We start from the raw sequence: 57,201 nt of genomic DNA on the forward strand, positions 1-57,201 counted from the left end.
CGGCGGATCTGCGTCCAGCCGGAGGACGACCTGCCGCACCTGCGCGGCCAGCTGGAGCAACTCGGCCACCGCGCGGCCCTGTTGCCCGCGCAGATCACCGTCGCACCCTCGCTGACCGCGGCCGTCTCGGAGACCCTCCGGGCCGGCGCCCTGCTGCTCTGCTCGCCCGCGCAGGCCGAGGAACTGGGCCTGTGCTGGCGGCCGTTGGCGGGCCGGCCGGTGGCCCGCGGCTACCGCCTGCGCACCGGCAGCGGCATCGACGCGCGCGCCGTGAGCGACCGCCTGCGGGCCCCGATCGGGTCCTGCCTGGGCGCGGCCGGGGGCCGTCGTGAGCGCGCAACGCGCCGTCCGGGAGCTGCAGTCGGTGCTCAAGGACGCCGGGCTGACCGACTCGTACCTGGTCCGCGACCTGGACACCGGCGAGGAGCTCGGCATCGCCCCGGACACCGAGCTGCCGATCGCCTCGCTGGCCAAAGTCCCGCTCGCCGTCGCGGTGTTCACCCACATCCAGGACGGGCGGATCGACGCCGCCGCGGTGATCGACGTCCCGCCCGGGCGGATCACCACCCCGGGCCCGGTCGGGCTGAGCAGGTTCCGGCACCCGGCCCGGATCGCCGTCGAGGACCTGCTCTACCTGAGCACCGCGATGAGCGACAACAGCGCCGCCGACGCCCTGTTCGCCCTGGTCCCGCCGGCCGAGGTCACCCGCGTCCTCGCGGACGCGGGCCTCACCGGCCTCACCGTGCGGCACCCGATGCACGAGCTGGCCCGGACGCCGGTGGAACGCTTCGAGCCCGGCGAGGTCCACCTCGCGCACTCCCTGGCCATCGGCTCCCGCACCGCCGGACGCGGACACCCGGTGCCCCAACTGGACGTCGCCCGCGCCAACTCCGGCACCGCCCGGGCCTGCGTCGACCTGCTCCAGGCGCTGTGGACCCCCAGCCGGATCCCCGCCCCGGTCGCCGCGCAGGTCCGCACCCTGATGGGCCTGAACGTGATCCGGCACCGCCTGGCCCCCGACTTCGGCTCCGATGCCTCCCGCTGGTCCTCGAAGACCGGCACCCTGCTCAACCTCCGCCACGAGATCGGCGTGGTCGAACACGACGACGGCACCCGCTACGCCGTCGCCGCCCTCACCGAGTCCACCGTGCCCGCGGCCGTCCAGCCCACCGCGGAGGCCGTCATGGCGCACGTGGCCCGCGCCCTGCACGACCGCCTGCGGGCAGGGTGAACCCGGCCGCGCACCACGTCAGTTCACCCCGGCGTGGGGCGTCCAGCCGGTCGACGCGGCCCACGCCTCGGCGACCGTGACGACGAGATCCACCACCGGATCCTTGACGTCCGCGTAGGTGTCGACGTCCCGGACGACACCCGCGAGCGCCGACTTGAACCGGCCGTACGCGGGCACCGCCCCGGGGTGCGCGCGGAACCAGTCGCGGAACAGCAGCGCGAGCCGCTCGTTCGGCGAACCCAGCAGCCGGACGTGCAGGTTGCAGTCCGCACCGGCGTGCCCGCGCCGCATCCACAGCCGCTTCACCCACCGCTCGGGGTCGTCGTCGACGCCCGCCGGCACGTGGTCGTGCTGATGCACCGACTGCCGGAAGCCCAGCTCCGCCAGCGGCCGGTCGAACGCGCACTCCGCCTCGTACAGGTCCGTCACGGTGATCTGGAGGTCGAACACCGGTTTCGCGGCCATCCCCGGGATCGCGGTACTGCCGATGTGCTCGGCGTACACCGGCAACGGCGCGAGCTCCGAACGGAGCCGGTCCACCAGGGCGAGGGCGCGCGCCGACCAGCCGGGGTCGTGGTCGACCACCAGGGGCGCGGGGGACAGATCGTCAGTCACCGGACCAACGCTACGGGTTGACCGGGCGCTCCAACAGCTCCTCCGGCGACCGGAACCCGGAACGGCGGTAGAGCGGGGCGCTGCGCTCCGACGGCCAGACGATCAGCGTGTTCAGGCCCGCCTGCTGCGCGTACGCGTCGACCGCCGCGAGCAGTGCCGCGCCGGCGCCACGGTTCCGGAACGGCGGCGCGACGTAGAAGTTGGTGACGTACCCCAGCGGATCGTTGTCCGCGAACGGCTCCGGCACCCGCTCCACCAGGTGCAGGAACACGTGCCCGCGGACCGCGCCCTCGCTCTCCACCACCCACACCGGCCAGCGTCCGCCCCCGAGCCGCTCCCGCAGCCACTCCTCCGCCTCCGCCACCGGCCGCTCCGCCGGCGCCGGCCCTTCGTGGTCCTCCCGCTTGAACGCCCACCGCAGCTCGGCCAGCACCCGCGCATCCTCGACCCGGGCCCGACGCACCCTCAGTTCCATTGCCATGCGGACGAGTCTGCCCGACGGGCCCGACCCGCTCGTACGGAGCAGCGCGCGCCGCCGTCTCCGGTGGGGCCCTGACGGGCAGTCGTGGACCACCGAGAAGAGCGGCCCCCGCCCGGGGCGGACGTCAGTCGCCGATGGCGGCCCGGTAGCCGGCGGCGTCGAGCAGCTTCTCGAGGTCGGACCGGTCCGCGGGCTTCAGCTTGAGGATCCAGGACTCGTAGGGCTCCTCGTTGAGGAGTTCCGGGCTGTCGCTCAGCTCCTCGTTGACGGCGATCACCTTGCCGCCGACCGGCGCGTAGTAGTCCGAGGCGGCCTTGACCGACTCGACGGTGCCCGCCGGATCGCCCGCCGCGAGGTCCTTGCCGACCTCGGCCAGCTCGACGAACACCACGTCGCCCAGAGCCCGTTGGGCGTGGTCGCTGATCCCGACCGTCACCGTGCCGTCGGCCTCCAGCCGGGCCCACTCGTGGGACTCGGCGTACCGCAGATCTGCAGGGATGTTGGACATGCTCGCTCCACCGGGTCGTCGTCAGTCAGCAGGCCCAGCATGCCCGAGCGCGCCGGGAAACCGCTGGATATCCACGCAGAACCGACGAAACGTCAGCTTCCGGAGTCCTGCGCGCGCCGCGGCCAGTTGCGCAGCGTCGCGGCGACCACCCGCGGCCGGGCCAGCGCGGCGGGGGAGGCGGTGAGACTGACGGCGTTCCAGACCGCCGTCGCCACCTCGGCATCGGTCGCGGCGGCCCGCATCGTGGCCCGGAAGGACTTGCCCAGCAACGCGGCCAACGCCGGACGGGTGCCCGGGACTTGGGGCATGGAGCGGTCGGCCAGGGTGGAGAACAGCCAGGGCAGCCGGAGCGCGTCCGCGGCAGAGCGGTAGAAGCGCCGGGGCAGGTCCCGGGTGCCGCCGGCCAGGCACTCGCGCAGCGCCGCCGCCTGGAGCGCGGCCACCGTCATCCCCGCCCCGTAGATCGGATTGAGGCTGCAGATCGCGTCGCCGGTGGAGACCAGCCCGTCCGGCAGGCGGCGCAGCCGGTGGAAGTGCCGGCGCAGCGCGTGCGGGTAGCCGAACGAGGCGACCTCGGTGACCGGTTCGGCCCGCCGGAGTGCGTCCCAGATCGGGCCGGACGCCAACTCCCCGGCGAAGCGCAGGAATTCGGCGGGGTCGGTCGGCGGGTGGTCGGGGTGGCCGAAGCCGTACAGCGAGAGCACCCAGAGGTCGTCCTCCTGCTGGGTGAGGACCAGGCCGCGCGGGCGCGCGGGAGTGGCCCCGACGAGCAGGGCCCTGCCGGGGCCGGCCGCGCCCGGCGGGATCCGGTAGCGGCGGCTCGCGTACGCGACGTCCACGCGCAGGCGCTGCTCGACGGGCTTCCGGTAGCCCAGCGAGCCGAGCCAGGCCGCGCCCCGGCCCGCCCGTCCCATCGCGTCCACGACGAGGTCGGCGTCCACGTCCTCGGCGGCGCCGGCACCGCCCGGGCGGGCCAGCCGGACGCCCACCACCCGGGCGTTGCCGGGCGCGGCGAGCGGGGCGACCGCCTCCCGGTCGTCCAGCACGGCGAGGTTGGGGAGCGCGCGGACGGCGGCCCGCAGCCGGTCCTCCAGGAACGGGCGGCCCGCCTGGAGCACCGTCCCCACCGGCACCTTGTGCAGCAGGGAGCCGAAGAACACGATGTCGACCTCGCTCAGCGCGGTGACCAGCGCGGCGCCGTCGGCGGCCAGCCGGCCGACGAAGCCCGGGAAGAACCCGTCCAGGACGGCGGCCCCACGGACCGTCAGCGAGTGCACGTGCGCGCCCTGCGGGACACCGCGCCGGGTGCCGCCGTCCTCGGCGAGCGCGTCCCGCTCGACCAGGGTGACCCGGTCGAACACCTCGGACAGCGCCCGGGCGGCGCACAGGCCGGCGATGCCCGCGCCCAGGACCACGGCGTGGCCGGTGGCCGTTCCGGCGGGGCGGCGTACCAGGTTCACCAGGTGCTCCGATCTGTGGCGGGGCCTTCGGGCCTTCAGCCGGCGATGGACAGGACGCCCAACTGCGCGAGGATCCCGGCCAGGTCGTAGTGGAAGACGACGTGGCCGATCAGCCCCGCCGCGTCGATCCGCGCGATGCCGACCCCGCGGACGACGAACGTCCGCCCGACCGCCCCGGCGGGCCAGCCGCCGCGCAGCGACTCCAGCACGGTCGCCGTCGCCCGGTAGCCGAGGATCTGGCGGTCGCCCGCGAGGATGACCTCCTCCACCTCCATGACGCTGTCGAGCGAGGCCAACCCGGTCTCCATGACGGCCAGGACCTCGTCCCGCCCGTGCAGGTCCCAGCCCAGCGCGGGCTCCTCGTGGTGGACCTCCTCGGCCAGGCAATCCGCCATGCCCGCCAGGTCCTTGGCATTCACCGCGCCCACGAACCGCTCAAGTACCGCTCCGCCGACCATCGTTCCCTCCACCACGACAACCCGCCCGCCCGACGACCGCGACCCGGCCTGCTCACGTTCGGCAACCAGCTTGGCACACGTGGTCACCATCGCGGGGAACCTTCCAGCATCGACGCCGACGCCGCCCGTGGCGGCGGAAAACAAGCGCGTGTGCTTGATTTGTCGGCGGGCGGATGCCAGGCTCGGTCGCGGCCCGATGTGCGGCACGCCCCGGCCCGGGGTGAACGGTGCGCTGTCGGCGGGGAGTTGGGGAGGCGCCGTGCTGCGGATCGGCAATGCTTCGGGGTTCTACGGGGACAGGTTCGCGGCGTTCCGCGAGATGCTGACCGGCGGCCCGCTGGACGTCCTCACCGGCGACTACCTGGCCGAGTTGACGATGCTGATCCTGGCCCGCGACCGCCTGCGCGACCCGGGCCTCGGCTACGCGCGGACCTTCCTGCGGCAGGCCGAGGAGTGCCTCGCGGAGGCCGTCGACCGCGGCGTGCGGATCGTGGTCAACGCGGGCGGCCTCAACCCGGCCCGCCTCGCCGAGGCGCTCGGCGAGCTCGCCGGCCGGCAGGGCGTCGACGCCCGGATCGGGTACGTCGCCGGCGACGAACTGCTGCCCCGCGCCGCCGAGTTCGGCTGGACGGGCGAGGACCCGCGCCGCCCGCTGCTGGCCGCCAACGCGTACCTCGGGGCGTTCGGCATCGCCGAGTGCCTGCGCGCGGGCGCGAACGTCGTGGTGACCGGCCGGGTCACCGACGCGGCGCTGGTCGCGGGGCCGGGCATCGCGCACCACGGGTGGACGCCCACCGACCTGGACGCCCTCGCAGGCGCTGTGGTCGCCGGCCACGTACTGGAGTGCGGGGCCCAGGCCACCGGCGGCAACTACGCCTTCTTCGCCGAACACGGGCCGGCCCTCGACCGCCCGGGCTTCCCGCTCGCCGAACTGCACGCCGACGGCAGCAGCGTGATCACCAAGCACCCCGGCACCGGCGGAGTGGTGACCGTGGAGACCGTCACCGCCCAACTCCTGTACGAGACCGGCGGACCGCGCTACCTCGGCCCCGACGTCACGGCCCGGCTGGACACCGTGACGCTCACTCAGGACGGCCCCGACCGGGTGCGGATCGACGGGGTGCGCGGCGAGGCCCCGCCGGCCACCCTCAAGGTCGGGCTGAACCGGCTCGGCGGCCACCGCAACGAGCTGGAGTTCGTCCTCACCGGGCTCGACATCGAGGCCAAAGCAGCCTTGGTGCAACGGCAGTTGACCGCCGCGCTGACCGACCCGCCGGCCGAGCTGCGGTGGACCCTGGCCCGCACCGACCACCCCGACGCCGACACCGAGGAACGGGCCAGTGCCCGGCTCCGGGTCACCGCCCGCGACCCGCAGGAGGCCAGGGTCGGCCGCGCCCTCACCGCCGCCGCCGTCGAACTCGGCCTGGCCGGCTACCCCGGCTTCCACCTGACCGCCCCGCCCGGCCCGGCCGCGCCCTACGGCGTCTTCGAGGCACGGGAGTTGGACGCGAAGGAGGTCGAGCACCTGGCCCACCTGCCGGGCGGCCGGACCGTCGCCGTCCCGCCCGCGCCGCAGCCGACGCACCAAGTCGCCACGGACGACGCGCCGTTGCCGCCCGCGCCGGACGACGGGCCGACCCGCCGGGCCCCGCTCGGCCTGGTCGCCGGCGCCCGCAGCGGCGACAAGGGCGGCGATGCCAACCTCGGCGTGTGGGCCCGCAGCGAGCCCGGATGGCGCTGGCTCGCGCACACCCTCACCACCGAACGGCTGCGCGAACTCCTCCCGGAGACCGCGCCGTTGACGATCGAACGGCACCTGCTGCCGAACCTGCGCGCGGTGAACTTCACCCTCCGCGGCCTGCTCGGCGAAGGCGTCGCCGCCCAGGCCCGGTTCGACCCGCAGGCCAAAGCGCTGGGGGAGTGGCTGCGCTCCCGGCACGTCGACATCCCGGAGGCACTGCTGTGACCGTACTGCCCACCCGGCTGGACACCGGCGCGGCCGCGTACGCCGCCAACCGCGCCGCCATGCTGGAGAGACTCGCCGCCCTGGACGCCGAGCACGCGAAGGCCCTGGCCGGCGGCGGGCCCAAGTACGTGGAACGGCACCGCGGCCGGGGCAAACTGCTGGCCCGCGAGCGGATCGAGCTGCTGATCGACCCGGACTCGGCGTTCCTGGAACTCTCGCCGCTGGCCGCCTGGGGGAGCGACTACCCGGTCGGCGCCTCGCTGGTCACCGGGATCGGCACCGTCGCCGGCACCGAGTGCGTGATCACCGCCAACGACCCGACGGTGCGCGGCGGTTCCTCGAACCCGTGGACGCTGCGCAAGGCGCTGCGGGCCAACGAGATCGCGCTCCGAAACCGGCTCCCGCTGGTCAACCTGGTGGAGTCGGGCGGCGCGGACCTGCCCAGCCAGAAGGAGATCTTCATCCCCGGCGGCGCGCTGTTCCGCGACCTCACCAGGCTGTCGGCCGCCGGAATCCCCACCGTGGCCGTGGTGTTCGGCAACTCCACGGCGGGCGGGGCGTACGTGCCCGGCATGTCCGACCACGTGATCATGGTCAAGGAGCGGGCCAAGGTGTTCCTCGGCGGACCGCCGCTGGTGAAGATGGCCACCGGCGAGGAGTCCGACGACGAGTCCCTCGGCGGCGCCGCGATGCACGCCCGCACCTCCGGCCTCGCCGACCAGCTCGCCCTCGACGAACCCGACGCGCTGCGCCTCGCCCGGCAGGCCGTGCACCGGCTGCACTGGCGCAAGTCCGGCCCGCGGCCCGCGAGCTGGTGCGAGCCGCCGAAGTACGACGAGGACGAGCTGCTGGGCATCGTCCCCGGCGACCTGAAGGCCCCGTTCGACCCGCGCGAGGTGATCGCCCGGATCGCCGACGGCTCCGACTTCGACGAGTTCAAGCCGCTGTACGGCAGCAGCCTGGCCACCGGCTGGGCCACCGTCCACGGCTACCCGGTCGGCATCCTGGCGAACGCCCAGGGCGTGCTGTTCAGCCAGGAGTCGCAGAAGGCCGCCCAGTTCATCCAGCTCGCCAACCAGCGCGACCGGCCGCTGCTGTTCCTGCACAACACCACCGGCTACATGGTCGGCCGGGACTACGAGCAGGGCGGCATCATCAAGCACGGCGCGATGATGATCAACGCGGTGTCGAACAGCACCGTCCCGCACATCTCGGTGCTGATGGGCGCCTCCTACGGCGCCGGGCACTACGGCATGTGCGGGCGCGCCTACGACCCGCGCTTCCTGTTCGCCTGGCCCAGCGCCAAGTCCGCCGTCATGGGGCCGCAGCAACTGGCCGGCGTGCTCTCCATCGTGGCCCGGCAGTCCGCCGCCGCCAAGGGCCAGCCGTACGACGAGGACGCCGACGCCGCGATCCGCGCCATGGTCGAGCAGCAGATCGAGGCCGAGTCGCTGCCCGCGTTCCTGTCCGGCCGGCTCTACGACGACGGGGTGATCGACCCGCGCGACACCCGGACCGTGCTCGGGATCTGCCTCTCCGCGATCCACAGCGGACCGGTCGAGGGCGCCCGCGGCTACGGCGTCTTCCGGATGTAGGCCACCAATGCCCTCCGCGAGAAAGCGAACTGACGGATGATCACCTCCCTGCTGGTGGCCAACCGCGGCGAGATCGCCCGCCGGATCTTCCGCACCTGCCGCACCCTCGGCATCGCCACCGTCGCCGTGTACGCCGACCCGGACGCCGACGCCCGGCACGTCCGGGAGGCCGACACCGCCGTCCGGCTGCCCGGCGCCGCGCCCGCCGACACCTACCTGCGCGCCGACCTGCTGATCCGCGCCGCCCTCGACGGGGGCGCCGACGCCGTCCACCCCGGCTACGGATTCCTGTCCGAGAACGCCGAGTTCGCGCGCGCCGTGCAGGACGCCGGACTGCTCTGGATCGGCCCGCCGCCCGCCGCGATCGCCGCGATGGGCTCCAAGACCGCCGCCAAACGCCTGATGGCCGCCGCCGGCGTCCCCGTCCTCACCGTCGGGACGAACCGGCCGAAGCCGACCTGCCGCTGCTGGTCAAGGCCGCGTCCGGCGGCGGCGGACGCGGCATGCGGGTGGTGCGGACCCTCGCCGAGCTGCCCGGCGCGCTGGCCGCCGCCCGGGCCGAGGCGGCCAGCGCGTTCGGCGACGACGAGGTGTTCTGCGAGCCCTACCTGCCCACCGGCCGCCACCTGGAGGTCCAGCTGCTGGCCGACGCCCACGGCACCGTGTGGGCCGTCGGCGACCGCGACTGCTCGCTGCAGCGCCGCCACCAGAAGGTCATCGAGGAGGCCCCGGCCCCCGGCCTCGACCCCGACCTGCGCACCCGCCTGCACACCGCCGCCACCGCCGCCGCCCGCGCCATCGGCTACCGCGGCGCCGGCACCGCCGAGTTCCTGCTCGCCCCCGACGGCCGGCTCGCCTTCCTGGAGATGAACACCCGCCTCCAGGTCGAACACCCCGTCACCGAGGCCGTCACCGGACTCGACCTGGTCGCCCTCCAACTCGCCGTCGCCGAGGGCGAGAAGCTCCCCGCCGCCGCACCGCCCACCGAGGGCTGCGCGATCGAGGCCCGGCTCTACGCCGAGGACCCGGCCCGCGACTGGCAGCCCGCCACCGGCACCGTGCACCTGCTCGAAGTCCCCGGCGTGGACGTCGAGTTCGGCACCCACCCGGCACCCACCGGGCTGCGCCTGGACGCCGGCATCGGCGACAGCACCGGCAGCGGCGGCGAGGACCGGATCACCGTCCACTACGACGCGATGCTCGCCAAACTCGTCGCGTGGGCCCCCACCCGCCGCGCCGCCGCCCGCCGCCTCGCCGACGCCCTCGCCCGCACCCGCCTGCACGGCCCCGCCACCAACCGCGAACTGCTGGTCCGCGCCCTGCGCCACCCCGCCTTCCTGGACGGCGCCGTGCACACCGCCTTCCTCACCGAGCACGCCGACCAACTCCTCGGCCAGGACGGCAAATCCGCACCCCTGGCCGCCCTCGCCGCGGCCCTCGCCGACGCCGCCGACCGCCGCACCGGCGCCGTCCCCTCCGGCTGGCGCAACCTGCCGTCCCAGCCGCAGCACAAGCGCTACCGCACCGCCGACGGCGCCGAGCTCGACGTCCGCTACCGCCTCACCCGCGACGGGCTGCGGGCCGAGGACCACCCGGACGTCGAACTCCTCGGCAGCACACCGGAATCCGTCGACCTCGCGGTCGGACCGCTGCGCCGCCGCTACCGGATCGCCCGGTACGGCGACCAGGTCCACGTGGACGGCCCGACCGAGCACCACACCCTGACCGTCCTCGACCGGTTCCCGGACCCGGCCGCCCAGTTGGCCCCCGGCACCCTGCTCGCCCCGATGCCCGGCACCGTCGTCCGGATCGCCGCCGAACCCGGCCGGCACGTCACCGCCGGCCAGCCGCTGCTCTGGCTGGAGGCGATGAAGATGGAGCACCAGGTCACCGCCCCCGCCGACGGCGTGCTCACCGAACTCCCCGCCACCGTCGGCCAACAGGTCGAGACCGGCACCGTGCTCGCCGTCGTCTCCGCGCCCTGAACCCCACCGCGCACCACGCCGGTCGGGCGATCCGCGCCGCCGGCCACCCTCCGCCCGGAAGGACCCCCGATGTCCGCACCGCGCACCACCGCCCTGCCCGCCTCCCCGCTGGTCGAGTCCGAGGACCGCCGCGCCCTGCGCGAGGCCGTCGCCGCACTCGGCCGCCGCTACGGGCGCGCGTACTTCCAGCGCAAGGCCCGGGCCAACCAGCCCGTCGAGGAACTCTGGTCCGAGGCCGCCAAGTTGGGCTACCTCGGCGTCAACCTACCCGCCGAGTACGGGGGAGGGGGCGCCGGCATCGGCGAACTCGCCGTCGTGCTGGAGGAGTTGGGAGCGGCCGGCTGCCCGCTGCTGATGCTGATCGTGTCGCCCGCGATCTGCGGCACCGTCATCGCCCGGTTCGGCACCGAGGAGCAGAAGCAGCGCTGGCTGCCCGGCCTCGCCGACGGCAGCACCGTGATGGCGTTCGGCATCACCGAGCCCGACGCCGGCTCCAACTCGCACCGGATCGCCACCGTCGGCCGCCGCGACGGCCAGGACTGGCTGCTCAGCGGCCGCAAGGTGTTCGTCTCCGGCATCGACCACGCCGACGCCGTCCTGTTCGTCGGCCGCACCGAGGACGCCCGCACCGGCAAGCTCAAGCCCGCCCTGTTCGTCGTCCCGCGCGACACCCCCGGCTTCGAGTACCGCCCCATCCCGATGGAACTCACCGCCCCCGAACGGCAGTTCCAGGTGTTCCTGGACGACGTCCGGCTGCCCGCCGACGCCCTGGTCGGCGACGAGGACGCCGGGCTGCTGCAACTCTTCGCCGGCCTCAACCCCGAGCGGATCATGACCGCCGCGTTCACCCTCGGCATCGCCCGCTACGCGCTCGACACCGCCGTCGGCTATGCCCGCACCCGCACCGTCTGGGACCGCCCGATCGGCGCCCACCAGGGCATCGCCCACCCGCTCGCCCAGTGCGCCATCGAGGTCGAACTCGCCCGCCTGATGACCCAGAAGGCCGCCCACCTCTACGACGCGGGCGACGACCTGGGCGCCGGCGAGGCCGCCAACATGGCCAAGTACGCGGCCGGCGAAGCCTCCTGCCGCGCCGTCGACCAGGCCGTGCAGACCCTCGGCGGCAACGGCCTCACCCAGGAGTACGGCCTCGCCGCGCTGATCACCGCCACCCGGGTCGGCCGGGTCGCCCCGGTCAGCCGCGAGATGATCCTCAACTACGTCGCCCAGCACACCCTGGGCCTGCCCCGTTCCTACTGACGCACCCTCAGGAGACCGTCGTGCGCCGGTGTACGACCCAATTCGGCCGATCATCGGATCGCACCGGCGCCGACGGCTACGCTCCCGCCATGACGATCATGCACGCAACGGACGGCCACCCCGAGGACACTCCGCACCAGGACACCGACGCCGCACTCGCCCGGCGGGCCGCCGAGGCCGGCGCCGAAGCCGTCCGCGCCCACTCCTGGGCCACCGCCGAGAAGCACCACAAGGGCGGCGGCGACTTCGCCACCGCCGCCGACCTCGCCGCCGAGGACGCCATCCTCGGCCTGCTGCGCGCCGCCCGCCCCGGCGACGCGTTCACCGCCGAGGAGAGCGGCCGCACCGGCGCGGCCGACGCCGACCGCCGCTGGCTGGTCGACCCGCTCTGCGGCACCCTCAACTACGCCGTCGGCACCCACCTGGTGGCCGTCAACGTCGCCCTGCGCGAGCGCGGCCGGACGGTCGCCGCCGCCACCTCCGACCCGTACACCGGTGAGACCTACTGGACCGACGGCGAGCGCGCCCGGCTCCGTCACCTCGGGCAGGACACCCCGCTCGTGCCCTCCGCCGAATCCGCCCTGGTCGACCTCAACCTCGACCCGCCCTACCCGAACGCCGCCGGCTTCCGCGCCGCCCACCTGCTCACCGACCCCGACTTCGAGGCCGCGTTCCGGCCCCGGGTGGTCTCCAGCACACTGGCCGTCGCCTGGGTCGCCGCCGGCCGGCGGGCCGCCTACATCACCGACGGCCAGCTGGCCGACAGCGTGCACTTCGCCGCCGGCCTCGCACTGTGCGAAGCGGCCGGCTGCACCGTCACCGACCTGCGCGGCAAGCCCGTGCACAGCGGCGAGGGCGGCCTGCTGGCCGCCGCCGACCCGGACACCCACGCCCGGCTGCTCGACCTGATCGACCGTCAGTACCGCCGCCGCGCGACCCCGTAAGCCCGCCACGCGCCCTGCCCGCGCCCCTCCCGGGCCGGGCAGCCTTGGCCAGCGGCACGCACCACCGAGCCACAGCGCCACAGCACCGCGCACCGGTACCACCCGCACCACGGAGCACCATCGAGCAGTACCCGCACCACCGAGCCGCACCCGCACCGCCAAGGAACAAGTCCAGCGCCACCACCCCGACCGCCGAGCCAGCCCCGGAGGCCAGCATGGTGTTCCACAGCGACTACCCGACCGTCGCCCCGCTCGACCGGCCCATCCACGACGCCGTCCTCGGCGACTGCGCCACCGGCGAACACGCCGACCGCCCCGCCCTGGTCGACGCCCTCACCGGACGGACCGTCAGCTACCGCGAACTGGACGCGGGCAGCCGCCGGGTCGCCGCCGGCCTGGCCGCGGCAGGCGTCGGCAAGGGCGAGGTGGTGGCGCTGTTCAGCCCCAACTCGGTCGCCTACCCGCTGGCGTTCTACGGCACCACCCGCACCGGAGCCACCGTCACCCCGGTCAGCTCGCTCGCCACGGCCGGCGAACTCGCCAACCAGCTCCGCGACTCCGGCGCCCGCTGGATCATCACCGTCGCCGCCTTCCTGCCGGTCGCCCTGGAAGCCGCCGCCGGACACCCCGTCGCCGAGATCTTCGTCTGCGACCGGGCCGACGGCCACCGCTCGCTCACCGACCTCGCCGCCACCGACGCCCCCGAACCCACCCCCGACCTCGACCCGGCCACCGACCTCGCGGTGCTGCCGTACTCCAGCGGCACCACCGGCCTGCCCAAGGGCGTGATGCTCACCCACCGCTCGGTCTCCACCAACCTGGCCCAGGTCGACGCCCTGCTGAAGACCACCCCCGGCGAACGCATCCTGGCCGTCCTCCCGTTCTTCCACATCTACGGCCTCACCGCCCTGCTCAACCGCCCGCTGCGGGCCCGCTCCACCGTCGTCGTGCTGCCCCGCTTCGACCTGGAGCAGTTCCTGACGGCCATTCAGGACCACCGCATCGAGGCCGTGTACGTGGCCCCGCCGATCGCCCTCGCCCTCGCCAAGCACCCGCTGGTGGACCGCTACGACCTGTCCTCGGTCCGCTACGTGCTCAGCGCCGCCGCCCCGCTGGACGCCGAGCTCGCCGCCGCCTGCGCCCGCCGCCTCGGCCTGCCGCACCTGCTACAGGGCTTCGGCATGACCGAACTCTCCCCGGTCACCCACGTCGTCCCGCCGCACGAGCCGCACCCGCCCGTCGGCACCGTCGGCCGCCTCGTCCCCGGCACCGAACTGCGGGTGCTCTCCCTCGACGAGCCGCGCCGCGACCTCGGCCCCGGCGAGGACGGCGAACTGCTGTTCCGCGGCCCGCAGGTGATGAAGGGCTACTTCGGCCGCGACTCCGACACCGCCGCCACCGTCGACCCCGAGGGCTGGCTGCACAGCGGCGACGTCGGCCACGTCGACGAGGACGGCTACCTGTACGTCGTCGACCGGGTCAAGGAACTCATCAAGTACAAGGGCTACCAGGTCGCCCCCGCCGAACTGGAGGCCCTGCTGCTCACCCACCCGTCCATCGCCGACGCCGCGGTGATCGGCGTCACCGACGCCGAGGGCACCGAACGCCCCAAGGCGTACGTTGTGCCCGCGTTCGGCTGCGAACTCGCCGAGCAGGAGGTCATCGAGTACGTGGCCCGCCGGGTCGCCCCCTACAAGAAGGTGCGCGAAGTGGAGTTCGTGGACGCCGTCCCGAAGTCCGCCAGCGGCAAGATCCTCCGCCGCGAACTGCGGGCCCGCGCCGCGAGCCGCTGAACGTCTGCGAGGATCGGAACGCGCAGACCGCCCAGCGAGCAGGAGCCGCCGATGACGACCAGCACCCCCGCCGCCCGCGCCCCCAGCAGGACCGCAGCCGCGCCACCCGCCGCCGGCTGCTGGAGGCGGCGGTGGAGTGCCTGGCCGACGTCGGCTGGAACGGCTCCACCGTCGCCGTGGTCGCGGAACGGGCCGGCGTCACCCGCGGCGCCGCCCAGCACCACTTCCGCACCCGCGAGGACCTGTTCACCGCCGCCGTCGAACACGTCGCCGCCGAACGGCTCGCCGCCGTGCTGGCCCACGTCCGGGAACTGCCGCCGCCCGGGCCGGAACGCACCGAGGCCGTCGTCGACATGATCGTCCGGCTCTACACCGGCCCGCTGTTCCGGGCCGCCCTGCACCTGTGGGTCGCCGCCGCCACCGAGGAACCGCTGCGCGAACGCATCGTCAGCCTGGAGAACCACGTCGGCCGGGAGGCCCACCGCGCCGCCGTCGGCTGCCTGGGCGCCGACGAGAGCGCCGCCGGCGTCCGGGAGACCGTCCAGGCGACCCTGGACCTCGCCCGCGGCCTCGGACTGGCCAACCTGCTCACCGACGACGGGCCGCGCCGGGCCGGCATCGTCCGCCAGTGGTCCCGGCTGCTGGACGCCGCCCTCGCCGCGGGAGAGCCCCCCGCAGCGCCCTGACCGGCGACGACCACCGGCAGATCACCGTCTCCCCCTTGCCCCGAAAGGCCCGGATCTAGGACACTCTCACCTTCGGTCACATCGCCCGCACGACCACCAGTCGCCTGCGCGCGACAGGCCATGCAGTCTGGTGGAAGCCGGAACGACCGGCAGAACCGGGGAAGGTACCGGGCAGGTGGCCAACTGAGCACGCACGGATTCGAACAGACGCCCGGCCGGGACGCGGCGGGCGCCGCCTCCGCGCGCCTGGCAGGGCACCGCCTGGTCCCGCTGGCCACCGCCCTGGTCCAGGACGACGGCCGCATCCTGCACTGGAGCGAGGAGGCCGAGGCCCTCACCGGCTGGACCGCCCGGGAAGCCATCGGCGAACACCCCGCCCAGCTGCTGCTCGCCGACGACGGCGTGGACGCCGGAGAACGACTGATCGGCAAGCTGCTGGCCGGCCGCGGCTGGTCCGGCACCCACCCGGTCCGGCGGCGCGACGGCTCCACCGCCGAACTGGAGTTCCACACCTACCCCGTCGCCGGGCCCGACGGCCGCACCCTGCTGCTGGCCACCGCCTCCGACGTGCACGCCCTGCGCGAGGTCGAATCCGACCTGGCCGTCTTCGACGGCTTCTTCAACCAGTCGCCGATCGGCCTCGCCGTCTACGACACCGACCTGCGCTTCATCCGCCTCAACGACGCCCTGGCCCGGATCAACGGCCTCACCGTCGAACAGCACCTCGGCCGCCGGATCACCACCGTGCTGCCCGGCATCAACGCCGCCGAGATCGAAGCCGTCATGCGGCAGGTGCTCACCACCGGCAAACCCGTCGTCGACGCCCGCTCGCACGGCCGCGTCCCCGGCGACCCGCGCCGCGACCGGGCCTGGTCCGCGTCCTACTTCCGGCTGGAGGACTCCACCGGCCAGGTGCTCGGCGTCTCCTCCTCCATCATCGACGTCACCGAACGCTTCCAGGCCGAGGCCCGCGCCGCCCGCGCCCAGGAACGCCTCGCCCTGCTCGCCTCCGCCAGCGCCCGCATCGGCACCACCCTCGACCTTCAGCGCACCGCCGAGGAGCTGATCGAGGCCGTCATCCCGCGGTTCGCCGACTTCGCCACCGTCGACCTGCTCGAACCCGTCGTCCGCGGCGAGGAACCCGCCCCGATCCAGCCCGGCAAGGCCGTCCAGGTCCGCGCCCTCGCCGTCGGCGAGGCCTACGGTTCCAGCCTCACCGGCGCCGCCGACCAGGTCGGCGGCACCACCGAGTACGGCCCCGAACGCACCTACACCCAGTGCCTGCGCAGCGGCCGCCCGCTGCTCAAACCGCAGGTCGACGAGGAGGTGCTGCGCGGCATCGTTCCCAGCGAGGACCGAGTCGCCCCCGGCATCGCCGCCGGCATCCACTCCTACCTGCTGGTACCGCTGATCGCCCGCGGCATGGTGCTCGGCGGCGCCGAGTTCATCCGCACCCGCAACCCCGAGCCGTTCAGCGCCGCCGACGTCTCGCTCGCCGAGGAACTCGTCGCCCGCACCGCCCTCGCCATCGACAACGCCCGGCTCTACCGGCGCGAACGCGAAACCGCCCTCACCCTCCAGCGCAGCCTGCTCCCGCAGGAGATCCACCGCACCCTCGGCCTGGAGATCGCCCACCGCTACCTGCCCTCCAGCGTGGTCAGCGAGGTCGGCGGCGACTGGTTCGACGTGGTCCCGCTGTCCTGCGGACGCGTCGCCCTGGTGGTCGGCGACGTGATGGGCCACGGCATCCGGGCCGCCGCCACCATGGGCCAGCTGCGCACCGTCGCCCGCACCCTGGCCACCCTCGACCTGCCCCCCGAACAGGTCCTCGGCCGGCTCGACGAGACCGCCTCCGCGATCGGCGACGGCCAGTTCGCCACCTGCGTGTGCGCCGTCTACGACCCCGTCGACCGCAGCGTGGTGATCGCCTCCGCCGGCCACCTCCCGCCCGTCCGGGTCGACCCCGACGGCACCGCCCACGTGATGCACCTGCCGCCCGGCGTCCCGCTCGGCATCGGCGGCGGCGCCTTCGAATCCACCGAGTACACCCTGCCCGCCGGCTCCACCTTCGCCCTCTACACCGACGGCCTGGTCGAACGCCGCGGCCGCGACATCGACGAGGGCATCGACCTGCTCGCCCGCACCCTCGCCGCCCCCGGCCGCACCCTGGAGGAGAGCTGCGACGCCGCCCTCTCCGCCCTCGTCACCGACGGCACCGAGGACGACATCGCGATGATCATGGCCCGGGTGCTCCCCGTGCCCTCCGACCGCATCGCCACCCTGCTGCTCCCCAACGAGGGCCCGCTGCCCGCCCGCGCCCGCCGCTTCACCCGCGCCACCCTCGACAGCTGGGGCCTGTCCACCCTCACCGACTACGCCGAACTCGTGGTCAGCGAACTCGTCACCAACGCCCTGCTGCACGCCGACGCCCCCCGCCGGCTGCGCCTGTTCCGCGACCGCACCCTCACCCTGGAAGTCTCCGACGCCGGCGGCCAGCCGCCCCGGCTGCGCAGCTCCGCCGAGGAGGACGAGGGCGGCCGCGGCATCCACCTGGTCAGCGAACTCGCCCACCGCTGGGGCACCCGCCCCACCAAGTACGGCAAGGTCGTCTGGGCCGAGATCGAACTGCCCTACCGCCCCGGGTGACACCCCCGCGGGACCGACACCCGCACGGCGGCCACCCGCTCGCCCGGGCAGCGGGGCTGACGGACAGTCGGAGAGACCCTCCCCCGTCCGAAAGGGCCCGCCGTGCAGCTCCACCTCCCCGCCGCCCTCACCGCCCTCGCACTGGGCCTGGCCCTCGCCCCCGCCGCCGCGGCCGACAGCGACCCGGCCGACGCCCCCACCGTCATCGCGATCGGCGGCATGGCCATCGACCCGAAGGTCCCCAGCCGGGTCGAGGTCGACCTGACCTACACCTGCGCCCCCGGCGACGGCCCGCTCGCCCTCAACACCTCCGTCGAGCAGACCGACCCCGACGACCCCGCCACCATCGCCTTCGGCACCACCCGCACCGACCCCGGGCAGGTGGTCTGCGACGGCACCGAACAGACCCGGACCGTGGTCGTCCAGTCCAAGACCAGCAACTGGCTCACCGACGTCGACGCCGTCGCCATCACCACCCTCGCCGACCTCACCGGCACCCCGCCCGCCTTCGCCGACGCCCAGCAGCTCGTCCTCGACCTGCCCGCGGAGGACTGACCGGGCATCCGGGGCGCACCGGCCGCACCGGCCCTCGGGCAGCCGACGGGCCGTTCGGTGGGGGACCGGCGTCAGCCGACCGGCCGTCAACCCCGGCGCGCCGCCCGCCCGGCGCCGTCCGCGCCGCCCAGACTGGGACGCCGGACGGAAGGACGCCAACGAATGCCCGAGGTCACGACAGCCGGCGGCGCGACCACCGAGGTGCGCCGCTGGCGGGCGCTCGCGGTCTGCCTGGTCGCCGGGTTCATGACGCTGCTCGACGTGTCGATCGTCAACGTCGCGCTGCCGTCCGTCCGCACCGGCCTGGACATGTCCGAAGCCGGCCTCCAATGGGTGCTGTCCGGCTACTCGCTGGCGTTCGGACTCGTCCTGGTCCCCGCCGGACGGCTCGGCGACGCGGTCGGCCGCCGCCCCGTCTTCCTCGCCGGACTCGCCCTGTTCACCGCCACCAGCGCGCTCGCCGGCGCCGCCCAGGACGAGGCCTGGCTGGTGATCGCCCGGCTGCTCCAGGGCATGTCCGGCGGACTCCTCGTCCCGCAGGTCTCCGGCTTCATCCAGCAGCTCTTCCGCGGCGGCGAACGCGCCCGCGCGTTCGGCCTGCTCGGCACCACCATCGGCTTCTCCACCGCCGTCGGCCCGCTGCTCGGCGGCCTGCTGATCGCCGCCTTCGGCACCGAGGAGGGCTGGCGCTGGGTGTTCTACGTCAACCTGCCGATCGGCCTGGTCGCCCTCCCGTTCGCCCGCCGCCTGCTCCCCGCCCCCACCCCCGACACCTGCGACCGCCGCGACTTCGACCCCGTCGGCGTCCTGCTGCTCGGCGCCGGCACCGTCCTGCTGCTCCTCCCGCTCGTCCAGGCCCAGTGGCACGACCCGCGCAAGTGGCTGCTGCTGGCCGGCTCCGCGGGGGTGCTCACCGCGTTCGCCGTCTGGGAGCACCGCTACGCGCGCGACCGCGAACCGCTGGTCCACCCCGAGCTGTTCCACACCCGCTCGTTCACCGCCGGCTCGCTGGTCTCGCTGCTGTACTTCGCCGGCTTCACCGCGGTCTTCTTCGTCTTCACGCTCTACCTGCAGTCCGGCCGCGGCTACAGCGCGCTCTACGCGGGCCTCGCCATCACCCCCTTCGCGCTCGCCTCCGCGATCGCCTCCACCATCGGCGGACGCATCGTGGTCCGCTACGGCCGACGGCTGATCGCCTTCGGCCTCGCCACCGTCGCCGTCGGCCTGGCCCTCGCCGCGCTCGCCGTCCACCTCTTCAACGGCCCCTTCGTCGGCTGGGCCACCGTCCTGCCGCTGCTGCTCGCCGGCCTCGGCAGCGGCCTGGTGGTCTCCCCGAACCAGGCCCTCACCCTCAGCGAAGTCCCCGTGGTCCGCGCGGGCAGCGCCGGCGGCGTCCTCCAGACCGCCCAACGCATCGGCTCCGCCGCCGGCATCGCCACCGTCGGCGCGACCTTCTTCGGCCACCTCCACACCCCCGCCGACTACCCGGGCGCGTTCCAACTCAGCCTGGCCGTGGTGATCGCCTTCGTCCTCCTCGCCCTGCTCGCGGCGATCCGCCCCTGAGCCGGGTCGAGCCCCCGACGGTGGCGCGCCGTCCGCCGGGAGACGCCCGGCAGCACGCGGTGCCCGACACCCGGGCCGGTGGTGCGCCCCGAGCGCCGCATGCCGTCCGCGGCGACCGGCTGGTGCTGCCATGCCCGGACCGCGACCACCTCCGATGCCGGTGCGCGACCCCTTGGGCGCAGCCGCGTCCTGCCGCCGCCCGAGCAGGCCCCGTCCGCCGCCGTGAAGTGCTGCGCGTGCCGTCGCCGGGGTGTTCGGGCCGTGGCGGGGTTGCGGCGTCGCATTGAGCTGGGCCAGGGTGTCGGCTGCCGCGGCGGCCACCGTCCGTTGCCGCCGTGGTGAGCGCTCCGCCGAGCGGCCCCGTCCGCCGGCATTGCGGGCCCGCCGTCACCGGGGGTGTCCGGGCCGTGGCGGGGGTCCGGCCACTTGGCGGAGCCGCTTGCTGCCGTGCCGCATTGAGCTGGGCCAGGGTGTCGGCCGTCGCGGTGGCCGCCGTCCGTTGCCGCTGTGGCCAGCTCGATCTGCCCGCGAAGGCGTCGGCGGCGCGCCACACCGCGAGGAAGGTCTCCTGCATGACCTCGGCGACGATCTGCTCGTCCGCGCAGCGGCGGCGCAGCCGCACCGCCAGCCACGGGGCGGTGCGCCGGTACAGCTCGTCGAACGCCCCGCGGTCGCCCTTGGAGACCAGGCGGAGCAGACGTTCCTCGTCCAGCTCGTCCAGTGCTCTCCTGCGTGCTCTCACACCTGCCAGACGCCGGGGCCGGCGCGCAGGTTCTGCGCCGGGGGTGATCCGCGTCACAGCCGGACGGGGACGCGCGCCGCAGGTCCCCGTCCGGCTGTGACGCTGTCAGGCCAGGCCGGCCACCCCGCGCACGCCGACCCGCAGGGCCCGGCCGGGTCGCCGACGGCCCCGGTGGCGCGCCAGCCGACGAAGCCGTCCGGGCGGACCAGGGCCGCGCCGCCGGGGTGCAGCCCGTACGCCTCCGGCCAGGTGGTGGGGGAGACCGGGCCGGCGGGGCGGGCGCCCGAGGGGATGTCGGCGGGCGGCTCCGGCAGCAGGTCGCCGCCGTCGCCGACCAGCAGGCAGCGCAGCGGCACGCCGGTCTGCCGGGCGACCAGCCGGGCCGCGGCCGGCCAGTGCCCGCCGCCCGCGGCGGGGGCGAGCAGCAGCGGCCCGCCGTCGAACAGGTCGAGGGTGGACAGCCGCGTCCCGGCGGCGTCGCGCAGCCACAGGTGCGGGGCGCGGGTGCCGGGCTCCCCGGTGGCGGCGAACCGCTCGGGGACGACGCCCGCGGTGGCGTCCGCGCCGACCAGCGCGCCCTCCGGGTAGCGGTAGCCGAGCGCCACCGCCAGCACGTTGGTGCGCGGCCCGGCGGCCGGCGCGGCGTCGAAGCCGGGGTGCTGGTGCTCGACGGAGCGGGCCGCCGCCCGGGCCGCGGTCTGCACGGCGACCGGCCGCCGCTCGCTCTCGTAGCTCTCCAGCAGCCGGGGCCCGCCCCAGCCGGCCAGCACCGCGGCGAGCTTCCAGGCCAGGTTATGGGCGTCCTGGATGCCGGTGTTGGAGCCGAACGCGCCGGTCGGCGGCATCTCGTGCGCGGAGTCCCCGACCAGGAACACCCGCCCCGCTCCGTACCGGTCGGCGACCCGCTCGGCGGCGTGCCAGGGCGCCCGGCCGGTGATCTCCACGTCCAGGTCGGGGACCCCGGCGGCGGCCCGGATGTGCGCGGCGCAGCGCAGGTCGGTGAAGTCCTCGACGCTCTCGCCGCGCTCGGGGTGCCAGGGCAGGTGGAACACCCACTGCTCGCGGTTGTCGACGGGCAGCAGCGCCCCCGCCCCGGCCGGGTCGGTCAGGTAGCAGGCGATGAACCGCCGGTCGCCGACCACCTCCGCGAGCCGCTTGGCCCGGAAGGTGACGCTGACGTTGTGGAACAGGTCGCCGCGCCCGGACTGCCCGATGCCGAGCCGCTCCCGAACGGGACTGCGCGGCCCGTCCGCGGCGACCAGGTAGTCGGCGCGCACCTCGCGCTCCTCGCCGGTGGCCCGGTCCAGCAGGCGCGCCGTCACCCCGTCGGCGTCCTGCTCGAAGGCGGTCAGCTCGGTGTTGAAACGGAGGTCGCCGCGTTCGGCGGCATGCCGCAGCAGCACCGGCTCCAGGTCGTTCTGGCTGCACAGGCACCACGAGGAGGGGCTGAATCTGGCCAGCCCCCCGCCGGGGTCGATCTCCCGGAACAGCCACTCCTGCTCGCCGCCGGACAGCGTCTCGGCCTGCAGGATGCCGTGGTTGTCGGCGAGCACCGACGCTGCCGCCCGGACGTCCTCCTCGACCCCCGCGGTGCGGAACAGCTCCATGGTGCGGAGGTTGTTGCCGCGCCCGCGCGGATGCCGGGAGGTCTCGGCGTGCCGCTCCACCAGCAGGTGCGGCACGCCGAGCCGGCCGAGGAAGAGGGACGCCGACAGCCCCACCAGGGAACCGCCCACGACCAGGACCGGGACCCGGTCCGCCATCTGTGTGTTCATCAGCTCTGCTCCATCCGTGCGGGGCGCTGGATACGCCGGACCCTGCATCCATCCCCCGCCGCCGCCGGACACGCAGGGTGCGTCGCCCGGATGGCCGTGAACTCTCGCGCCCGCCCCGCGCCCCCGTGACGATCGAGTGCGAACCACGCCCCGCCCCGCCGACCCGAACGGCCGCTGAGGCCGCCCGACTTGTCGGCCGCGGGCCCTCCGTGAACCAACGACAGGATCCGTCGCCATGACCCTGCTCTCCACAGCCGAGGAGACCACCACCGGCCGGCCCGCCGCGGGCCGGCTTCGCGTCATCCTGATGCTCGACGTCCACGACGGCGCCCAGGACCGCTTCCTGGACGCCTACGAACTGCTGCGCTACCAGGTGTCCGCCGTCCCCGGCCACGTCAGCGACCAGCTCTGCCAGTCGATCGACGACCCGTCCCGGTGGCTGATCACCAGCGAATGGGAGAGCGCCGAACCGTTCCTCGCCTGGGTCGACAGCGACGCCCACCGCGAGATGGTCAAGCCCATGCACGGCTGCGTCCGCGACACCCACTCGCTGCGCTACACCGTGCTGCGCGAGACCCACGGCGACCGCGCCACCGACAGCCCCGCCTCCCCGCTCGGCCCCGGCCAGCACCACCCCGGCGTGCCGACGGCCCCCCGGCCCGGCCCGGACGGCGTGGTGCGGCACGCGCTCAGCTTCACCGTGAAGCCCGGCGCCGAGGCCAGGGCCGCCGAACTGCTGGCCGGCTACCGCTCCCCGCAGGCGCGGGTCGACGACACCACCCGCCTGCTGCGCACCTCGCTGTTCATGCGCGGCAACCGGATCGTGCGCTGCGTCGAGGTCGCCGGCGACCTGGTCGCCGCCCTGCGGCACGTCGCCCGGCAGCCCGAGGTGCGGGCCGTCGAGGAGGCCATCAACCCCTACCTGGAGGAGGACCGCGACCTGGACGACCCGCTGTCCGCCCGCGACTTCTTCCAGCGCGCCGCACTGCCCGCCGTCCACCACCACGCCGCCCTGAAGTCCGGCCCGGTGCAGCGGCACGCCTACCTGTACCCCGTCCGCCCCGGCTGCGGCGCGGCGCTCGCCGAACTGCTGTCCGGCGAGGACGAGCACGCCGCCGGCGACCCCGGCTCGCCGCTGGTGCGCGCCACCGTCTACCGGCACGAGGACCTGGTGGTCCGGCTGGTCGACCTGCTCGCCGACCCGGCGGACGACCCCGCCACCGCCCTCGGCGTGGCCGGCCCGCGCGCCGCCGCCGTCCTCGGCAAGCTCGCCGCCATCCCCGCCGAACACCCCGTCCCCAGCACCGACGGCCTGCGCCACCTGCTCGCCGAGTGCGCCATGACCCCGGTCACCGACCGCAGCTCGACCGACGCCTGACCCCGCTCAACGAACACGACCCCACGCCGGAGAGGAAGTCCACCGTGACCACCGAGATGCCACGAGTCGTCCACGTCGACGACGCGCCCCCCAACCGCAAGCGCGGCGGCGACCTGCGGGCCATGCTCACCCCGACGGCGGTCGGCGCCACCAGCGGATTCATGGGGGTGGCCATCGTCGAACCCGGAGAGCGGATCGGCGAGCACTACCACCCGTACTCCGAGGAGTTCGTGTACGTGATCTCCGGCGAACTCGAGGTCGACCTGGACGGCAAGACCCAGCCGCTGCGCCCCGAACAGGGCCTGATGATCCCGATCGGGATGCGGCACCGGTTCCGCAACACCGGCCCCGGCCAGGCCCGGATGGTCTTCCACCTCGGGCCGCTCGCACCCCGCCCCGAACTCGGCCACGTCGACACCGAGGAGCAGAGCACCGCCGAGTCGGGGCCGCCGGAACCGGCCGGGGCGGCATCGTGAGCCGCCGGGTCGCGGTGACCGGCATCGGCGTGGTCGCCCCCGGCGGCATCGGCGTCCCGCAGTTCTGGCGGCTGCTCACCGACGGCCGCACCGCCACCCGCGGCATCACCCTGTTCGACCCCGAGGGCTTCCGCTCCCGGATCGCCGCCGAATGCGACTTCGACCCCGCCGCGCACGGCCTCACCGCCGACCAGATCGCCCGCAACGACCGCTACGTGCAGTTCGCCCTGGTCGCCGCCGACGAAGCGGTCGCCGACGCCGGCCTCGACCCCGCGGGCGAGGACCCCTGGCGGATCGGCGTCTCGCTCGGCACCGCGGTCGGCGGCACCACCCGCCTCGAACACGACTACGTGCTGGTCAGCAGCCGCGGCGAGCACTGGGGCGTCGACCACCGGCCCGCCGAGCCGCACCTGGAACGGGCGTTCTCCCCGTCCACGCTGGCCTCCGCGGTCGCCGAACGGCTCGGCGCCCACGGCCCCGTCCAGACCGTCTCCACCGGCTGCACCTCCGGCCTGGACGCCGTCGGGTACGCCGCCCTCGCCATCGAGGAGGGCCGCGCCGACGTGATCGTCGCCGGAGCCTGCGACTCGCCGATCTCCCCGATCACCGTCGCCTGCTTCGACGCCATCAAGGCCACCTCCGCCCGCAACGACGACCCCGCACACGCCTCCCGCCCCTTCGACGCGAGCCGCGACGGCTTCGTGCTCGGCGAGGGCGGCGCCGTCGTCGTGCTGGAGGAGTGGGAGCACGCCCGGCGCCGCGGCGCCCGCATCTACGCCGAACTCGGCGGCTTCGCCACCTTCGGCAACGCCTACCACATGACCGGACTCACCCAGGAGGGCGTGGAGATGTCCGAAGCCATCGACCGCGCCCTCGCCCACGCGAAACTCCCCGGCGACGCCGTCGACTACGTCAACGCGCACGGCTCCGGCACCAAGCAGAACGACCGCCACGAGACCGCCGCCGTCAAACGCTCCCTGGGCGCGCACGCCCGGCGCACCCCGATGAGCTCCATCAAGTCCATGGTCGGGCACTCCCTCGGCGCGATCGGCGCCATCGAACTGGTCGCCTGCACCCTCGCCCTGCACCACGGCGTCGTCCCGCCGACCGCCAACTACACCGAACCCGACCCCGAGTGCGACCTCGACTACGTCCCCCGCACCGCCCGCGACATGCCGCTGCGCCACGTGCTGTCGGTCGGCAGCGGCTTCGGCGGCTTCCAGTCCGCAGTGGTGCTGAGCAGAGCGGAGACGGCCCCATGAACACCACCCGCAGCGCGGTGATCACCGGCGTCGGCGTGGTCTCCCCGCACGGCATCGGCGCCGACGACTACTGGAAGGCGCTCTGCCAGGGCCGCTCCGCGCTCGCCCCGATCGACCGCGAGGGCTGCGAGCACCTCCCGCTGCGCATCGCCGGCCTGGTGCGCGGCTTCGACGCCGAGGCGTACGTCGAGCCGCGCTACCTGGTGCAGACCGACCGGTTCACCCACTTCGCGATGGCCGCCGCCGAACTTGCCATGGCCGACGCCGACCTGACGCCCCACCCCGACGACCCGTTCCAGGTCGCCGTGGTCACCGCGGCGGGATCCGGCGGCGGCGAGTTCGGCCAGCGCGAACTCCAGCACCTGTGGGCCGAAGGACCCCACCACGTCGGCCCCTACCAGTCCATCGCCTGGTTCTACGCCGCCTCCACCGGCCAGATCTCCATCCGCGGCGGCTTCAAGGGCCCCTGCGGCGTCGTCGCCTCCGACGAGGCCGGCGGCCTGGACGCCCTCGCGCACGCCGCCCGCGCCGTCGGCCGCGGCACCGACGCCGTCCTGGCCGGGGCCGCCGAAGCCCCCATCGCCCCCTACTCGATGGTCTGCCAGCTCGGCTACCCCGGACTGTCCACCGCCGTCGACCCCGACCGCGCCTACCGGCCCTTCGGCACCGACGCGGCCGGCTTCGTCCCCGCCGAGGGCGGGGCCATGTTCGTCGTCGAGGACGACGAAGCCGCCCGCCGGCGCGGCGCCCGCGCCCGGGCCCGGATCGCCGGACACACCGCCACCTTCACCGGCGCCGCCCGCTGGGCCGACAGCCGCGAAGGACTCGCCCACGCCGTCCGCGGCGCCCTCGCCGAGGCGCACTGCGCCCCCGACGAGATCGACGTGGTCTTCGCCGACGGCCTCGGCGTCCCCGAGGCCGACCGCGCCGAAGCCCTCGCCCTGGCCGACGCGCTCGGCGACCACGCCGAACGCGTCCCCGTCACCGCCCCCAAGGCCGGCCTCGGCCGCGCCCACTGCGGCGCCCCCGCGCTCGACGTGGCCGCCGCCGTGCTCGCCCTCGAACAGGGCCTGGTCCCGCCCACCCCGCACACCCAGGACTGCCCGTACGGGCTCGACCTGGTCATCGGCCACCCGCGACCCGCCGAGCTGCACACCGCCCTGGTGCTCAGCCGCGGCCTGATGGGCTCCAACACCGCCCTGGTGCTGCGCCGGGCCCGAACCTGAAGGAGTAACCGTGAACCCCGAGATCAGCTACGAGGAACTCGCCACCCTGATCAAGACCCGGGCCGGCGTCCAGGTCAGCGTCGACCAGCTGGCCGACCCCGGCTGCATGTTCCTCGACCTCGGCGTCGACTCGCTCGGCGTCCTCGGCGTCCTCGCCGACCTGGAGAACCGCTACGGCGTCTCCATCGACTCCTCCGACCTGCTCGGCCGCCCCGTCGCCGAGTTCCTGAAGACCGTCAACTCCACCGTGAAAGCTGGTGCCTGACATGCCCGGACACACCGACAACACCATCCTCATCAACGCCCCCGTCGACCTGGTCTGGGACGTGACCAACGACCTGGAGCAGTGGCCCCAGCTGTTCAGCGAGTACGCCGCCGTCGACGTCCTCGACCGGCAGGGCCAGCTGGTGCGGTTCCGGCTCACCATGCACCCCGACGAGAACGGCCAGGTGTGGAGCTGGGTCTCCGAGCGCGAAGCCGACCGCGACAAGCTGACCGTCCGCGCCCGCCGGGTCGAACCCGGCCCGTTCGAATTCATGGAGATCCGCTGGGAGTACGAGGACCTCGGACCGAGCACCCGGATGCGCTGGATCCAGGACTTCGCGATGAAGCCCACCGCGCCCGTCGACGACCTCCAGATGACCGACCGGATCAACCAGAACTCCAAGGTCCAGATGGAACTGATCCGCGCCAAGGTCGAACACCGCGCCGGAGCGGCCCGGTGAACGACCTGCACCGCACCCTGATCGTCGCCCGGATGAAACCCGGCACCGCCGACCACATCGCCGGCGTCTTCGCCGACTCCGACCGCGGCGCCCTGCCCGGCCTGATCGGTGTCCGCGGCCGCAGCCTGTTCCAGTTCGGCGACGTCTACCTGCACCTGATCGAGTCCGAGCGCCCCGCCGGCCCCGAGGTCGCCAGGTACGCCGAACACCCCGAGTTCCGGGACGTCAGCGAACGCCTCGCCGTCTACGTCGACGCCTACGACCCGGCGACCTGGCGCAGCCCCAAGGACGCCATGGCGCACGAGTTCTACCGCTGGGACCGCTGAACCCGCCACACCCGTGAAGAACAGGGAAGGGAGAGCCGCCGTGGCCGAACAGAGCGAGACGGCCGACTGGGTGCGCTGCGCGGGCTGCGCCGGCCTGGTCTACGGCAAACGCTTCGCGCGCGCCCTGCAGGTGTGCCCCGAATGCGGGCACCACGGGCGGCTCACCGCCCCGCAGCGGCTCGCCCAACTCCTCGACCCGGGCACCGCCGAACCCGTCGGAGCGGTGCCCGCCGTGCACGACCCGCTGCGCTTCGTCGACAGCCGCACCTACCAGGACCGCCTCGACGAGGCCCGCGCCGACACCGGCCTCACCGAAGCCGTGCTGTGCGCCGCCGGACAGATCGAGGGCCAGCCGTGCGTCGCCGCCGTCATGGACTTCCGCTTCCTCGGCGGCAGCCTCGGCGTCGCCGTCGGCGCCCTCATCACGCACGCCGCCCGCCTCGCGCTGGAACGCCGCGCCCCGCTCGTGCTGGTCACCGCCAGCGGCGGCGCCCGGATGCAGGAAGGCGTGCTGTCGCTCATGCAGATGGCCAAGACCGCGCAGGCCATGGCCGAACTCGACGAAGCCGGCATCCTCACCGTCTCGGTGATCACCGACCCGACCTACGGCGGCGTCGCCGCCTCCTTCGCCACCCTCGCCGACGTCATCCTCGCCGAACCCGGCGCCCGGATGGGCTTCGCCGGGCCCCGCGTCATCGAACAGACCACCGGCGAGAAACTCCCCGAAGGCTTCCAGACCGCCGAGTTCCTGCTCGCCCACGGACTGGTCGACGACGTGGTGCCCCGGGTCGGCCTGCGCCCCGTCCTCGGCCGGCTGCTCGGACTGCGGCCCCCCACCCGGCCCGCCCCCGGGCGACCCCGCCGCCATCCTGCGCGCCGCCGACGAACTCGTCGACCGCGACCCCTGGCAGAACGTCCGCCTCGCCCGCCACCCCGAACGGCCCACCACGCTCGACTACATCCGCCGCCTGGTCGACGACTTCCAGGAACTCCACGGCGACCGGCTCACCGAGGACTGCCCCGCCATCATCGCCGGCACCGGCCACCTGGCCGGCACCCCCGTCGTCCTGATCGGCCACCACAAGGGCGGACCCGACCTCGGCGAACGCCGGCGCCGGCGCTTCGGCATGGCCCGGCCCTCCGGCTACCGCAAGGCCGCCCGGCTGATGCGCCTCGCCGCGAAACTCCGGCTGCCCGTCGTCACCCTGATCGACACCCCCGGCGCCAACCCCGGACCCGAGGCCGAGATCGGCGGACAGGCCGCCGCCATCGCCGAGAACCTCCGGCTGATGGCCCGCCTGCCCGTCCCCGTCGTCGCCGTGCTCATCGGCGAGGGCGGCAGCGGCGGCGCCCTCGCACTCGCCGTCGCCGACCGCGTCCTGGTCAGCGCCAACGGCATCTACTCGGTGATCAGCCCCGAGGGCTGCGCCGCCATCCTCTGGAAGGACCCCCAGGCCGCACCCGCCGCCGCCGCCTCGCTGCGCCTGCACCCCGGCGACCTGCTCAGCCTCGGCGTGGTGGACGGCATCGTCCCCGAACCGCCCGAAGGAGCGCACCAGGACCACGCCGCCGCGGCCGACCTGCTGGAGGCCGCCGTCACCGAGGCCCTGCACGAACTGATCCCCTGGGACCCGGACCGGCTGCGCGCCGCACGCCGGGCCCGCTTCCACCGCTACGGCACCGACCTCGGCACCGCGGCGGCAGATTGGAGCCAGCCATGACCGTCGAGGTGAAACACCAGCCGCAACGCGGACGGATCGCCCGCACCGGCGACGGACCCGCCGGCACCGACCACGCCGCAGGCGCAGACCACGCCGCGGGGCCGGAGCACGCCGGCGGGTCCGAGCACGTCGCCGACCTCGCCGAACTGTGCCGCAGCGTCGCCGAACTCGTCCGGGCCGGCGCCCGGCCGCCCCGCCGGATCCGGCTCGAACACCTCGGCACCGCCGTCGAGGTCGAATGGGACACCCCCGCGGCGCCCGCCGGGCCCGGGACGGCCGACCGGCCGCGGGCGCCGAGCTCCCGCCCGAGGAGCCCGAGGACCCCCACCGCTACGTGTGCGCCCCGATGATCGGCACCTTCTACCACGCGCCCGAACCGGGCGCGCCGCCGTACGTCTCGGTCGGCGACACCATCACCCCCGGCCAGCCGATCGGCATCCTCGAAGTGATGAAGATGATGAGCCCCGTCGAGGCCGACGTGGCCGGCCGGGTGGTGGAGATCCTGGCCGCCGACGGCACCGCCGTGGAGTTCCAGCAGCGGCTGATCGCCGTCGAACCCGCGTAAGGGGACCGCATGTTCACCACCGTGCTGATCGCCAACCGCGGCGAGATCGCGCTGCGGATCGCCCGCACCTGCCGGGAGATGGGCCTGCGCACCGTCGCCGTCTACTCCACCGCCGACCGCGACTCGGCGGTGGTCCGCTTCGCCGACCGGGCCGTCCACCTCGGGCCGGCCAGTGCCCGGGCCAGCTACCTGCACATCCCGTCCATCGTCGAAGCCGCCCGGCTCACCGGCGCCGAAGCCGTCCACCCCGGCTACGGCTTCCTCTCCGAGGACCCCGACTTCGCGGAGATCTGCGAGACCAACGGCCTCACCTTCATCGGCCCGCCCCCGCAGGTCATGGAGCAGCTCGGCGACAAGTCCGTGGCCCGGCGGCTGATGGCCGAAGCGGGGCTGCCCGTGCTGCCCGGCTCCGTCGGCGCCGTCCGCAGCCCCGGCGAAGCCCGCGAGACCGCCGCCCGCACCGGATACCCCGTCATCCTCAAGGCCGTCGCCGGCGGCGGCGGACGCGGCATGGCCGTGGTCCGCGAGTCCGCCGAGATGGCCACCGCCTTCCAGGAGACCCGGGCCCACGCCCGCGCCGTCTTCGGTGACGAACGGCTCTACCTGGAACGCTACGTCGACGGCGCCCGGCACATCGAGGTCCAGGTGCTCTGCGACACCCACGGCAACGCCGTCCACCTCGCCGAACGCGACTGCTCCGTGCAGCGCCGCCACCAGAAGCTCATCGAGGAATCCCCGGCCCCCAACCTGCCCGACCCGCTGCGCCGCGACATCTGCGCCGCCGCCGTCCGCGGCGCCCTCGCCGTCGGCTACGTCGGCGCGGCCACGTTCGAATTCGTGCTGGCCCCCGACGGCTCGTTCTACCTGATGGAGGTCAACTGCCGCCTCCAGGTCGAACACCCCGTCACCGAGATGGTCACCGGCATCGACCTGGTCCGCGAACAGCTCACCATCGCCGCCGGCGAACCGCTGACGCTCCGCCAGGACGCCGTCAAACCGCGCGGCGCGGCCGTCGAGGCCCGGATCAACGCCGAGGACCCCGAACGCGGCTTCCTGCCCACCCCCGGCCGGCTCACCGAATTCTTCCCGCCCGGCGGCCCGTTCGTCCGGGTCGACACGCACGCCTACCCCGGCTGGCCGATCGGCCCCGACTACGACTCGCTGCTCGCCAAGACCATCGCCTGGGCCCCCGACCGCGAGCAGGCCGTCGCCCGGCTCGACCGGGCGCTCGCCGAGTTCCGCATCGAAGGCCCCGGCGTCTGCACCACCACCGACTACCTGCGCCGCACCCTCGCCGACCCGCGCTTCCGGGCCGGCCGGCACACCACCGGCCTGGTTGCCGAGATGGCCGCGGAGGCCGCCGCCGTCGCCGCCCGCTGACCGGCCGCAGCACCCGGGAAGCCGCCCGGACCGTGAGAACGGTCCGGGCGGCTTCGGCGTCGCGCCGGCGCGGTCAGACGACCGTGCAGGTGAAGGCGTGCAGGTACGGATTGACCGGCGCGACGCTCTCCAGCAGCAGGCCCGACTCCTCGATCAGCGCGGTCAGGCTGCCCAGCGTGTGCTTCCCGCCGCCGACGTTGAGCAGCAGCAGCAGGTCCATCGCCGTGGTGAACCGCATCGAGGGCGAGTCGTCCACCAGGTTCTCCACGATCACCACCCGGGCGCCCGGACGGGCCACCGCGCGCAGGTTGCGCAGCGTGCGGCGGGTGGAGTCGTCGTCCCACTCCAGGATGTTCTTCACCAGGTACAGGTCCGCCTGCACCGGGATCGCGATCCGGCAGTCGCCCGCCACCAGCCGGGCCCGGTCGGCCAGCGGACCGCCCGGCAGCAGCCGCGGATCGGCGTGCTCGACCACCTTCGGCAGGTCCAGCAGCGTGCCGTGCAGCTCCGGGTGACGCTCCATCAGGGCGGCCAGCGCCTGGCCCTGGCCGCCGCCGATGTCCGCCGCGGTGGCGATCCCGGTCAGGTCGAGGAAGTCCGCCAGGTCCTGCGCCGACTGGCGGCTGGACTGCGTCATCGCCCGGTTGAACAGGGCCGCGGAGTCCGGCGCGTCGTCGTGCAGATACTGGAAGAACTCCTTGCCGAAGGTGTCGGAGAACACGCTGCGCCCGGTGCGCACCGCGTCGTCCAGCCGGGCCCAGGACTGCCACGTCCACGGCTCGGTGCACCACAGGGCGATGTCGCGCAGGCTGCCCGGCTCGTCGGCGCGCAGCAGGCGCGACAGCGGGGTGTGGGCGTAGCGGCCGTCACCGGTCCGGGTGAATACCTCGTAGCAGACCAGGGCCCGCAGCAGGCGGTCCAGCGGGCCCGGTTCGACGCCCAGTCGGAGCGCCAACTCCTCGGCGGTGGCGGGCTGTTCGTCGAGTGCGTCGGCCAGCTTCAGGTTGGCCGCGGCACGCACCGCGCCCGCGCAGGCGGCGCCGAAGACCAGCTCGCGCAGCAGCATCCCGGGCGGGACGGCGCCGGGCGCGTCGGCGGCGGTCGGGGACATCGGGACGGGGCGGGTCGGGGCGGAGGTCATGGGCTCGGCGGCCTTTCGTCGCGGGCTGGAGGGCTGGAGGGCCGGTCAGCAGTGGCCGGCGGGCTGGGAGGAGCTGCAGGCGTTGGCGGTGAAGGAGTTGCCGGCGCCGTGGTCGCGGTCGGCGAGATCGGCGGGCAGGTTGTCGTGCAGGGCGTTGCCGGTGACGTCGGCGCGGGTGTTCGGCGCGCCCACCACGCTCGGGTACAGCACGATGCCGCCCGACATCGGCGAGTCGCCGGAGTGGTCGGCGACCAGGTTGCCGGAGACCGTGACGTCCTCGGTGCCGGTCAGCAGGATGCCGGTGCCCTGCACCGCGTCCAGGCGCGGATTGGGCGCGCAGTAGCGGTTGTTGGCGCGCACCACGTTGTCGCGGACGGTCAGCGCACCGGCCCGCGGCACCCCGTCGTCGCCGACCACGAACACGCCGCCACAGTTGCCGGACGCCAGGTTCGCCGTCACCGTCAGGTCCCGCACCCGGCGCAGCTGCAGGCCGATCCGGTTGCCGGTCAGCCGGTTCTCCGACACCTCGGTGCCGCGGGTCTCCAGCGCGCCGCCCTTGCGGTCGAACCAGTTGGCGACGAAGATCCCGGCCTGCCCGTTGTCCCGCGCCTCGTTGTCGGTCAGCACCGTACGGGTCGACATCTCGACACTGATGCCCTGCAGGCCGTTGTCGTGGGACGACACCTGACGGACCGTCAGCCGGTCGGTGACGGCGGCCGAGACGCCGTTCTTCGCGAAGCCGGCCACCGCGAGCGACTCCACCACCGCCCCCGACACCGGCCGCACCGGCGCCCCCCGGTCGTCCGCCACACCCGTCACGCACAGGCCGTTGCCGGCCTTCGCGCACGCGCCGGTGTCCGCCGGATCGGGGACCAGCACGGTGCGGCTGCCCTGCCCGCGCAGCGTCACCCCGTCGGTGGCGAGGGTGACGCTGCCCGGGTAGCGGCCCTCGGCCAGCTCCACCACGTCGCCCGGGCGGGCCGCGTCCAGCGCGGCCTGCACGGAGGCGCCGGGGCCGAGGCGGTGCACGGTCGGGCCGGCGGCCGTCGCGGGCGCGGTGGCGGCCGGAGTGGCGGCCAGCACGGTGGGGACGACGGCGGCGGTGGCGAACAGGGCGGCGACGAGGCGGGTGCGCGGGCGCGCCGGGGCGAAGGGAGAAGTCATGGTGGGGAGCCGGCTTCCAGGGGTCGCGGTCGCGGACGGCGTGGGCGCGCCCGCCGCCTCGAAGCTAAGGTCGCGCACCGCCCGCGGCCAGCCGGGTTCGGTCGCACGGGTTGCCCGCACCCGCCGACCGGGTGGCCCCGAGGGGCGGGCGCCACCCGTACACCCGATCGGGCGGCCCTACGGCCGGGCACCGGGCCCCCTCAGTGCGGCCGAACCACTATGGACCCATGACCACGCACAGCGGACGCATCGCCGAACACACCGACCCCGCCTCCGACGACCTGCGCCCCCTCGGCGTCGGCCGGACCGACCTGTTCCCCGCCGAACCGCACTCCGCCGACCACTACCGCACCGAGCGGCAGCGCAGCGAGGAGTACCGGATCGACGAGGAACTCGCCGCCCGGCAGGCCGCCCCCGACACCGGCCCGGAGACGGAGGTGGAGACCGCGGGCTGGCCGGACGCGGACGACCCCGGCTGGGACTACGAGGACGTCATCCTCCGGTCGGTCAACTGAAGGCCCGTCAGCGCACTGCGCCCGCCGCTCGGTCACCCCGAACGGCGGGCACAGTGCGCTGACGGGCCTTCAGCCGGCCCCGGCCGGCAGCGGCAGGTCAGTAGCGGCAGGTCAGTAGCCAGTAGGTCAGTAGCGGTAGGCCTTCACCACGACCGGGATCAGCGTGGTCTCCGAGGACTTGGTGGAGAACACCACCGGGTTCGCGGACGCGTTCGACGCCAGGTTCTCCACGCCCACCACCGAGGAGTCCACGGTGTGCCCGGAGGCGTCGGTGAAGTCCACCTGGATCGCGTACGAGCGTGTCTCCAGCGTGCTGTTGCGGACCGTCACCTTCGCCGCCGCCAGACCACCGGTCTCCTGCGCGGGCACCCCCGTCAGCGTCACGTCGTCCAGCGCGTTGCCCGGGCCCTGGGCGGTCGCCAGCACCTGCGTCGCCTTGTCCCGGCCCGCCGCCACCTGGGCGTTGGCCGAGGCCTCGAACTGCGCCGCCCGCTGCGAGGCCGACGCCTGGGCCGCCGAGGCCGACGCCACCGCCGAGGAGTGCACCGAGGCCAGCGGCGAGGCCGGCTCGCCGGAGAAGTTCTCCACCTGCGGCCCCACCTCGAACGTCGACATCGCCGCCTGCACCGGATCCTCGCCCGAGGAACCACCGCACGAGGCCAGCACCGCGATCCCCGCCGCGGCCACCCCCATCGCGATCACCGCCCGGGTGCCGCGCCGCGCCCGGCCGCCGGCTCCGGCCGGCGCGGCGGGCCGACCGGGCCCTGGCGCAGCAGCGGCTGCCGGGCCGGGCGGGGACGGGCCGTCCCGTCGGCAGGAGCTCCGCCCGGGGTCGAACTGTTCCGCTCCGCGTCTCGCATCGCGCTGCACCCTTTCGCTCAGAACCGCGCCGGGCCACTCCGCGCCGCGGTCGATCCGGCGAGCCCTCGGCCCGCGCCCGGACGTGCGTCCCCATCGTCGGAGCCCGGCAACCCCCGGGGCCAGCGGCGCTGGGCCATTGGGAGGAGTCCGACGGCCCGTCAGATCGACGGCGGCGAAGGCGAGATACGTATGGCGGGTGACCGGTGGGCGAACACGCGCGACGAGAGGGCCGAGGACGGTGGGGGAGCAGCGGATCGTACGGCGTCTGCCGAGCTGGAGCGCGCTGGCCGGGGCGGTGCTGTTCTACTGCCTGTCGTTCACGCCCTCGCTGCTGCCCCGGCCGTGGATCCTGCAGGCCGCCGCCGGGGCGATCACCGCGTTCTTCGGCTACGGCTTCGGGGCGTTCTTCGGCCTGGTCGCCGACCAGTGCGGGCTGCGCCCGCCGCCGAACGTCCGGCGGGCCGGCTGGTGGCTGCTGGCCGGGGCCGGGGGCGGCGCCGTCGTCGCGATCACCGCGTGGAGCGTGCGCTGGCAGGGCGACGTCCGGCGGGCCGTCGGCCTCGACCCGCGGATCGGCTGGTGGCAGTGGGCGCTGGTGCTGCCGGTCGCCGCACTGCTCGGCGGCCTGCTGGTGCTCGCCGCCCGGGGCGTCCGGCTCGGCACCCGCACGCTGCGGCGGATCCTCGGCCGGGCCGTCCCCGGCTGCGCGGCCGCCGCCGGGGCCGCCGCCCTCGCCGCCGTGCTGGTGGTCGGCTTCGTCGAGGGCTTCCTGCTGCGCGGACTGCTCGGCCTCGCCGAACGCGGCGCCGCCCTGACGGACCGTTCGACCAGCCCCGGTACCGTCCGGCCGGAACTCCCCACCCTGTCCGGCAGCCCCGCCTCGTACGAGAGCTGGGACAGCCTCGGCGCGAAGGGCCGCGACTTCGTCGGCCGCGCCCCCACCGCCGCACAGATCTCCGCGTTCACCGGACGCCCCGCGAAGGACCCCGTCCGGGCCTACGTCGGCCTGCGCTCCGGCGCAGGCATCGGCCTCGTCGACCCCGCACACGTGCTGCAGGACCGGGCCCGGCGGGCCGTCGCCGAACTCGACCGGGCCGGCGGCTTCCGGCGGAAGGTCCTGGTGGTGATCGGCACCACCGGCAGCGGCTGGGTCAACGAACGGATCGCCCAGCCGCCCGAGTACCTCTACGACGGCGACAGCGCCGAAGTCGCCTACCAGTACTCCTACCTGCCGAGCTGGATCTCCTTCCTGACGGAGGGTGAGGCCACCGAGCCGGGCGGGCGCTGTACGACGCAGTCCACGCCCACTGGGCGCAACTGCCCGCCGAGAGCCGCCCGCGGCTGCTGGTGGCCGGCGAGAGCCTCGGCTCCTACGCCACCGAACGCGCCTTCCCCGACGGCGTCGGCCAGCTCTCCGCGGAGACCGGCGGGGCGCTGCTGGTCGGACCCACCCCCGACAACCCGCTGCGCGAGACCGTCACCGCACAGCGCGCCCCCGGCAGCCCCGTCTGGCGGCCCGTCTACCAGGACGGCCGCACCGTCCGCTTCGCCCAGCAGACCTCCGACTTCGGGGTGCCCGACGCGCCCTGGCCCGAGCCCCGCGTCGTCTACCTGCAGAACGGCAGCGACCCCGTGGTCTGGTGGCAGCCCGCCCTGATCTGGAGCCGGCCCGCCTGGCTGAACGGGCAGCGCGCGTACGACGTCTCACCGACCATGCGGTGGTACCCCCTGGTGACGTTCTGGCAGGTCACCTGCGACCTGGCCGCGTCCGAGGCGGTGCCCGAGGGGCACGGGCACCGCTACGGCCTGATGCCGGTCGAGGCCTGGGCCCGGATCGTCCCGCCGGACGGCTGGACCCCTCAGGACACCGAACGGCTGGTGGCGTACCTGCGGGGCCGGCCCTGACGGGGCGTCAGGAACAGGAATGGGAGACCGGGCCCGCTGTTGTTGTGGCGGTCGTTGCGGTCGGGGCGGAGGGGGTGGCCGTTGCGGTCGGGGTGGTGGGCGGCGGGGTCTCGGTGCGGGTGCGGAGGAGGCGGTGGGTGAGGGCGGCGGCCGTGAGCAGCAGGGCGGTCGAGACCCAGGCTGCGACGTTGATGCCGTGCACGAAGGCGGTGCTCGCGCTGGACAGCAGTTGATCGGCGAGGTTGCCCGGCAGGGAGGCGGCCGCTTCGACCGCGCCGCCGAGCGAGTCGCCGGCCTGGCCGGCCAGCGCCGGGTCGGTGCCCGCCGGGACGGAGAGCGAACCCGCATACAGGGCCGTCACGATCGAGCCGACCAGCGCGATGCCGAGCGCCGCGCCCAGTTCGTAGGCCGTCTCCGACACCGCCGACGCCGCGCCCGCCTTGTCGGCCGGGGCGGCGCCCAGCACCAGGTCCGAGGACAGGGTGTACACCACGCCCTCGGCGGTGCCCAGCGCCAGGAACGAGGAGCCGATCAGCAGGTACGTGCTGTCCACCCGGACCATGCCCAGCACCGCGATGCCCAGCCCCATCACCAGCAGACCGACCGTCAGCACCCGGCGCGCACCCGCGCGCCGCGCCAGACGGGCCGTCAGCAGGCCGCCCACCACCGAACCGACGAAGGCCGGCAGTTCGGCGACACCCGCCGCGAGCGGGGAGTAGCCGCGCACCAACTGGAGGTACTGCGACATGAAGAAGATCACACCGGACAGCCCGATCAGACTGATCAGCGAGGACAGCACCGCCGCCGTGAACCGCCGGTCACGGAACAGCCGGACCTCCAACAGCGGGGTCTCCAGCCGGAGCTGACGCCGCACGAAGAGCGCGAGCGCCGCCGCACCCAGCACGAAGGTCGCCGGGGTGCTCCAGGCGTCCAGACCGTGCGCGGCGAACTCCTTGATGCCGTACACCACGCCGATCACACCGGCCATCGACAGCAGCACGCTCAGCATGTCCCAGCGGCCCGGCAGCGGATCGCGGGACTCCGGCAGCAACCAGGCGCCGAACACCAGCAGCAGCACCATCACCGGCAGGTTCAGCAGGAACACCGACCCCCACCAGAAGTGCTCCAGCAGCACGCCGCCCACCAGCGGGCCCAGCGCCGCACCCGCCGTCGCGCCCGCACCCCAGATGCCGATCGCCGTCGCCCGCTCCCGGGCGTCCGGGAAGAGCGCGCGGATCAGCGACAGCGTGGACGGCATGATCGTCCCACCCGCCACGCCGAGCAGCGCCCGCGCCACGATCAGCCAGCCCGCACTCGGCGCGTACGCCGCCAGCAGCGAGGCCGCTCCGAACGCCACCGACCCCGCCAGCAGCACCCGCTTGCGCCCCAGCCGGTCGCTGAGCGCGCCCATCGACACCAGCAGGCCGGCCAGCACGAAGGAGTAGACGTCACCGATCCACAGCAGCTGGGTGCCGGACGGGCGGAGGGTCTCGGTGATCGAGGGGATGGCGAGGGATAGCACCGTCGCGTCCACCGCCACCAGCGTGACGGCGAGCACGAGGACGCCGAGGCCGGCCCAGCGGCGGCCGGACGTGTCTTTCCTGCCGAGCGGGGAGCGGCCGGAACCGGCGGCTCGGCCGAGCGGGGAGTGGCCGGAACCGGCGGCTCGGCCGAGCGGGGAGTGGCCGGAGCCGGCGGTCAGGGGGGAACTCATGGTGTATCAGGTCTCCGTAGAGCACCGCCGAGGAACAACTCGGCGAGCGAGAATGCGCTTTCGCGAGGGGCGAGCCGGCCTTCCTGGACGGCCCAGCCGATGCCGGCCACCAGATCGAAGAACGCCTCGCTGAGCCAGCCGGCCGAGAGCTCGACCCGGAACGCCCCCTCTTTCTGCCCGCGCAGGAACAGCGCGCGGACCCGGGCGTCCTGGAGCTCCCAGAGGTCGTTGATCTCCGGATCGTCGTACAACTGGTTCTCGCCGGCCAGGAAGGCGCACAGCGCCGCATCCGGCACCACCGCGTCCACCAGCCGTCGCAGGGCCGCCTCGGCGTTGCCCTCCTCGACCCGCGCGGTGTCCAGCGCGGCCGAGAAGCGGCGCAGGCCGAGCGCGCCCACCTCGCGGATCAGCGCCTCCCGCCCCGGGAAGATCCGGTGCAGCGTGGCGCGGCTGATGCCGGCGGCGCGGGCGATCTCGTCGAGATGGGCCGTCGGGCGTCGGGAGAGGACGCCGACGGCTGCCTCAAGGACGGAGTCGCGGTCGGTTGCCATGAGAGTAGCTTAGCGCAGATGAGACATTGGTGTCTCAATTTGGAGGCTTGGGTCTCATGGGGTCTCATGGGGTCGTCAGCCGGGTGGCTCGTCGGGCGGCTAGTCGGGCGGCTAGTCGGGCGGCTTCTGGGGTCGCTATGAGTGCAGGTGGGTGGGGGTGCGGGAACGGCGAAGACCCCGCGCGGGGCGCGGGGTCTTCGGCGAGGCTGGTGGTTCGCGGAGCCGGTCGGGTTCGGCGGCGGCCAGGTGGTTCGGGGTCGGCTCCGGGGGTTCGCGGTCGGCGCTGACTGCTCGGGTCAGCTCTGGTTGTAGAAGCCCGACTCGTCGAGCGGACGGTCGATGACCATCACCTCGACCTCCGCCGGCGTGAGCAGGAACACCCGGCGGGCGATCCGCTCGATGCCGCCGCAGGTGCCGAAGATCAGGCCGGAGGCGAAGTCAACCATCCGCTTCGCCTCGGCGTCATCCATCTCGGTGAGGTCCATCACCACCGGGGTAGACGCCCGGATGTGCTCGCCGACGGTGCGGGCAGCCTCGAACCCGGTGGGCCGGAGCGAGACGATCCTGGACGGGCCGATCTGCACGCTCGGTAGGGTGTCCTCGCCCTCCCACGATTCCTCGTACATCGCGGCCGGGTAGCTACCAGAAGGCATCAGCCACCCGTTGTGGTGCTCGTCGCGAAGTGCTCCCATAGCCGCGCCTCCCTGTCTCGTTCCGTACTCGTCCCCCGGAGGACGACGGGTCGTTTTGACACGTCATCCACTTGTTGGAACTGTCCGAGTATCGCACTGATCACCGCAGATGTGCCCGCACGCGCCCATCGGACGCTTTGTGGCGCGGACAAAAGTCCGCAGTTATTCGGACATTCGCAACGACGCACGCGGCCGGTGAACGGTTGCGCGCGACGACACTATCGGTGGTGGCCCGGCGGCAGTTGACTGTGTGTCAACAATCATGTAACGGCTTCACTCGATGGGGTGGCCGGTGAACGTCAGTTCCCAGCTGTACTCCTGGCGTGTCGCGGGCCAACGCGTGCGCGGCGTCCGGGCCTGGTGTTCCCGCCGCCGTTTTTGGTGCCGCTGCTTGTGGTGCTGTCGGTCGGCAGAGCCCTCATTCGCCGGTGGCGCCGTCGATCCGCTCGCGGATCAGGTCGGCGTGGCCGTTGTGCCGCGCGTACTCCTCGATCATGTGGACGAGAATCCAACGGAGCGTCACTTCATTGCCGCGCCACGGGTGCTTGCCCACCGTGTCCAGCGAGACGCCCTCGACGGCGGCGCGGGCATAGGCGACGTCCTCCTGCCACGCGGCCGTGTCGGCCACCGGATCGGCGTCCTCGACCAGGTCGAAGTCGCCGTCCGGGAACGCCTCGGACCAGTAGCGGCTGTCCGGCCCGAGGTCCTCGCCGTTGAGGTGCCGGCGGAACCAGTGGCGCTCGACCTCGGCCATGTGCCGGACCAGGCCGAGTAGCGACATCGGGGACGGGGGACAGGACCGTTCGCGGAGTTGGTCCGGTGTCAGGCCTTCGCACTTGAGGGCGAGCGTGGCGCGATGGAAGTCCAGCCAGGAGGTCAGCATGGTCGCCTCGTCGGCGGCGAACGGCGCGCTGGTGCGGGTGGTGGCGGGGGTGGTGTTCGTCATGCGGACATGGTGGGGGAGGGGGCGTTCGGCGGGCGAGCCGTTTTCGGTGCGGGGTGCGGGGTGCGGGGTGCGGGGTGCGGCGGGGAGCGGGAGGCGGGGTGCGGTGCGGTGCGGTGCGGTGGGGAGAGCGGCGCGGGAGGTGGGGTTGCCGGGGCGGGGTGCGGGGCGGCGGGTTCTGGTGTCGTGCCCGGGGTTTGAGTGCCGGGAGGTCGCCGGTGTGCTGGCGTGGGGCAGGACGTGGGGGAGGGGGTGGTGGTGCGATGATCGGATCATCGTTGTTGGTTGGCCTGGGCGGGGTGCGGGTGTGCGCAAGGTGATGACGGGGAGCCAGCTGACGTTGCGCTTCCTGCTGGAGTTGGCCTCGCTGGTGGCGCTGGCGGTGGGTGGCTACGGACTGTGGGGTGCCGGCCCCACGGTGGTGCGGATGCTGATCGCGCTGGTGCTGCCGGGGGCGCCGCCTTGCTGTGGGGACGGTACGCCGCGCCGCGGCGGCCCGTGCGCGACTCGGCGGTGGCCTGGTACGGCGTCCAACTGCTCGTCTGGGGCGGCTCGGTCGCCCTGCTGGCCGTCACCGGACGTGCTGCCTGGGCAATTGGGATGGGTGCGCTGATGGTCGTCAACACGGTGTGGCTGCGGGTGCTCGGCGAGTGGTCGCCGGCGATCGAGCGGTAGGGCATCAGGTGGATCGCCCTGGCCCGGGTTGCGGGTGCACCTGCTGTGCGGCGGCCGGGTTCTGACGGTTTGTCGGTCTGGGGGTGCCGGGGTTCCGGGGCGGTCAGGCGGAGCGGCGGGGGCGGGCGCGCCAGAGGGAGACGGCGCTGAACACGCACATCGCCGCGATCACCGACGCCGAGATCAGGAACGCCGGCGAGCCGGGCGAACTCGCGCTCGCTCCCGCGATGACGTACGCAGCCGTGGTCGGCACCACGCCCAGCACCGTCGCCGCCAGGTACGGCCAGAACCGGACCCCGGAGAACGCGCACGCGAAGTTGCCCGCCTGGAACGGCGCCCCTGGGAACAGGCGCACCAGCAGCACGCTGCGGAACCCCTGCTCGGAGAGCCGGCGGTCGATCTCGGTCAGCACCTTGCCGCGGACCAGCGGCCGCAGCGCCTCCCGGCCGAGCGACCGTCCGAGCGCGAACGCCACGATCGCGCCGATCGCCGACCCGGCGACCGCGAGCGGCACGCCCCACAGCGAGCCGAACAGCAGGCCCATCCCCGCGTTCAGCGCGGGCCGCGGCAGGAACGCCACCGTGCCGAAGGCGTACGCCGCCAGCGCGACCGGCATCCGCCACGGGCCGGCCGCCGCCGCGAGGACCGCCGTCGGGTCCCACAGCAGCAGCGAGGCCGCCGCGGCGGCGAGCACGCCCGCCAGCAGACCGAGGCGCAGCAGCGCGTGGCGGTGCGGGCGGTGGGGCTGCGGCGCGACGGTCTTGGTGGTCTCGGCCGCGGTGGCGGTTTCGGTGGCGGTGGCTTTGGGGGTGGCAGCTTTGGGGGTGGCGGTTTCGGTGGGAGTGGCCTCGGTGGGAGTGGTTTCGACGGTGGTGGGGAGTGGCGCGGTGGGGCCGGGTGTCGGCTGCGGGGCGGGCACCCAGGGAGCTTAACCGGCTTCGTGGTTGGGGCTCCGGGAGGGTGTTCGGTGAGGGGGAGGGTGTTCGGCGGTGGGGCGGCGCGGTCCGGTTCTGCGGGGCTCCGGCGATGGGCCGCGGTCTGCGGTGTGCCGGGCTCAGCTGGTGCGGCGCAGCTGCTTGAGCAGGGCGATGTCGGCGGCGTGCCGGACGCCCTCGACGCGGTCGGGGTCGTGGCGGCCGTCGGGCGTCTCGATGATCAGCGGGACGCCCGCGGTCGCCGGGTGCGCCAGCAGGGCCCGGAACGCCGGGGCTCCGATGTGGCCGGCGCCGATGTTCTCGTGGCGGTCCTTGCGGGCGCCCGCCACGTCCTGCGAATCGTTGGCGTGGATCAGCCGCAGCCGGTCCGGGCCGACCGCGCGGTGCAGGGCGTCGAAGAGTTCGTCGACCCCGCCCGGAGCGGCCAGGTCGTGGCCGGCCGCGAAGGCGTGGCAGGTGTCGAGGCAGACGCCGACCCGGGGGTGGTGGTCGAGCGCCTCCAGGTAGGCGGCGAGGTCCTCCATCCGCGCGCACAGCGAGCTGCCCTGCCCCGCCGTCGGCTCCAGCAGCAGCCACGGGGCGTCGTCCCCGTACCGGTCGAGCCCGTCGAGGATCGGCAGGACCTGCGCGCGGACCTGTGCCAGCGCGTCCTGCCGGGTGCCGCACAGCGCCGAACCCGTGTGCACCACCGCGCCGAGCGCACCGATCGCCGCGGAGCGGTGCAGCGAATGCGTCAGGGACTCGACCGAGCGTTCACGAGTCGCCGGGGAGTCGGAACCGAAGTTGATCAGGTACGGCGCGTGCACGTAGGCCGGGATGCCCTGCTCGGCGCAGGCCGTGCGGAACGCCAGATCGTGCGTGGGGTTCCCGGCCGGGGTGGCCCACCCCCGCGGGTTGGCGACGAACACCTGCACCGCCTCCGCGCCCACCTTGGCGGCGTAGGCCAGCCCCGTCCCTGCCAGACCCTTTCCGGCAACGGGAACATGGGCGCCGATCGGGTTGCGCAGGGCGGAATTCATGACGACGAGCATCGCACGGCAGGATGGAACGGCAGGTCACCGGGTTCGGCACTGGTCTGTGACGTGCGGGGGCCGGGGACCTGTCGGTCGGTCCCGGGCCGGGAGTCTCGGGCGGGCTCGTGGTTCGGACCATTGTCGGACCACTGACGGAGCGCGGCGGGCGGTTGACACGCCCCCGGAGTAGGAGAGGCGAGGGCTGATGAACGAGCCGCTGGCGCGGGCGCAGCGTGAGCACTGGGAGCGGACGTACGCCAACCACCCCGGCATGTACGGCGAGCGGCCGTCGGAGTCGGCGGAGCACGCCGCCGCGGTGTTCCCGCCGGGCGGGGCCGTCCTGGAGCTCGGCGCCGGCCACGGACGGGACGCGCTGTACTTCGCCCGCCAGGGCTTCACGGTGACCGCTGCCGATTTCAGTCCCGTCGGCCTCGAACAACTGGCCGCGCGGGCCGCCGCCGAGGGCCTGGCGGTGAGCACCGTGGCCCAGGACGTCCGCGAACCGCTGCCCCTGCCGGACGGGTCGGTCGACGCCGTGTACGCGCACATGCTGTTCTGCATGGCGCTGTCCACGGCCGAGTTGGAAGCGCTGGTCCGGGAGGTACGGCGGGTCCTGCGGCCCGGGGGAGTGCTGGTCTACACCGTCCGGCACACCGGCGATGCGCACTACGGGACCGGCACCGGCCACGGCGACGACATCTGGGAGCACGGCGGTTTCGCGGTGCACTTCTTCTCGCGCGAGTTGGTTGACCGCCTTGCGGAGGGCTGGGGGCCGGCCGAGATCGAGGCTTTCGAGGAGGGAGACCTGCCGCGCCGGCTGTGGCGGGTGACGCAGCGTCGGGTGGACTGATGCGGGTTCTTCGGGTGACCCGAGTGTGCCGGGTGCTGCTGGGCGTGGCGGTGTGTTGAGGAGGGGGGCGTGACGCCGGGAGGGGCGCGGGATCGGATCCCGGGCCCCTCGTGGAGTGCCGGTTCGCACTGGGGGCAGCCAGCCGGTCTTGTCGGCGGGTGCGGGTGGTGTCCGTCGGCTCGACGGGTTGGGGCAGCTTGGTCGATCGGGTTGGGGTGGGCCGGTCTGTCCGGACGGCGGGTCGGGTCGGGCCCTGGCCGACGTGCGGCCGGCTTGAGCGGTCCGAGACGGGTCAGCCGGTGGGCTCCAGGGAACTGGAGGCGACCGGGGCGTCCGCCGACTTGCGGTGGCGCATGGCCGTGGCGGACGGGATCAGCGCGGCCGCCAGCAGCGTGACGACGACGAAGGAGACCGTCAGCGAACTCGCCTGGGCGATGCCGCCGACCACGGCCGGGGCGACCAGGCCGGAGGTGTAGGTGATGGTGGCGACGCCCGCGATGGACTGGCTCGGGTTGGTGCCCGCCCGCCCGGCGGCGGCGAACGCCAGCGGGACGACCACGGCGATGCCGATGCCGATCAGGGCGAACCCCGGGATGGCCACGTACGGGCTGTCGGCCAGCACCACCAGCAGCCCGCCGACGGCGGCGACACCGCCGCTGACCCGCACCGTGCGCACCGGCCCGAGCCGCCGGATCACCGCGTCACCCGCCAGGCGGGCCGCGGCCATGGTGGCGGAGAAGGCGGTGAAGCAGGCGGCGGCGGTCGAGGCCGACGCGCCGGTGATGTCGCGCAGGTAGACGCCGCTCCAGTCCATCGACGCGCCCTCGGCGAACACCGCGCAGAAGCCGACCAGGCCGATGACCAGCGCCTCCTTCGGCGGCAGCGCGAAGCGGGGCGGGGCCTCCTCGCCGGCGGTCGGCCGTACGTCGAGCACGCCGCGCGACACCGCCTGTGCGAGCAGCACCAGGACCAGGGCGGTCACCGCGAACTGAAGCCGGGCGTCCACCTGCTGATGCGCCGCCAGCACACCGAAGCCGGAGGCGATCAGGCCGCCCAGGCTCCACATCCCGTGCAGGCCCGACATGACCGACCGGCCGAGCCGCTCCTCGACCTCGACGCCCTGGGCGTTCATCGCCACGTCCGACATGCCGGCCGTGGCGCCGTAGAGGAACAGGGCGAGGCAGAGCACCACGAGGTGCGGGGAGAGCGCAGGCAGTGCCAGCGAGAGGCACCAGAGCGACAGCAGACCCTGGAGCGCCGCGCGGGCACCGAAGCGGTGCACGATGCGGCCGGCCAGTGGCATCGCCACCGAGGCGCCGATCGCCGGGAAGACCAGGGCGAGACCGAGCTGACCGGGACTCAGATCAAGGTGGTCCTTGATCCACGGGATGCGGGTGACGAAGGTGCCGGTGACGGCACCGTGGACGGCGAACACCAGCGCCACGCTCACCCTTGCGCGCTGGACGTCCTTGAGAGTTTCGCCCATGCCGGGCTCCCCCTTGGGTCGGTCGGATGGCAATAAACTATCAGGGACCCTGCCTGATAGAAACCTCTGGAAGGATGCAGGCTCATGACGACCGCTCGCACCGCCACGCCGAGCACCGCCCGGGCTATCAACGACCGGCTGGCCCTCGACCTGTTGCTCGAACGCGGCCCGCTCACCGCATCCGACCTCCGCACGCTGACCGGGCTTTCCCGCCCCACCGTCGCCGACCTGCTCGATCGACTGCAGCGCGGCGGGCTGGTCGCCCAGACCGGTGAGAGTGCCGCGCTGCGCCGCGGCCCCAACGCCCGGCTGTACGGCCTGGTCGCCGATCGCGCCCACCTCGCCGGCATCGACATCCGCGCGACCGGCGTCAGCCTGGTGGTCGCCGACCTGACTGGCCGGACGCTCGGCACCGCGACTATCGAGGCGCCGGGTGAGAGCGGGATCGGTCAGGACGATGCTGGTCGGGAGGACGCTCGGCGGGCGGACGCCGGTGGGGACGGCGCGGGTGGGGACGGCGAGGGCGGCGGGGCGGGTGTGGCCGGTGCTGGTGCCTGCTCCGGTGGGCCCGGTGGTGGGTTGGGCGAGGGGGACCTCCTGGTGGAGCGGACGGTCGAGACGCTGCTCGCGACCGCCGCCGAGGCCGGGGCCCGTGAACTGCACACCGTCGCGGTCGGTGCGCCCGGCCTGGTGGACCCGGTGAGCGGAGCGCTCAACAACTCCGGGAAGCTGCCCGAGTGGCACACCAAGCTCCTCGCGGCCCTGCGCGCCCGGCCGGGGACGGAGGTCATCCTCGAGAACGAGGTGAACCTGGCGGGCATCGCCGAACACCGCATCGGCGCCGCCCGCGGCAGGAAGGACTTCGCCCTGATCTGGCTCGGCCACGGCGTCGGCGCGTCGGTGGTGCTGGACGGCCGGCTGCGACGAGGCGCATCCGGCGGCACCGGTGAGATCGGGTTCCTGCCCGTCCCCGGAACGGTCGGCCTGCCGGGTGCCACCAAGTGCGACGGCGGTTTCCACTCCCTGGTGTCGAGCGCCGCGATCTGTGAACTCGGCGCCCGCCACGGCCTGCACGCCGAGCCGGACGGGCTGGAGCCCGGCGCCGAAGCCGTCGTGCGGCTCGCCGTCCGGAACGGCGCCGAGGAGTTCCTGGAGGAGTTGGCCGGACGGATCGCCGTCGGTGCCTCCGCGATCTGCGTGGTGCTGGACCCCGGGTGCGTGGTGCTGGGCGGCGAGATCGGACAGGCCGGTGGCGCTGCCCTGGCCGCGCGCGTCGAGCGCCAGCTCGCCCGGCTCTCGCCGCTCGCCACCGAGGTCCGGGCCGGCACGGCGGGCGGCGGTGCGGTGCTCGCCGGTGCTGTCTTGACGGCCGGGGACGGGGCGCGACGCGAGCTGTTCGGAGGCGACTGAGGCTCTGGCCGGTTCCGTTGGGCGACGGTTGCGCCGGGTGCACGGCGGGCGTTCGAGACCGACGTGCTGTCGGGGCGGCGGGCGTTGAGGCAGAGCGGGGCGGGGTGACGTGTCGTCAGGCCCTGCGTGGCGCTCGGTGCTGCGTCGGCGGGCGGTGCTGCCTTGTTGGGCGGTGTGGGGTGGGGGAGTGAGCGGTTGGGCGGTGTGATCTCTGGCGTGGGCGTGGGCGTGGGCGTCGCTGTCGGCGTCGGCGTTGGCGTTGGCGTGGCCGTCGGTGGTGGGCCGGGGCAGGTGGAGTGTTCGTGCGGGTGATGGGGTGACGCGGACGCCCGAGGCTGCTGCTGCGAGGTGGCCGGCGGGCGGCAGGCTTTGCGGGCCGGGTGGGATCGGTGGGCGCGCGGGGGTGTGCCGGAGCGCGGCGGTGTCACGGTCGTCGGGGTGCGGAGGGCGGGGTGTGTGCGGAGAGATCGGCCGGTACGGCAGGATGACGGGGTCTTCCCCTCCTTCTGCGAGTTGCCCAGGAGCTGCATCGATGGCCACCCCTGATCGGCCCGTCCACCCGTACCGCATCGGCGAGGCGGCCTCGATGCTGGGGGTGAGCGCCGACACCATGCGGCGGTGGGTGGACGCGGGGCGACTGCCGGCGACCCGTGACGAGAACGGCCACCGGATCATTGCCGGAGCTGAACTCGCCGCCTTTGCGCGCGAGTTGGCGCGACCGGAGAACAGCGAGGCGGAGGGCCGTTCTTCGGCCAGGAACCGGTTTCCCGGGATCGTGACAGCCGTGGTGCTGGGCGACGTGGCCGCGCAGGTGGAGATCCAGGCCGGTCCCTTCCGCGTCGTCTCGCTGATCAGCCGGGACTCGGCGGAGGAACTCGGGCTGGTGCCGGGCGCGCCCGCCACCGCCGTGATCAAGTCGACCAACGTCGTCGTCGAGCGTCGCTGATCCGACGCCCGCGCCGCTCTGAGCCACCGGTGGCCGAGGGATGAGCAGGAGCGCCCGAGCGCGAGGCTGACGGTCCGCAGGTTTCGGAGGCACCTGCACAGGGTCGACCGGGAGCCGCCTAGGATGCGGAGTTCTGCGGCCAACCGCTGGCGAGGCGGTCCGTGGTGTGAGTTGCCCGACTGTGCGAGAGGACGACCCCGTTGAAGAGCCGCGTGCGCGCCGTTGCCCACCGAGGCGACCCGTACCAGCACCGCGAGAACACCCTGCCGGCGGTCAGCGCCGCCCTCGCGGCGGGGGCGGACGCCGTCGAGGTCGACGTCCAACTCACCCGTGACGGCGTGCCGGTGCTGCTCCACGACCAGACCCTGGAACGGCTCTGGAACGACCCGCGCCCGATCAACCGCGTCACCTCCGAACAGCTCGCCGAACTGGCCCAGCCCGGCCTGCGGATCCCCACCCTCGCCGAGGCGCTCGCGGCCGTCGCGGAGACCGACGGCCGGCAGTTGCTGATCGACCTGGACGATGCTCGCCCCGCCGCCGCGACCTGGCGGACCGTCAGCGAGCTCGGACTGACCGACCGGGTCGCGTTCTGCGGCTCCGTCGCTGCGATGCTCGCGGTGCGGGAAATCGCCCCGGGGGCGGAGATCTCGCTGACCTGGAACCGGCTGCAGCTGCCCAAGCAGCGCTTGCTGGAAGAGCTGCGGCCCCACTACCTCAATCCTCCCTTCGGCCTGGTCGACGAGCGTCTGGTGGCGAGCGTCCACGATGCCGGCCTGGCCCTTGCCACCTGGACCGTCGACCTGCGCAGGACGATGCGACGGATGCTCGACCTCGGCGTCGACTCGCTCACCTCGAACCGCGTGGCCCTGCTGCGCCGGACGATCGACCAGCACCGCCCCTGACCTTCGCCGGCGGGACGGTCGCGTGGGGAGGGGTCGGCCTTGGGTCGGTGCGGTGTCGAGGCCGTGCGGTGCCTGGAGGATGTGGTGACCTTCGAGCCGGCCAGGGCCTGTTGCACCTTTGCAGGACGGAGGCCCGGCCGCCAGGTACTGGGCCTTGCCGGGGTGACGGGGACGACCTGTCGCCGACGGTGCGGCGGCGGTGGTGGTTCGGTTGGTCACGGTGCGGCCCGTCGGATCGGGTGAGCCCCGCGACATGCCGTTGGCGGCGTTCGCGCGAGCGAGCCACCGGCCGAGGTGTCTGCGTGTGGTCTGCCGTGCGGTGGCGACGGCTCGACTGAACGTCCTTGCGGCGAGGGTGAGGGCGGGCGGGGTCACAGGGTCTCCAATCTGTCGGCCGACGCTGGTGCGGCGTCGGGGCTGGGAGTCGTCGGAGGTTGTAGGCGGCTGGGCCTGGAGTAGCGCGGGCCGGGCAGGTTGACGGTCCGTTTGGCGACCTTGGGGGCGCGCCGTGGCGAGGGTGGCTGGCCATCGAGGTGTCCGTTATGTGCTGAAATAGGACGATCATTGCGGCGCGTCGGCGGCGGAGGTGGTGGCGGTGGCACGGGAGGACTCCCCGGATCCACGCGAGTCGAACGAGCCACCCGAGCCATCCGAGCCACCGGTGCCGTCCGACAGCAAACGCAGGGACGAGGGCAGCGCTGCGAGGGGCTCGGAGCCGCCTGATGTGAGTCACTCCAGCGACGGTCCGTCGACTGCGGGAGCGGGTGACAGTGCGGGCGATTCGGGCTCAGCCGATCGCGCACGACGCGGTGGCCGAGGTGCCGGTCCGGCGGAAGGTGCCGCAGCCGGTGAGGCCAGCGGAGAGCGGGCGGGCGGTCCTGTCGGCGGCGGAGAAGCCGGCGGGAGCGGCAGCGTTCCTTGGGTTGGGACGCGGGCGCCCGGCGAGCGGGCTGCATCAAGTGGGAACACCTCCATAGGTGCTGAGGGGGCGTCGGGAACCGGCGGTGCGGTGGTGGCCACCCAATCTGTAGTGCCGGACGATCGGAGACCGGACCTGATGCTGCCGCCACCCATTCGTGCGGCTGCGGCCTGGTCGGCGGCGGTGATTCTGTTTCTCGGTGTTGCCGGATTCGTGGTGTTCGTGGTCGTGGAACTCAGGGCGGCGACCATTCCGATGGTGATCGCGCTGCTCGCCACCGCCCTGCTCCATCCGGTCATGCCATGGCTGGTGAACCGGGGCGTCAGCCGCGGCGCGGCAGCCGGTCTGACCTGCGCCACCCTGGTGCTGGCCGTCACCGGCGGGATTGCACTGCTCGTCAACTCGCTGGTGCACAGCGCTCCGCAGATCGCCTCCGGTCTCCAGCAGGCCGGTGACCGGATCGCTTCGTGGCTCGGGCCGCTCGGCGGCAAGATCCAGTACGCGCTCCAGCAGAGCTCCGGATCAGGCAGCAACCTGGTGGACTCCCTTGCCAGCGGGGTGCTGTCCGGGCTCGGTCTGGTCACCCAACTGCTGACCGGAGGAGTGTTGGCCCTCGCGCTGGTCTTCTTCTTCCTGCGCGACGGCCACCGGTTCGCTGACGCCATTCACGAGATGATGCCGGGCAAGCACTCCGACACGGTGATCGCGTGCGGTCAGCAGGCCTTCGCGGCGATGGCCGGTTTCATGCGCGGCACCACGCTGATCGCACTGATCGATGCGACATTCATCTTCATCGGACTGCTGCTCCTCGGTGTTCCCGGAGCGGCCGGATTGGGCGCACTGGTTTTCATGGGTGCCTACATTCCTTTCGTCGGTGCCTTTCTCTCGGGAACGGCTGCGGTACTTGTGGCCCTGGCGGACGGCGGTCTCAGTACCGCCCTCTGGGCACTGGGGGTGGTACTGGCGGTGCAGGTGATCGAAGGCCACGTCCTTCAACCGCTCATCCAGAGCCGGACCGTCGAGCTCCACCCGGCGACGATCATGATTGCGGTGGTCGCCGGTGCCGGGATCGCCGGAATCATCGGCGCGCTGTTGGCCGTCCCGGTCAGTGCGGCGGGAGTCGGTGTGGTGTCGGTGCTTCGCGGGGGTGCGGGAACACCGAGGGCTCTCACGAGCCGCCGCAAGCGGCAGCGTTCGCAGAACTGAAGCGGTGCTGGATCAGCGGCGGGTGGGAACGCGCGTGGCTGGGAACGCCCGCCAGGCGCGGACATGACTGTTCATCAGCAGTGGCCTCCTTCGAAGGATCGGCGTTCGGGCTCCCCTTGGGCGAGTGGTGGGCCGTGCCGGGGCGTTGGCGGTAGCACCGCCGGGGCTGGGCCGGTCGGATGCCCCGGCCGTGCGGAAGAGGTCCGGTCAGGGAGCTGGGAAGTAGGTGGTGAGCCAGCGGTCGAGCTCGTCGAACACCCGTGCCCGGACCGGCTCGGCGGACAGGACCAGGTCGTGGACGCCACCTTCGACACGGATGGTGGTGACATGTCGACCGAGGCGTGGAGCGAGGGCGGCGATGTCGTCGGCTCGCAGGACCGCGTCGGTGTGCATCAGCGCGGGATCCCATCGGCTGGTCACGGTGGAAGCGGTGGAGGCCATCATCAGGATCGGACAGTCGACGGAGAGCCCGCGCCGGACCGTTCGGTGCCCGCGCTGGATCGCCGCCAGCCAGCCCGCGTACAGCGGGAAGCCTTCGGCCGGCTTCAGCGTGAGGTCGAAGTTCCAGCTCCCGCGATGATCCTGGTGAAGACTGTGGACGTAGTGCGGGTTGAGCGGCGCCGGCAGCTTCCGGGTCGGGAGGGCCCGGCCGAGGGCGCTGAGGGCCGGAGCCCCGATGGTGCGAACCGCGGGTGCGGCGGGCATCGACAGGAACGGGCTGTTCAGGAACAGGCCGTCGACCAGACCGCGCCCCCTGCGACGCGCCGCCCACAGGGCCGCCACCAGCCCGCCGGTGGAGTGCCCGTTCACCAGGACCCGGGTGTGGCCGTCGAGCTCCCGGATCACCCGGACCGCCTCGTCCAGTTCCTCGTCGTACGCGGCAAGGTCCGTGACGAAGTTGGGGGACTGGTGCGGCCGAAGCGATCGGCCGTACTTCCGCAGATCCAGGGCGTAGAAGGAGTAGCCGGCGGTGGTGAAGTGGTCGGCCAGGTGGGTCTGGAAGAAGTAGTCGGTGTAGCCGTGCAGGTACAGCACCGCCTGGCGGGAACCCGAAACCAGCCTGCGGACAAGCGTGGCACTGACTTCTCCCTCCTCGTCCGGGATCAGCGGGAGCTCCGTCGCCTCGTACGGGGCACCCAGGATGTCTTCGCGGAACTCCACTTCAGCCACACCCACTCTCTGCTCTGCTGCGCCCACCACGGACCGCCCCGAGGTGGTAGTGCTTTCGCGACCATACCGGTCGGTAGTCGGCTCCGTTTGGGAAGACTGCCCTGGTGGGGCCTAAGCTGCCCGCATGGCTGACCCTTCGTCGATCGTTCTCCGCTCCGTCACGTTCCGGAGGGTTGCCCGATGACCGGTCCGGCCGCCGACTTGCCGGACCCGCGCCCCGCCGAACGCGAGGTGGCGCTCGGGGTAGCCAAGTTGATGCCCGACATCGACGAAGAGGGCGGTTGGCTGCTCACGCTCGACGGCACTCCGCAGTCGTATGTCGATCTCCAGGACCCCACCCACCTCGAGTTCGAGTACGTCCAGCGGATCGCTCATCTGCTGGACGTGGTTGCTGCCCCTGGAGAGCCGCTCGACGTCCTGCATCTCGGCGGCGGCGCGCTCACCCTGCCCCGCTACTTGGCGTGGACCCGGCCGGGATCGCGGCAGCAAGTGGTCGAGGTCGACGGGCCGTTGACCGAGTTCGTCGCGGAGCACCTGCCGTGGCCGTTCGGTATCGACGTGGTGGTCGGTGACGCCCGGTCTGCCCTCGAATCCATGACACCGGGGACCTTCGACATCGTGGTGGCCGATGTGTTCCGCGGCTCCCGGACGCCGGCGCACCTCACCAGCGTCGAGTTCGTCCGGCTGGCTGCCGCCACGCTCCGGCCCGGTGGCTGCTACGCGGCGAACCTCGCGGACGGTCCGCCCCTGGCATTCGCCAAGGCCCAGGTGGCGACGGTCTCTGCCGTCTTCGACCACGTATGCCTGGTGGCCGAGCCCAGCGTGCTGCGTGGCCGGCGCTACGGGAACGTACTGCTGATCGGATCCGACGAGCCGTTGCCCGCAGGGGAGTTGAGTCGACTGCTCGCTGCCGACCCCTTCCCCGCGAGGCTGACGGAGTCGCCGGAACAGGCGGCAGAGCCGGTCACGGACGCGACCGCCGAGGATTCGCCGCCGCCACCGGCAGGGGCGTTCTCGTTGAGCTGAGGTGGACGGCGGGCCCTGCGGGCCGCTGTGCAGGAAGTCGTACTTGATGGCGAGCTCCTCTCCGGGACGAGTCGAGGGCAGTGAGCGAGGTATTGGGCTGGAGGGCATTGGCTGGACGGGCTGCTGGAGGCGGTGGTGAGGGCAGACCGTCCAGCCAATGGCGGTTGTCGGGCGCGTTGGAACCGGTCGTGCAGGCCGGCTGATCAGCTGGCGGAGAGAACGAGTCGGCGCGCTGTCTGGCGGTAGCCGACCAGTTCGAAGGCGGCGATCATGGGGTGATTGGTGAGGTCCGTATCGGCGCGGATTCCCGTCTCCTTCGCCTCGGAAGCGAGGATCCGCGTCACCTCGGCGAGGATCTCGGCCACGAAGCCCCGCCCGCGGAACTCGGGGAGGACTCCGAGGTAACCCACCACCGGGGCGGCGGAGTTGCGCGAGGGTATTCCGAAGCCGACGACCTGCCCCGTGGCCGTTCGAGCCACCCGCCACCAGGAGCGCTCACCGAGCATGTCGTGGTGGTAGAAGGCGACATCGTTCCGGGCCTGTTCCTCCGGCCCGAGGAGCAACGCCTCCCTGGTGCTGGTGGCATCCAGGCTCCCGGGCAGGGCCTGCCGAAAGAGATCGACGAAGACCTCGTCGTTGGGCTCCGGATCGAACATCAGCCGGGAGGACAAGGTCGGCACGGGCCGTTCGGCGGTCCACTCGAAGCGGACCCGTTCGGTGGCGACGCGGAGACCGGCCGCCTTCGCCGCCGTGCGGCGCCACTCCACCGCAGCCGCGGCCTCGGGTCGGTCGCGCCAGTTCGCCGGCAGAAACAGGTGGTAGTCGGGCGGTAGTGCGAGACACCCCGCGGCGAAGACCTGGTGAGCGGCGGTGAGCAGCGCCGCAGCGACTGCGGTGCGGGGATCGCCGAGCTTCGGGGATGCCGTGTTTCCCCGCGCCTCAGGATCGGTGAGGGCCGATGGAGAGCCAGAGGCGAACAGGGCATCCAGGCTGCGGGGTCGGGCGTCGCCGGGCATGCCCCACCAGATGGCAAGCGCCAACGGCTCGCGGCCGGGCGCCGCCTCCGCGATCCAGATCCACTCAGGCCGATACTCGCCGTCGGCGAGCCGGGTGTGGACGGCTTCAGTGGAGATCGTGGTGGACGGGTCGGGCCGCATCCAAGCCAGGACGGCTTCGAGCTCTTGGGGAACGATCGGACGGAAGATCACAGTGCCTCCGTGGCAGAGCAGTTGGGGAGGCGAGTCCGATCGTTGCGCTTCGTGCTGACCTCCGAGTGATGGCGGGTCAGCAGGTCGCGTGCGTGATCGGATGCGCCCGGGGGCGTAGATGAACTATCGGAACCATCGCAGGGGCCTCCTCTCGGTAAGGCGGTGCGTGCGGTAGAGCTGATCCACCGTCAGTGGTCCGAAGCTTAGAGAGATCGATGGGATGCCCGCAAAGTATTTTTCGGGGAATTTTTGCGGGGTGCCATCCGATACCGAGAGACTGCCGATTTCGGCGGCGTGAAGTGGGCCAGCCCGGGTGGTGGGATCCCCGGGGGCGTTTCGTGATTGCGGCATGGAGCGGTGAGGTGGATGCAGGCTGAGCTCGGCCAAGCGGGACTCAGTCGGTTCGGTTGTCCGCGACCCGAGGCGCGTTACATGAAATGACCCGGAAGAGTGGATCCAGAATTATTGGCCATCAATGAGGTTGGCGTGGATCCGGGGGCGGTAGAAAGGCCGTGGCGGTGGCGAAACCGAGAGGAGGTGTCGGCCAATGAGTGGCTTGAGCAGCAGGCCGGCGCAGGTGGGCGTCGGCCGCTAGCGCTACAGATGTCCCGTCGGGGTCAGATGCGGCTACCGAGGGCGAAGCCGGCCCTGGTGACGGCAGCGCGGACCTGCTCGTCGTCCAGGGGCTGGGCCGACTCGATGGTGACCCGGCCGGCCCGTGCGTCGGCGATGACGTCGGTGATGTCGGGCAGCGCGTTCAGCCCTGCGGTGACGGTGCGCTCGCAGTGGCCGCAGCTCATCCCTTCGACGGCGAAGACACTGGTGGTGGACATGGGCTACCTCCGTTGAACTGGTCGGACGCGACGGTCGGCAGTGCGAGCCGGCCGACGCCACAAGACTCAACGCGGGCCGAGCGGTGCAGGCATCGGGCTGTGCTGCCCAATGCCCCCCAACGAGTGGCGCGTTGACAGCGGCGGGAGCTTGCGGTGGTGGCCGGAGCGATCCGCAGGTGGGTGTGGCGTGAGGCGAGGGGCGCCGGCGAGGAGTGCGACCGTCGGATTCGCCGACGATTCGAGCGAAGGCCATTTTTCTACCGTGACTTTGAATTCCCGAGGGGAATGAGACGATCGGGTCGGGTTCGTCGGAAAATCATGCGAGCCGCCCGACTTGTGGCAACTCACCTTGGGCTGGACGCTCGCAAGATTCTGCGAAGGAGGTGGAAATTTAAATGTTGAATTGTCTGAGGATCCTCGCTACGGTCGGCCGCATCGACGTCCACGGCGGTCGACGGCTCGACTGTTGGAAGAATCGGGAGATGGCTTTGACGACAGGAATTGTGACAGAGTCACCGGATCGGAGGTCGGGTGCGCACGCGCTGGCCGCGCCGGCCATGCGGTTGGCCGGGTCGATTCTGGTCGGTCTCGCGGCCGGATTGGTCCTCCAGGGCTGGACGGTGGCGTTCCTGGGGCGGTTGGGCGGTGAGGCGCTCTACATTCGCTCCGTCTACACGCCGATCGGCTATCTCACGCTGGCAGTGACCGAGGGACTGGTGGTCGCTGCACAGGTCGCGGCCGGCCTGGCATCGCGGTCAGGGCGGCACGGCGACGCTCTCAGGCCTGTTCCGACGTTCTTCGCCATCGGCGGAGGCCTGCTGCTGCTTCAGACGGTCGTTTTGGTGGTGGCCTCCGGGCCGGTGCTGACGGCCTTGGGGGTGGCCCCGGGTGAACGCCAGTCGGTGGTGGTCTTTGTGGCCGCCACATCGATGAGCAGCGCCGTCGGCCTGGCGCCGTACCTGGGGGCAGGCATCCTACGGGGGCTCGGGCACGCGGGGGCTGCTGCCTGGCTCGGGCTCACGTTCACGGCTCTCTCTGTCGGAGGCACGGTCGTCCTGCACGGGGCCGCCGGCCTCGGAGCGCTCGCCGTGCCGGTCGGGAGCCTGCCGGCCACAGTGATCGTCGGGGTTCTCACCGCGGCAGTGCTGAGGCGGAAGGGCCTTCGGTGGCCGGCGCTGCGAGGGGACCGGCAGGCCGTGGGGGCGGCGTGGCAGCTCGGTGCGCCGGTGGCGGCCACGTTCCTGCTCCTCTCCACCGCCACATTCGGATACTTGAGGGTGCTTCGGGCAGCGGGGCCGACGGAGGTCGCCGGATTCAGTCTCGGTCAGATGGCGACGTCGCTGCTGATGGTGATCGCGATGGCGATCGGCTCCGGCACCGCGATCGCGGTGACGCTGCGGCCTGACGAGAATCGACGAGGCGTCAATCTGGCGGGCCTGACGGCCGTTGTGAGGCTCTCGCTTCCGCCTTATCTGGTGGTCGGCGCGATTGTCTTTCTGTTCAGAGACTCGATAGCCGAGGCGTTGACCAGCGAGCGGGCAGCGGCTGCGGTGGCAGCCGAGTACTTCGCGTGGACCGGGCCGACTCTGGCGCTGTTCGGCGGAACTCTGGCGCTGCTGACCTATCTGGAACAGATCGGCCGGGCCGGCGTGGCGTTCGCCTTGAACGCGGTGTACTTCGCGCTGATGCTGGCCGCAGCCTTCCTGATACTGGGCCAGGTGACGAGCGGCGATCTGGCGAGGCTTACCGCAGTGGGAAACGTGCTGGGGTTCGTGAGCCTGTGGTTCAGTGTCAGGTTCCTGATACGCCGAAGC

49 protein-coding genes and 4 pseudogenes (1 of these 53 cut by a window edge) are annotated in these 57,201 nt (G+C 73.5%); 33 read left to right on the forward strand and 20 right to left on the reverse strand.

From position 1 onward, the window contains the following. Positions 1-328 precede the first annotated feature (328 nt). Positions 329-1,231, forward strand: coding sequence for a serine hydrolase (locus KCH_RS34395; protein WP_035869771.1), 903 nt, complete (start codon positions 329-331; stop codon positions 1,229-1,231). An 18-nt stretch (positions 1,232-1,249) separates the two neighbouring features. Here the strand turns inward: KCH_RS34395 and KCH_RS34400 are convergent, their stop codons facing one another. From KCH_RS34400 to KCH_RS34420, 5 genes are all read right to left on the reverse strand, one after another. Beyond that, a complete protein-coding gene (locus KCH_RS34400; protein ID WP_244305564.1) occupies positions 1,250-1,846 on the reverse strand; it encodes a GrpB family protein in 597 nt (198 codons plus the stop codon). A 10-nt stretch (positions 1,847-1,856) separates the two neighbouring features. Then, positions 1,857-2,327 (reverse strand): GNAT family N-acetyltransferase, encoded by a 471-nt coding sequence (locus KCH_RS34405; protein WP_035869776.1) that lies wholly within the window; start codon positions 2,325-2,327, stop codon positions 1,857-1,859. Positions 2,328-2,451: 124 nt separating this feature from the next. Next, on the reverse strand, positions 2,452-2,835 hold the full coding sequence (gene gcvH / locus KCH_RS34410) for a glycine cleavage system protein GcvH (RefSeq protein ID WP_035869783.1): 384 nt from the start codon (positions 2,833-2,835) through the stop codon (positions 2,452-2,454). Between the two features lie 92 nt (positions 2,836-2,927). Continuing rightward, positions 2,928-4,295, reverse strand: coding sequence for an FAD-dependent monooxygenase family protein (locus KCH_RS34415; RefSeq protein WP_051653758.1), 1,368 nt, complete (start codon positions 4,293-4,295; stop codon positions 2,928-2,930). A 35-nt stretch (positions 4,296-4,330) separates the two neighbouring features. After that, the gene (locus tag KCH_RS34420; protein WP_035869786.1) at positions 4,331-4,843 is read right to left on the reverse strand and encodes a nuclear transport factor 2 family protein; all 513 of its coding nucleotides are present in this window, start codon (positions 4,841-4,843) and stop codon (positions 4,331-4,333) included. A gap of 106 nt (positions 4,844-4,949) precedes the next feature. On the opposite strand from KCH_RS34420, the gene KCH_RS34425 reads away from it, so the two are divergent. The 10 genes and pseudogenes from KCH_RS34425 (at position 4,950) to KCH_RS34470 (ending at position 19,746) form a co-directional block, all read left to right on the forward strand. Next, positions 4,950-6,719: an acyclic terpene utilization AtuA family protein gene (locus KCH_RS34425; RefSeq protein WP_084224089.1), complete on the forward strand. Its 1,770-nt coding sequence runs from the start codon at positions 4,950-4,952 to the stop codon at positions 6,717-6,719. Continuing rightward, the gene (locus KCH_RS34430) at positions 6,716-8,314 is read left to right on the forward strand and encodes an acyl-CoA carboxylase subunit beta (RefSeq protein ID WP_035869795.1); all 1,599 of its coding nucleotides are present in this window, start codon (positions 6,716-6,718) and stop codon (positions 8,312-8,314) included. The genes KCH_RS34425 and KCH_RS34430 overlap by 4 nt, the downstream gene beginning before the upstream one ends. A 36-nt stretch (positions 8,315-8,350) precedes the next feature. Next, positions 8,351-10,299: pseudogene (locus tag KCH_RS34435) on the forward strand (acetyl/propionyl/methylcrotonyl-CoA carboxylase subunit alpha). A 69-nt stretch (positions 10,300-10,368) separates the two neighbouring features. After that, positions 10,369-11,559, forward strand: a complete 1,191-nt coding sequence (locus KCH_RS34440) for an acyl-CoA dehydrogenase family protein (RefSeq protein ID WP_035869796.1) — start codon at positions 10,369-10,371, stop codon at positions 11,557-11,559. An 89-nt stretch (positions 11,560-11,648) separates the two neighbouring features. Next, positions 11,649-12,503: an inositol monophosphatase family protein gene (locus KCH_RS34445; RefSeq protein WP_244305566.1), complete on the forward strand. Its 855-nt coding sequence runs from the start codon at positions 11,649-11,651 to the stop codon at positions 12,501-12,503. A gap of 215 nt (positions 12,504-12,718) precedes the next feature. Next, a complete protein-coding gene (locus KCH_RS34450; protein WP_167574172.1) occupies positions 12,719-14,296 on the forward strand; it encodes an AMP-binding protein in 1,578 nt (525 codons plus the stop codon). 131 nt (positions 14,297-14,427) lie between these two features. After that, entirely contained in the window at positions 14,428-14,982 is a 555-nt protein-coding gene (locus KCH_RS34455) for a TetR/AcrR family transcriptional regulator (RefSeq protein ID WP_051653759.1), read from the forward strand. 120 nt (positions 14,983-15,102) lie between these two features. Then, the gene (locus KCH_RS34460) at positions 15,103-17,628 is read left to right on the forward strand and encodes a SpoIIE family protein phosphatase (protein WP_035869798.1); all 2,526 of its coding nucleotides are present in this window, start codon (positions 15,103-15,105) and stop codon (positions 17,626-17,628) included. A gap of 102 nt (positions 17,629-17,730) precedes the next feature. Continuing rightward, positions 17,731-18,183 (forward strand): hypothetical protein, encoded by a 453-nt coding sequence (locus tag KCH_RS34465; RefSeq protein WP_035869807.1) that lies wholly within the window; start codon positions 17,731-17,733, stop codon positions 18,181-18,183. A 162-nt stretch (positions 18,184-18,345) separates the two neighbouring features. Continuing rightward, on the forward strand, positions 18,346-19,746 hold the full coding sequence (locus KCH_RS34470) for an MFS transporter (RefSeq protein WP_035869808.1): 1,401 nt from the start codon (positions 18,346-18,348) through the stop codon (positions 19,744-19,746). A 519-nt stretch (positions 19,747-20,265) separates the two neighbouring features. On the opposite strand, the pseudogene KCH_RS40520 reads toward KCH_RS34470, so the two are convergent. Both KCH_RS40520 and KCH_RS34475 read right to left on the reverse strand, forming a co-directional pair. Further along, positions 20,266-20,488: pseudogene (locus tag KCH_RS40520) on the reverse strand (RNA polymerase sigma factor); the annotation flags it as partial. A gap of 53 nt (positions 20,489-20,541) precedes the next feature. After that, positions 20,542-22,263, reverse strand: coding sequence for an FAD-dependent oxidoreductase (locus tag KCH_RS34475; protein ID WP_063750233.1), 1,722 nt, complete (start codon positions 22,261-22,263; stop codon positions 20,542-20,544). A 235-nt stretch (positions 22,264-22,498) separates the two neighbouring features. On the opposite strand from KCH_RS34475, the gene KCH_RS34480 reads away from it, so the two are divergent. The 12 genes and pseudogenes from KCH_RS34480 to KCH_RS34530 all read left to right on the forward strand — a co-directional run bounded on the left by KCH_RS34480 (position 22,499) and on the right by KCH_RS34530 (position 31,322). Continuing rightward, positions 22,499-23,641 (forward strand): SchA/CurD-like domain-containing protein, encoded by a 1,143-nt coding sequence (locus KCH_RS34480; protein WP_035869819.1) that lies wholly within the window; start codon positions 22,499-22,501, stop codon positions 23,639-23,641. A gap of 44 nt (positions 23,642-23,685) precedes the next feature. Next, entirely contained in the window at positions 23,686-24,117 is a 432-nt protein-coding gene (locus KCH_RS34485; protein ID WP_035869820.1) for a cupin domain-containing protein, read from the forward strand. Then, positions 24,114-25,379 (forward strand): beta-ketoacyl-[acyl-carrier-protein] synthase family protein, encoded by a 1,266-nt coding sequence (locus KCH_RS34490; protein ID WP_035869826.1) that lies wholly within the window; start codon positions 24,114-24,116, stop codon positions 25,377-25,379. The genes KCH_RS34485 and KCH_RS34490 overlap by 4 nt, the downstream gene beginning before the upstream one ends. Beyond that, positions 25,376-26,605 carry a beta-ketoacyl synthase N-terminal-like domain-containing protein gene (locus KCH_RS34495; RefSeq protein ID WP_035869829.1) on the forward strand — a complete coding sequence of 410 codons (1,230 nt, stop codon included), beginning with the start codon at positions 25,376-25,378 and terminating at the stop codon, positions 26,603-26,605. Before KCH_RS34490 ends, KCH_RS34495 begins: the two co-directional genes overlap by 4 nt. A 10-nt stretch (positions 26,606-26,615) precedes the next feature. Then, complete coding sequence (locus KCH_RS34500) at positions 26,616-26,870, forward strand: acyl carrier protein (protein ID WP_035869832.1); 255 nt, start codon at positions 26,616-26,618, stop codon at positions 26,868-26,870. Position 26,871: 1 nt separating this feature from the next. Beyond that, positions 26,872-27,330, forward strand: a complete 459-nt coding sequence (locus KCH_RS34505) for an SRPBCC family protein (RefSeq protein ID WP_035869835.1) — start codon at positions 26,872-26,874, stop codon at positions 27,328-27,330. 5 nt (positions 27,331-27,335) lie between these two features. After that, complete coding sequence (locus KCH_RS34510; protein WP_035875129.1) at positions 27,336-27,656, forward strand: TcmI family type II polyketide cyclase; 321 nt, start codon at positions 27,336-27,338, stop codon at positions 27,654-27,656. 70 nt (positions 27,657-27,726) lie between these two features. Continuing rightward, positions 27,727-28,422 (forward strand): annotated as a pseudogene (locus tag KCH_RS45500) (acetyl-CoA carboxylase carboxyltransferase subunit beta); the annotation flags it as partial. 103 nt (positions 28,423-28,525) lie between these two features. Beyond that, the gene (gene accA / locus KCH_RS45505) at positions 28,526-29,377 is read left to right on the forward strand and encodes an acetyl-CoA carboxylase carboxyl transferase subunit alpha (RefSeq protein WP_244305731.1); all 852 of its coding nucleotides are present in this window, start codon (positions 28,526-28,528) and stop codon (positions 29,375-29,377) included. Further along, positions 29,374-29,727 carry a hypothetical protein gene (locus KCH_RS45510; protein ID WP_035869842.1) on the forward strand — a complete coding sequence of 118 codons (354 nt, stop codon included), beginning with the start codon at positions 29,374-29,376 and terminating at the stop codon, positions 29,725-29,727. The genes accA and KCH_RS45510 overlap by 4 nt, the downstream gene beginning before the upstream one ends. Then, a complete protein-coding gene (locus KCH_RS45515; protein ID WP_167574244.1) occupies positions 29,724-29,942 on the forward strand; it encodes an acetyl-CoA carboxylase biotin carboxyl carrier protein in 219 nt (72 codons plus the stop codon). The genes KCH_RS45510 and KCH_RS45515 overlap by 4 nt, the downstream gene beginning before the upstream one ends. Before the next feature lie 9 nt (positions 29,943-29,951). Next, positions 29,952-31,322 (forward strand): acetyl-CoA carboxylase biotin carboxylase subunit, encoded by a 1,371-nt coding sequence (locus KCH_RS34530; RefSeq protein WP_035869853.1) that lies wholly within the window; start codon positions 29,952-29,954, stop codon positions 31,320-31,322. A 73-nt stretch (positions 31,323-31,395) separates the two neighbouring features. Here the strand turns inward: KCH_RS34530 and KCH_RS34535 are convergent, their stop codons facing one another. Continuing rightward, positions 31,396-32,463 (reverse strand): methyltransferase, encoded by a 1,068-nt coding sequence (locus KCH_RS34535; RefSeq protein WP_084224091.1) that lies wholly within the window; start codon positions 32,461-32,463, stop codon positions 31,396-31,398. A gap of 45 nt (positions 32,464-32,508) precedes the next feature. Then, entirely contained in the window at positions 32,509-33,627 is a 1,119-nt protein-coding gene (locus tag KCH_RS34540) for a right-handed parallel beta-helix repeat-containing protein (protein ID WP_051653761.1), read from the reverse strand. A 227-nt stretch (positions 33,628-33,854) separates the two neighbouring features. Between KCH_RS34540 and KCH_RS34545 the strand changes: the two genes are divergently transcribed. Next, positions 33,855-34,142 (forward strand): hypothetical protein, encoded by a 288-nt coding sequence (locus KCH_RS34545; protein ID WP_035869856.1) that lies wholly within the window; start codon positions 33,855-33,857, stop codon positions 34,140-34,142. A gap of 126 nt (positions 34,143-34,268) precedes the next feature. Here KCH_RS34545 and KCH_RS43040 read toward each other — a convergent pair whose 3' ends face one another. Continuing rightward, positions 34,269-34,835: a hypothetical protein gene (locus tag KCH_RS43040; RefSeq protein ID WP_063750327.1), complete on the reverse strand. Its 567-nt coding sequence runs from the start codon at positions 34,833-34,835 to the stop codon at positions 34,269-34,271. 463 nt (positions 34,836-35,298) lie between these two features. Here KCH_RS43040 and KCH_RS34555 point away from each other — a divergent pair. Further along, positions 35,299-36,908, forward strand: a pseudogene (locus tag KCH_RS34555) (alpha/beta hydrolase). Positions 36,909-36,915: 7 nt separating this feature from the next. Here KCH_RS34555 and KCH_RS34560 read toward each other — a convergent pair. From KCH_RS34560 to KCH_RS34575, 4 genes are all read right to left on the reverse strand, one after another. Beyond that, positions 36,916-38,622, reverse strand: a complete 1,707-nt coding sequence (locus KCH_RS34560; RefSeq protein WP_084224094.1) for an MFS transporter — start codon at positions 38,620-38,622, stop codon at positions 36,916-36,918. Continuing rightward, positions 38,619-39,173, reverse strand: a complete 555-nt coding sequence (locus KCH_RS34565; RefSeq protein WP_035869859.1) for a TetR/AcrR family transcriptional regulator — start codon at positions 39,171-39,173, stop codon at positions 38,619-38,621. The genes KCH_RS34560 and KCH_RS34565 overlap by 4 nt, the downstream gene beginning before the upstream one ends. A gap of 296 nt (positions 39,174-39,469) precedes the next feature. Then, positions 39,470-39,865: a cell division protein SepF gene (locus KCH_RS34570; RefSeq protein WP_157032325.1), complete on the reverse strand. Its 396-nt coding sequence runs from the start codon at positions 39,863-39,865 to the stop codon at positions 39,470-39,472. A 418-nt stretch (positions 39,866-40,283) separates the two neighbouring features. Further along, complete coding sequence (locus tag KCH_RS34575) at positions 40,284-40,811, reverse strand: DinB family protein (RefSeq protein ID WP_035869862.1); 528 nt, start codon at positions 40,809-40,811, stop codon at positions 40,284-40,286. 459 nt (positions 40,812-41,270) lie between these two features. Here KCH_RS34575 and KCH_RS43045 point away from each other — a divergent pair, with 459 nt between their 5' ends. Further along, complete coding sequence (locus KCH_RS43045; RefSeq protein ID WP_035869865.1) at positions 41,271-41,483, forward strand: DUF2568 domain-containing protein; 213 nt, start codon at positions 41,271-41,273, stop codon at positions 41,481-41,483. 103 nt (positions 41,484-41,586) lie between these two features. On the opposite strand, the gene KCH_RS46310 is transcribed toward KCH_RS43045, so the two are convergent. Together KCH_RS46310 and KCH_RS34590 are read right to left on the reverse strand one after the other, a co-directional pair. Further along, positions 41,587-42,402, reverse strand: coding sequence for a TVP38/TMEM64 family protein (locus KCH_RS46310; protein WP_084224097.1), 816 nt, complete (start codon positions 42,400-42,402; stop codon positions 41,587-41,589). Between the two features lie 135 nt (positions 42,403-42,537). Then, a complete protein-coding gene (locus KCH_RS34590; protein WP_208866021.1) occupies positions 42,538-43,437 on the reverse strand; it encodes a deoxyribonuclease IV in 900 nt (299 codons plus the stop codon). A gap of 199 nt (positions 43,438-43,636) precedes the next feature. Here KCH_RS34590 and KCH_RS34595 point away from each other — a divergent pair, with 199 nt between their 5' ends. Then, a complete protein-coding gene (locus tag KCH_RS34595) occupies positions 43,637-44,281 on the forward strand; it encodes a class I SAM-dependent methyltransferase (protein WP_035869867.1) in 645 nt (214 codons plus the stop codon). Between the two features lie 292 nt (positions 44,282-44,573). On the opposite strand, the gene KCH_RS34600 is transcribed toward KCH_RS34595, so the two are convergent. Continuing rightward, positions 44,574-45,767 carry an MFS transporter gene (locus tag KCH_RS34600; protein ID WP_063750234.1) on the reverse strand — a complete coding sequence of 398 codons (1,194 nt, stop codon included), beginning with the start codon at positions 45,765-45,767 and terminating at the stop codon, positions 44,574-44,576. 84 nt (positions 45,768-45,851) lie between these two features. Here KCH_RS34600 and KCH_RS34605 point away from each other — a divergent pair, with 84 nt between their 5' ends. From KCH_RS34605 to KCH_RS34620, 4 genes are all read left to right on the forward strand, one after another. Continuing rightward, positions 45,852-47,177, forward strand: a complete 1,326-nt coding sequence (locus tag KCH_RS34605) for an ROK family transcriptional regulator (RefSeq protein ID WP_035869881.1) — start codon at positions 45,852-45,854, stop codon at positions 47,175-47,177. Between the two features lie 532 nt (positions 47,178-47,709). Continuing rightward, positions 47,710-48,123, forward strand: a complete 414-nt coding sequence (locus tag KCH_RS34610; protein WP_035869885.1) for a TOBE domain-containing protein — start codon at positions 47,710-47,712, stop codon at positions 48,121-48,123. 200 nt (positions 48,124-48,323) lie between these two features. After that, the gene (locus tag KCH_RS34615) at positions 48,324-49,025 is read left to right on the forward strand and encodes a glycerophosphodiester phosphodiesterase (protein WP_157032326.1); all 702 of its coding nucleotides are present in this window, start codon (positions 48,324-48,326) and stop codon (positions 49,023-49,025) included. Positions 49,026-50,037: 1,012 nt separating this feature from the next. Beyond that, the gene (locus tag KCH_RS34620; RefSeq protein WP_244305567.1) at positions 50,038-51,150 is read left to right on the forward strand and encodes an AI-2E family transporter; all 1,113 of its coding nucleotides are present in this window, start codon (positions 50,038-50,040) and stop codon (positions 51,148-51,150) included. Between the two features lie 207 nt (positions 51,151-51,357). Here KCH_RS34620 and KCH_RS34625 read toward each other — a convergent pair whose 3' ends face one another. Continuing rightward, positions 51,358-52,311: an alpha/beta hydrolase gene (locus tag KCH_RS34625; protein ID WP_051653767.1), complete on the reverse strand. Its 954-nt coding sequence runs from the start codon at positions 52,309-52,311 to the stop codon at positions 51,358-51,360. Positions 52,312-52,500: 189 nt separating this feature from the next. On the opposite strand from KCH_RS34625, the gene KCH_RS34630 reads away from it, so the two are divergent. Then, positions 52,501-53,346, forward strand: coding sequence for a spermidine synthase (locus tag KCH_RS34630; protein WP_051653768.1), 846 nt, complete (start codon positions 52,501-52,503; stop codon positions 53,344-53,346). Positions 53,347-53,549: 203 nt separating this feature from the next. Here the strand turns inward: KCH_RS34630 and KCH_RS34635 are convergent, their stop codons facing one another. Both KCH_RS34635 and KCH_RS34640 read right to left on the reverse strand, forming a co-directional pair. After that, positions 53,550-54,554: a GNAT family N-acetyltransferase gene (locus tag KCH_RS34635; protein WP_051653769.1), complete on the reverse strand. Its 1,005-nt coding sequence runs from the start codon at positions 54,552-54,554 to the stop codon at positions 53,550-53,552. Positions 54,555-55,171: 617 nt separating this feature from the next. Then, positions 55,172-55,387, reverse strand: a complete 216-nt coding sequence (locus tag KCH_RS34640) for a heavy-metal-associated domain-containing protein (protein WP_035869890.1) — start codon at positions 55,385-55,387, stop codon at positions 55,172-55,174. A 482-nt stretch (positions 55,388-55,869) separates the two neighbouring features. Between KCH_RS34640 and KCH_RS34645 the strand changes: the two genes are divergently transcribed. Beyond that, positions 55,870-57,201, forward strand: the 5' portion of a protein-coding gene (locus KCH_RS34645; protein WP_157032327.1) for an MATE family efflux transporter. Its footprint extends 3 nt past the window's final position; only the first 1,332 of its 1,335 coding nucleotides appear in the window; the start codon lies at positions 55,870-55,872; its stop codon lies off the right edge, out of view.

This window comes from Kitasatospora cheerisanensis KCTC 2395, assembly GCF_000696185.1.
In the GTDB taxonomy this organism is placed as follows: domain Bacteria; phylum Actinomycetota; class Actinomycetes; order Streptomycetales; family Streptomycetaceae; genus Kitasatospora; species Kitasatospora cheerisanensis.

Coding starts and splice junctions, on each gene's coding strand:
- KCH_RS34405 (WP_035869776.1), bottom strand. CDS start 2,327: ATGGCAATGGAACTGAGGGTGCGTCGGGCCCGGGTCGAGGATGCGCGG.
- gcvH (WP_035869783.1), bottom strand. CDS start 2,835: ATGTCCAACATCCCTGCAGATCTGCGGTACGCCGAGTCCCACGAGTGG.
- KCH_RS34420 (WP_035869786.1), bottom strand. CDS start 4,843: ATGGTGACCACGTGTGCCAAGCTGGTTGCCGAACGTGAGCAGGCCGGG.
- KCH_RS34425 (WP_084224089.1), top strand. CDS start 4,950: ATGTGCGGCACGCCCCGGCCCGGGGTGAACGGTGCGCTGTCGGCGGGG.
- KCH_RS34440 (WP_035869796.1), top strand. CDS start 10,369: ATGTCCGCACCGCGCACCACCGCCCTGCCCGCCTCCCCGCTGGTCGAG.
- KCH_RS34445 (WP_244305566.1), top strand. CDS start 11,649: ATGACGATCATGCACGCAACGGACGGCCACCCCGAGGACACTCCGCAC.
- KCH_RS34450 (WP_167574172.1), top strand. CDS start 12,719: ATGGTGTTCCACAGCGACTACCCGACCGTCGCCCCGCTCGACCGGCCC.
- KCH_RS34460 (WP_035869798.1), top strand. CDS start 15,103: ATGCAGTCTGGTGGAAGCCGGAACGACCGGCAGAACCGGGGAAGGTAC.
- KCH_RS34470 (WP_035869808.1), top strand. CDS start 18,346: ATGCCCGAGGTCACGACAGCCGGCGGCGCGACCACCGAGGTGCGCCGC.
- KCH_RS34475 (WP_063750233.1), bottom strand. CDS start 22,263: ATGAACACACAGATGGCGGACCGGGTCCCGGTCCTGGTCGTGGGCGGT.
- KCH_RS34480 (WP_035869819.1), top strand. CDS start 22,499: ATGACCCTGCTCTCCACAGCCGAGGAGACCACCACCGGCCGGCCCGCC.
- KCH_RS34495 (WP_035869829.1), top strand. CDS start 25,376: ATGAACACCACCCGCAGCGCGGTGATCACCGGCGTCGGCGTGGTCTCC.
- KCH_RS34505 (WP_035869835.1), top strand. CDS start 26,872: ATGCCCGGACACACCGACAACACCATCCTCATCAACGCCCCCGTCGAC.
- KCH_RS45510 (WP_035869842.1), top strand. CDS start 29,374: ATGACCGTCGAGGTGAAACACCAGCCGCAACGCGGACGGATCGCCCGC.
- KCH_RS45515 (WP_167574244.1), top strand. CDS start 29,724: ATGATCGGCACCTTCTACCACGCGCCCGAACCGGGCGCGCCGCCGTAC.
- KCH_RS34530 (WP_035869853.1), top strand. CDS start 29,952: ATGTTCACCACCGTGCTGATCGCCAACCGCGGCGAGATCGCGCTGCGG.
- KCH_RS34535 (WP_084224091.1), bottom strand. CDS start 32,463: ATGACCTCCGCCCCGACCCGCCCCGTCCCGATGTCCCCGACCGCCGCC.
- KCH_RS34540 (WP_051653761.1), bottom strand. CDS start 33,627: ATGACTTCTCCCTTCGCCCCGGCGCGCCCGCGCACCCGCCTCGTCGCC.
- KCH_RS34545 (WP_035869856.1), top strand. CDS start 33,855: ATGACCACGCACAGCGGACGCATCGCCGAACACACCGACCCCGCCTCC.
- KCH_RS43040 (WP_063750327.1), bottom strand. CDS start 34,835: ATGGGGGTGGCCGCGGCGGGGATCGCGGTGCTGGCCTCGTGCGGTGGT.
- KCH_RS34560 (WP_084224094.1), bottom strand. CDS start 38,622: ATGAGTTCCCCCCTGACCGCCGGCTCCGGCCACTCCCCGCTCGGCCGA.
- KCH_RS34565 (WP_035869859.1), bottom strand. CDS start 39,173: ATGGCAACCGACCGCGACTCCGTCCTTGAGGCAGCCGTCGGCGTCCTC.
- KCH_RS34570 (WP_157032325.1), bottom strand. CDS start 39,865: ATGGGAGCACTTCGCGACGAGCACCACAACGGGTGGCTGATGCCTTCT.
- KCH_RS34575 (WP_035869862.1), bottom strand. CDS start 40,811: ATGACGAACACCACCCCCGCCACCACCCGCACCAGCGCGCCGTTCGCC.
- KCH_RS34590 (WP_208866021.1), bottom strand. CDS start 43,437: ATGAATTCCGCCCTGCGCAACCCGATCGGCGCCCATGTTCCCGTTGCC.
- KCH_RS34595 (WP_035869867.1), top strand. CDS start 43,637: ATGAACGAGCCGCTGGCGCGGGCGCAGCGTGAGCACTGGGAGCGGACG.
- KCH_RS34600 (WP_063750234.1), bottom strand. CDS start 45,767: ATGGGCGAAACTCTCAAGGACGTCCAGCGCGCAAGGGTGAGCGTGGCG.
- KCH_RS34605 (WP_035869881.1), top strand. CDS start 45,852: ATGACGACCGCTCGCACCGCCACGCCGAGCACCGCCCGGGCTATCAAC.
- KCH_RS34610 (WP_035869885.1), top strand. CDS start 47,710: ATGGCCACCCCTGATCGGCCCGTCCACCCGTACCGCATCGGCGAGGCG.
- KCH_RS34630 (WP_051653768.1), top strand. CDS start 52,501: ATGACCGGTCCGGCCGCCGACTTGCCGGACCCGCGCCCCGCCGAACGC.
- KCH_RS34640 (WP_035869890.1), bottom strand. CDS start 55,387: ATGTCCACCACCAGTGTCTTCGCCGTCGAAGGGATGAGCTGCGGCCAC.